This window comes from Kitasatospora sp. NPDC032757, assembly GCF_055579305.1.
Genome location: NZ_JBVINN010000007.1, coordinates 44,958 through 100,994, shown reverse-complemented (window position 1 = coordinate 100,994; position 56,037 = coordinate 44,958). Strand labels below are relative to the sequence as shown.

The following is a 56,037-nucleotide window of genomic DNA, read 5'->3' as shown; positions in this document are numbered from 1 at the left end:
CAGCGCGGCGAAGCCGCCGGTGATGACGTTGCCTGAGCCCTACCTCCTGTAAGGCCGACCTTGCCGGCGCGCGATCGACCGGACGGGACCAGGCACGGGCACCGTGCAGGCCTCCTCGTCCGCCCGGCCTCACGTCACGGTGGTGTCCCCGAAGGAGACGAGCAGCCGGCGCAGCATGTCGGCGAGCTCCTCGCATTCCGCGCGGTCGAAGAGCTCCAGCATCTGTGCCTCGTTGGCGAGGTGGTCCGCCATGTACTCGCGGGTCACCGCGATCCCCTTCTCGGTGAGCCTGATCCTCACCGAGCGCCGGTCCTCGGTGCCCCGCACCCGCTCGACCAGGCCCTTCTTCTCCATGCGGTCGATCCGATTGGTGATGGCGCCCGACGTCACCATGGCGGCCTTGCGGAAGGCGCCCGCCGTCAGTTCGTAGGGCGGGCCCGATCGCTGCAGGGTGGTGAGGACGTCGAACTCGCCCAGTTCCAGGCCCCGTTCGGCAGCGAAGGTCTTGAACTCCTTGTCCAGCGCCGTGCCGAGGCGCTGGAGGCGGCCGAGTACCTGAACCGGCCACAGGTGGTCGGTCAGGTCGGGGCGCTCCGTCACCCACTGCTCGACGATCTCGTCCACCGCGTCGCTGTCGCCGCCGCTCATCGTTCTCCCTCGGGCCGTCGCCGTGTCTCCGTCTCTCCCCCGAGGATATCTCAACCTTAAGAGACTTGACGTTCAGAGACCGGGAGTGATTTTATCTCAACGTTGAAACTCTCAGTCTTGAACGAACGGAGCGTACGACATGTCCGCACACCCCCTCGTCCTCGCCGCCGCCGCCCAGGACCTGCTGTTCCGTGAGGCCCGCACCGCCAACTCCTTCTCCGCCGAGCCGGTGAGCGAGGAGCAGATCCAGGCCGTCTACGACCTCGTCAAGTACGGTCCCACCGCCTTCAACCAGTCCCCGCTGCGCGTCACCCTGGTCCGCTCCGCGGAGGCCCGCGAACGCCTGGTGAAGCAGCTGGCCGAGGCCAACCGGGCCAAGACCGCGGCCGCCCCGCTGACCGCGATCCTCTCCGCGGACAACGAGTTCCACGAGGAGCTGCCCCAGCTGTTGCCGCACTACCCGCAGGCCCGCGACGACCACTTCGCCGAGCGTCCGGTCCGCGAGGAGTCCGCCCTGCTGAACGCCACGCTGCAGGCCGCGTACTTCATCGTCGGCGTCCGCGCCGCCGGCCTGGCCGCCGGTCCGATGACCGGCATGGACTTCACCGGCGTCCGGAAGGAGTTCCTCGACGACGACCACACCCCGCTGATGGTCGTCAACATCGGCAGGCCGGGCGAGAACGCCTGGTACCCGCGTTCCCCGCGTCTGGCCTACGACCAGGTCGTCACCACCGTCTGACGCGGCCGCCGGCAGCCGCGCCCGCCTCGTCCCGGGTCAGCCCCCGGGTCCTCACCCGTCCGCCAAGGGAGTCGCCATGTCCGTCGCCGTTCCGACCATCGCCGCCACAGCCCGCACCGCGCCACCCCGCACCGACGGGGCGCGGTCCGGCCGGCCGCCGGCCGCGCTCTGGCTGGCCCTGCTCGCCACGCCCATCGCCATGGGCGCCAACGCGCCCGTCCTGATCCTCCCCGACATGGCCCGCTCGCTCGGCGTCTCCACCACGACCGCGACCTGGCTGGTCACCGTCTTCGCCTGGGCGATGACCATCGGAACGCCGCTGTTCGCCGCACTGATCAGGCAGCGGGGGCTCCGGCCGACCCTCGTCGTGAGCGGGGTCGCCGTACTCGCCGGCACCGCCATCCTCACCACCTCCCCCTGGCTCGCCCTCACGCTGGTCGGGCGGGCCGTCCAGGCGGGCGGCGGGGCGGGGCTCGTGGCCGTGGCGATGAACCTGGCCGGTTCGGCGCGGCGGATGGGGGCCATCACCGCGGGGTTCGGGATACTCGGCGCCTCGGCGCCCCTGCTCGGCTCGGTGATCGCAGACGCGGTCTCCTGGCGGCCGGCGCTCGCACTGTCCACCCTCGCGCTCGTCGCGATACCCGCCGTCTGGCGTCACGCAAACCCCGCCCGGCCCGCAGCCGCCCCCTTCGACGCCACGGGGGCCACGCTCGTGGTGGCACTGGCGTCGGCACTCGTCCTCCTGCCCACCGCACCGCTCGCCGCCGCCGGCGCCGGCCTCGCCGCCGTCGTCTCCCTCGCGGTCCACGTGCGACGCCGCCCTGACGGCTTCGTTCCGGTCGTCCTGCTGCGCTCACGCGCCTTCATCGGATCCGCACTCCTCGCCGCCGCCTTCTCGACCTCGTACTTCACCCTCCTGTTCAGCCTGCCGCGGCTGATCCAGCAGCGGACGTCGTGGAGCACGGAGCTCATCGGCACCGGACAGCTCATCGCACTGCTCATCGGCTCGGGCCTGTCCTGGCTCCTCGCCGCGGCCTCGGTGCGCCTCGGCCACCGCGCGGTCCTCGCCCTCCTGATCACCCTCGCCGTCCTCGCCCCGGTGACCGCGGCCCTCGCCACCTGGCCGCTGCTCCTCCTGTGCGCAGCCTCGGCAGCCGTGTTCGTCTCCGCCGGCAGCAACGCCGTGCTGTCCCTGCACGCCGCCAAGAGCGCGCCCCAGCACCACCGCCCCACCGCCATCGGCCTGTTCGTCCTCTGCTACCAGCTCGGTGGCGCCCTCGGGCCTGCGCTGGCAGCCCTGCTCGTCCTGAAGTAGCACCGCCCGGGCCGGCCGGAAGCGGCCGGTCTCGCGCGGTGGGAGCGGCCGGGGATGTGCAGCGGCCGGTGAAGGTGCACTGAACGCCGCTCAGGCGGCCGGGTGGTAGTGCGGCAGCGGGTGGGTGTTCCCGGTCCCGACCAGGTGCTCCACCGCGCCGACCGCCCGCGACAGCGGCAGACGGGCCAGGGTGTCGCGGACGCACCGGCCACCGGCGGTCCTGGGCACCATGAGGCGGACGCTGGGACCGATCCGCTGCCTGCGGTAACGGCGGGTGACGCCCCTGCGTGCGGCCGCTCCCCGCGCCACGGTGTGTCGGTGCCGGCCGACCGTCGAGGAATCCGGTCGGCCGGCATCGAGCGGATGATCAGCCGGGCAGTCGCCAGGACTGATTGGCCCCGCCGTCACAGTCCCAGATGTCCAGCCGGGTGCCGTTCGCGGTGTCGAGGGCCGGGTCGTCCAGGCAGCGACCGGACTGGAGACTCCTGAGGCTGCCGTCCGGCTGCGGCGACCACTGCTGGTTGGCGCCGCCGTTGCAGTCCCAGAGCTCGACGGGTGAGCCGTTGGCCGTGGCCTGGCCGGTGACGTCCAGGCACTTGCCGTTGTGTGTGAGCTTGCCGCTGTCCAGGGTCCAGACCTGGGCCGAGCCGCCGGTGCAGTCCCACAGCTGCACCCGGGCGCCGTTCAGGCCGGAGTCCTGGTCGACGTCCACGCACTTGCCGGCCGCGAGCCCGGAGGTGATCGGGCCGACGGGCAGCGGGGTGGCGGCGCCCGGGGTGAGGGCGAAGTCGTCGAACTGTTGGGTCCGGTAGCCTCCGCTGCCCAGCCCGAGGCCGGCCATCCCACTGGTGAACGAGGCGTCGGTGGCCCGGCCGACCTCCTGGCCGCCGACGCTCGCGATCAGGGTCGAGCCCTGCAGGGTGAGGGCGAGGCCGGTCCACTTGCTCAGGCCGGGTGCCGCGATCGTCCCGGTGGCGAGGGTGGTGAAGCTCCAGCTGGTATCGCTCTTGAGGATGGACCACGTGCCGGCGTCGGAGAGCCGCAGGTGGTAGGCGTTGAGGCCGTTGTTGTTGTGCCCCTGTCGGCCGACCCGGCCCAGCAGTTCGACACTGCCGGGCTGCTCGAACAGGACGTCCGAGGCGACGGTGTAGTTCTGCCAGGCGCCCTCACCCATGATCGTGTACGGGGCGTTGAACGGTTCGTCGGTCCAGCGCATCGGCACGGTGGGGGCCATCTGCCGCAGGCAGGTCCCGGTCCGGCCGCCGCCGCAGGCCACGGTCTTGAAGGCGCCGTTCATGTCGGCGAAGTACTTCGGCGAGGTGGTGGCGGCAGGCGCCTCGAAGCCGTCGGCGTACGGCAGTTGGAGGGCGCTGCCGGGTGGGGGCGTGGCGGTGCCCTTGCCCTGCCCGGTCGTGGTGGTCACGGTGTAGACGTAGCCGGGCTGGAGGGTCAGGGAGTAGCGGCCGCCGCCCGTCACGACGGGGTCCGGCTGGCGGACGAACCAGTCGCTGCTGTTGTCCGACCGCACGTTGGTCGCCCACACGTGCACCCGTCCGGTGGGCAGGCCGCCGGTGACGGTGAGGTTCACGGCCTGCGCGGCGGTGGCGTCCATGGTCTCGATGACGGTGGAGTACGCGGAGTTGTCCGCGGCCTTCAGTGTCGCGTAGCTGCCGTTGGTGCGCTTGTTGCCGAGGTAGCTGCTCGCGCCGTCGACGTAGCGCCAGCCGGGCTGGGTGAACTGGGTGGTGTGGGCGGTGACCCAGGCCGTCTTGCCCACGGTGTAGTTGCCGGACCACGGCTGGTTGGCGAGTGCCATGCCGTCGGTGGCGAAGTCCAGGTTGCCGTACAGCCCGGCGACGACCGGCCAGTTGACGAAGGCGGTGAACCGGGAGTCGATGTATCCGCGGTTGATGCCGCGGGCCACCGAGCTCGCTCCGGCCTGGTAGTCCTCGGAGCCGTTCTCGCTCGCCCAGATCGGCTTGCCGAGTCCCTGGGCCTTGTCGATCGAGGCGGAGTCCGCGGCGGGCTTGCAGTTGCTGAAGTCGCTGTTGTAGCCGCAGGGGTAGTGCACCCCGATGACGTCGACGGCGTTGCGGAAGGCGGCGTCGTCGGTCATCTGGTCGACCACCCGGTAGCCGAACTGGTCCGGGGCGACGACCTTCACCGAGCCGAAGCCGCCCGCGACGAGCTTGTTCTTCAGGCCCACGAACCACTGCGGGTCGGCGTCGTGCTCGTTCCAGCCGCCGAGGTAGTCGATGGTGAGGTTGTGCTGCCGGGCGCAGCCGAGCCACGAGAGCAGGTAGTCGTGCATCTTCGGGGTGTAGACGGTGTTGCTGGTGGTGCTGTTGTCGTTGACCCAGCCGGGGGCACCCCAGGAGAGCGCGGCCAGCTTGATGCCGGGGTTGCGGGCCTTGGCCTGCTCCATCATCCACCACTCGTAGCCCTGGTTGCAGTCCACGGTGTCGGCGGTGTGCATGTGGCTGGCCTCGGCGCCGTCGGTGGAGTTGGTGTCACCGCCGATCTCCACCTTGAGGATCTGGAGCGCGGCGCCGTAGCCCGGCTTGAACAGGTAGTCCAGCACCTGGCTGCGCTGCGGTTCCGGATAGTCCGCCAGCAGCCGGGAGTTGCCGCCGCCGCCGGAAATGGCGCCGACGCCGTCGAACACCCGGCCCGGCTGGTTGCCGGCGACGGTGATCGTGGTCGCTGGGGAGGCCTGCGCGGCGGAGGCCTGCGTGGCGGTGGCCTGCGCGGCGGAGGCCTGCGCGGCGGAGGCCTGCGCGGCGGTGGCCTGTGCGGGGGTGGTTGCCGCCACGCCGGTGAGCGCGCCCACCGTCAGGGCGAGTGCGGAGAGCAGGGTGGTGCGTGGTCGTGATCGCCAGGTCATACCAGCTCCTTGTGGGGGGATCCGGACGGCTCGGACGGTGTGTCCGAGAGTGGTGGGGCGGCCCGTGCGGCGGGCCGGGGTGTGTCGTGCCACGTGGCTCGCGCCCCGCGGACGGCGGGGTCAGGCCGGCAGGCCGACGGCGGGTTCGTCGCTGCGAGCGCGGGGAGTGGGAGTGGGACTGCGACTGGGTGGGGTGATCGGTCTCGCGGCCGGACAGCACAACGAGACCGGTCGTGAATCGGGACGGCGGTGTCGCGGCTACTGCGTCGTGGCCCACTGCTGGCTGGTCCGGCCGGTGGCGCAGGTCCACTGGACGACCGGCGCGCCGTCGGCGCCGGAGGCGCCGGTCACGTCCAGGCACTTGCCGCTGTTGACGGAGATCAGTTGGACGGCGCCGGTGCCCGCCACGGGGACGAGCGTCCACTGCTGGTTGGCCTTGCCCGGACCGCAGGCCCACTGGACCACGGGCGCGCCGTCGGCGCTGGAGCCGCCGGTCACGTCCAGGCACTTGCCGCTGTTGACGGAGATCAGTTGGACGGCGCCGGTGCCCGCCACGGGGACGAGCGTCCACTGCTGGTTGGCCTTGCCCGGACCGCAGGCCCACTGGACGACCGGCGCGCCGTCGGCGCCGGAGGCACCGGTCACGTCCAGGCACTTGCCGCTGTTGACGCTGGTGACCGGGGTGACCGCCGGACCGGTGAGCGGGGTGACGGCGAGGTTGGCGAAGTCGGCGTGCTGGAAGCCGCCGACGGCAAGACCGCTCTGGCCGACGACGTGGCCCGCGTCGGTCACGGCGGCCACCTCGACGTTGTCGACGGACGCGGTGATCGACGGGCCCTGCATCGCGAGCGCGAGGTTGTGCCAGGTCCCGGCGCCTGCGCCGGGGTAACTGCCGCTCGCCAGCAGCGTGTCCGTGCCGGAGCGGTTCTCGGTGGACAGCCGCCACGTCCCGGCGTCGTCGATCTTCAGGTGGTAGGCGGACCGGTCGTGGTCCACGTGGTCGATCCGGCCGAGGAGTTCGGCGGAGCTGCCGCCCTGTTCGAGCAGGACGTCCGTGCTGACGCGGTAGTTGCTCCAGGCCGGATCTCCCAGCAGGGTGGCGGGGGTGTAGTTCATGTCCGAGTGCCACGGGTGCGGCGCCTGGGTGAGGACCTGGCGCAGGCACATCGGGGTGCCGGCCCCGGCCGGGCAGGGTGCGGTCTCGAACGCGCCCGCCCAGTCGTGGAAGTAGCGGCCTGCCACCCCGGCCTGCTGGGTGCTCAGGTCGGCCCGGTAGGGCAGCGGGAACGACTTCGCCGCCGGCGCGACGGCGTCACCCTTGCCCTGACCGGTGGTGGTGGTCACGGTGTAGACGTAGCCGGGCTGGAGCGTGAGAGAGAAGGCTCCGCGCTGCGGGGTGACGTCCTGGGTGTGGACGAACCACTGGGAGGAGTCGGTGCTGTTCATGTTGGTGGCCCAGACGTGCACCGCGCCGCCGGACAGGCCGCCGGTGACCGTGAAGTCGACCGTCCTCGCGGCGGTGGCGTCGGTGGTCTCGATGACGGTGCTGTAGTCCTGGCCGGACCTGAGGGTGACGTAACTGCCGCTGTGGGGATCGCCGTTGACACCGGCACCGGACAGGTAGCCGACCGAGGTGTCCAGGTACCGCCAGCCCGGATGGGCGAACTGCGTGGTGTGGGCCATCGCCCAGATGTTGCGGCTCACCGCGTAGTTGCCCGACCAGGGCTGGTCGGCCGCCATCAGGCCGGCCCCGGCGAACGGCAGGTTCGAGGGCCAGGAGCTGACCAGCGCCCACTTGATGTCCGAGGTCACCTTGGCGTCGATGTACTCACGGTTGAGGTTGCGGGCGAGCGCCGCCGGCTGGGAGCCGTAGCTGTCGACGTCGTCCTCGGCGACCCACAGCGGCTTGCCGAGCCCCTTCGCGGTGGCGCTGCCGGGGCAGGCGGTGTAGGCCGGGGTCGAGTGCCAGCAGACACCGTGCAGGCCGACGGCTGCGACGGCCTTGTTGAAGGCGGGGTCGGCGGCCAGGTCGTCCGCCACCGACCAGTTCTCGTCGTCGTTGTCGGACGCCACCAGCAGGGTGTCGCCGTGACCGCTGCTGTCGAGGGCGGCGCGGAGGGTCTGGTACCAGGCCTTGTTGTAGCCGTTCTCGTTCCAGCCGCCCAGGTAGCCGATCTTCAGGCCGTGGCTCTCGGCGCATCCCAGCCAGGACTGGATGTAGGTGATGTTGTCCTGGGACCACACGCCGCCGTTCAGCCAGCCCGACGCAGCCCACTCCAGGCCGTAGAACGTGATGTCCGGATTCCGCGCCTTGGCCTGCTCCATCAGCCACCACTCGTAACCGCGTTCGCAGTTGACCTCGGTGGGGGTGCGCATGTGGCTGGGCTCGGGGCCGTCGGAGGAGTTCCCGTCGCCCCCGATCTCCACCTTCAGCATCTGCAACGCGGCGCCGTAGCCGGGCTTGAACAGGTAGTCGAGCACCTGGCTGCGTTGCGGCTCCGGGTAGTCGACCAGCAGCCGCGAGGTGGCGCCGCCGCCGCTGATGGCCCCAAGTCCGTCGAAAGCCAGGCCACTTGACGATCCGTCGATGGTGATCCGCTGTTGCTGATGCTGCGGCTGCGCGGCCTGGGCTTCGGATGCCAGGGTCGGCGTCCAGGTGGCGGCGATGCCCAGGGCCAGCGCTGCCAGCGCAGTGGCCCCGCCTCTGAGGGTGCGGGGAAGTGATCGCACGGAATGCTCCAGTTCCATGGGTGGGGGTCCTGTCGCGGAGGGATCGCAACGGGATGGAACGCATGGGCCTCTGATGTCCCGGTCGGGTGGGCCGGGTTGAGCGCCCGCCGGAGCCCGATGCCGGGCCGGCGGCGGTGTGAGCGCTCAATTTCGCCCAATATGAAGCGCGATTACACAGAAGTCAACATGACTGAACAGATATGTGCGCGTTTTCGTCTGCCGAGGGGATGTCAGGAGACGACGCTCCCTTCTCATGCTCGACCGGCCTGGACCGACCGCACGAAGGTCGAGGGGGGTGCGCCGACGGCTCCACCACGCAGCGGGAGGGCAGGCTGCAGCTCGGGCCGGCGGGTAGCGGTCGGCGATGCCGCATGCAGAGTGTGCGGCGGGGCCGAACCGCCGGCGACGATTTCGCCTTGGCAGAATCCGGCATGGCGGAAAGACGACAGCCTCGCTCGCCGGATCCGGTCGGCCTCGTGAGACGATCGAGAGGTGTATTCGCTTCATGGCATAGGTATGAGCCAGACGGCCGAGAACGCCTACCTCCTCCTCGTCGAGCGCGGCCCGCTGGCCCCTGCCGAACTGGCCGGCGCCCTGCGGGTGACCTCGCACGCCATGGGCACGGCGATCGGCGAACTGACCGGCCTCGGCCTGGTGGAACCGGACGGCACACGGCTGGTCGCCCGCCCCCCACGCGCCGCGCTGGACGTCGTGGTGGACAGGCGCAGCAAGGAACTCGCCGCCCTGCACGACGGCGTCGAGGAACTGTCCCGCTTCTGGCGCGACCACCACCACGCCGACGGAGCCGACTACATCGAGGTCGCCCGGACGGAGGCGGCCCGCAGTGCACTCGTCCGGCGGCTCTACGACGAGGCCACCGACCGGGTGCGCGGCCTGACCATCGGGTTCACCGGCCGATCCGCACAACCCAACATGCTGGCCCCCGGCTGCCGGGAGGCGCTGACCCGCGGTGTGACGTGCACGGTCGTCTACGGGTCCCGGGTGCTGCGGGACGGGGCCGCCCGACAGGCCGTGCAGACCTCCATCGACCTCGGGGAACGAGCCCGCGTCTTTCCCGAGGTGCCGCTGAACATGGGCATCTGCGACGACCGGTTCGCGCTCGTGTGCCCCCCGTCCAGCGACTGGGACCGCCGGCACCACATCGTCGTGCAGCGATCGGACCTCCTCGACTCGCTGATCGGGGTGTTCGAGTCGTTCTGGCAGATCGCCGTCCCGCTGCCGGCCGCCGTCGAGACCGGGGACGACAGCGGGACGGCTCCAGGAGTCGAGAGCCGGCAACTGCTCACCTACCTCAGCGGCGGTCTGACCGACGAGTCGATCGCCCGCGAGATCGGCGTCAGTGAACGGACGGTGGCCCGTCGCATCACCCGCCTCCAGGAGGTCCTCGGCGCGCGGACGCGCTTCCAGCTCGGCGTCCAGGCCAGCCGTCGCGGCTGGCTCTGAGGGCGGAGCCCCGCCCAGGCCGGGGCGTCACCGCAGTGGCCGGGGAGCCGGCGGCGGTCCGGACAGTGCGTCCTGGCCGGGACGGTGACTCTCGGCGGCTCCGGGCCGCCCGCCCACGGCCGGTCGGTCAGGCGTCGATCCGGTGGGCGGCCCAGAACGGGGTGAGGTCCTCGGCGGTGGCGGCCTGGGCGGCGGACGTGAAGGCGGGAGTGCTGCTCACGCCGTACCGGTGCTCGCGCACGTAGTCGCGGAGCAGGCGGGTCATCACGTCGGCTCCGATCAGCCGCCCTAGGTCGTGCAGCGCGCACGCGCCGTAGTCGTACACGACGACCCCGTACCGGGCCGGGTGTTCGTCCCAGTACGCCATGCCGTTGGTGATCCGTTCCTGCGGCGACGACCACACGACGGCGCTCCAGCAGTCCGCCCCGTCCCGGCCGCCGGCCAGGTCGGTGGCGTACTCGGCGAACGATTCGTCCAGCCAGGGCTGGTGGTACTGGTCGTCCCCGACGATGCCGTACCACCACTGGTGGGCGATCTCGTGGACGAGTGCGGTCGTGTTCACCCGGTCCAGGACGAACCCCGGGTACTCCATGCCGCTGAACCAGAGGGCGTTGTCCAGGACGGCGTCCAGCTCCGGGTACGGGTACGCGCCGAATGCGCGGCCGTGCGCGTCCAGCGCGGACTCGGCGGTGGCCAGCATCGCCCGCGCGTCCGCCGCGCCGACGCCGGCCGCCGTGTGGACGTTGACCCTGACCCCGTCGGCGGAGACTCCGGAGACGGTGTCGAACGGGCCTGCGGCCCAGGCGAAGTCACGCACCTGCCGGGCGGTCGCCGTGGTGACGGTCCGTCCGGAGGCGCCAGGGGTGTCGGAGGAGCTCCCGGTGGCGGGTACCCCCAGGGCGGCCGGATGGTCCAGTACGACGGTGAAGTCGGCGGCCACCGTGTAGAAGGACTCCCCGGTGTCGGTGAACGGGTCGAGGTGCCAGCCGGTGGCGTCCCGCACCGCGAGCACCGGCAGGGCGTTGCCGAAGTAGCTGTACGCCCCGTGCCGCCCGAACCGGTCGGCGTCGTCCGTGCGTTCGGGAGCCCGGATGGTGAGGTCGAAGCCGACCGTGTGGCGCCCGCCGTGACCGAGCGGCGCCGGCAGGGCGATCCGCAGCGCGGTGCACCCGACCGAGAGGTCGTCCGCGGCGGTGCCGACCAGGTGTGTCACGGTGACGGACGGTGCCGTGCAGCCTCCGTGGGCGTTGCCCCACAGCCTCAGGAAGACCTCGTGGAGCGGCTCCGCCGAGACGTTGCCGAAGGTCACCCGCTCGTGCCCGGACCAGCTGCCTCCCGAGGAGTCGCCCGTCAGCTCGGCCACGTAGACGGCCGCGGCCGGCGTCCGGGCCGGCTCGGCGCGCCGCCCGTTGCCGGGTCGCGAGCCGCCCGACGTGGTGGCGATCAGCGCGAGGCACGCGAGGACGGCTGCCAGGAGCCGGGCGGACTTGTTCATCGGTTCTCCTCCTCGGGAGTCGGCGGCAGGGCCGGGTGCGGGAGGCTTCCGTTCCGGCTCCTGCTTCGGCTTCCGTTCCGGTTTCCGCTTCCGTTCCGGCTCGGGCTTCCGCTTCCGTTCCGGCTCCGGCTTCCGCTCAGGCTCCGGCCGAGGCCGGAGCCCGGGCGCTCGCCGGTCACCGACCGCCGTTGCCCTCCCGCTGCCGCAGCACCGCCAGGTCCACTGCCCGGTCGACGGCAGGCAGGCAGGCGGCGATGTCGGTGTGGACGACGTACTCCACCGAGGCCACCGTGTGCAGGCCCTGGACCAGGAAGGTGTACTCCCGGCCGCGTTCCAGCAGCAGGACGATCGGCTTGTCGAACGCGCTGGCCCAGCCGATCTCGATGTGGGTGCCCGGGGAGGCCGGGTGGCCCGGGAGGGCGACGAAGACATCGGCCTTGCGGATCTCGTCCTGGTCGAGCTTGGTGCACTGATCCGGCCGCATCAGGTCCGCACCCCACGCCTCGCGGCGGTGGGCGTTGTGCACGGAGAGCCCCTGCGCCTCGAAGTGCTTGATCAGGACGTCGAACGGGGCCCGGGCATCGGCCGGCATCTCTCCGGTCTCCGGGTCCAGGAGCTGGATGAACGGGCCGGCGAGGAAGATCGAACGGATGCCCAGGTCGGGGCGGGAGTCATGGGGCAGTGTGATGGCCATGGGGATACCTCCGGAGCAGCGCCGGTGACCGGGTGTCGGGTGAGGGCCGACCGGCGGGCGGGCGTGGGCTGAAGGCGGCGTGCCGGGGTCAGTCCTTGAGGAAGCACTGGATGAAGGCGTCGCCGGTGGTGCCGCCGTGGGTGTACTCGGTGGTGTCGTACGCGACGAAGGGGTGCCGCTCGACCCGGATCCGGCGGAAGTGCGGGAGGTACTGCCAGCGCAGCTCCGGCTTGGTGCTGAAGAACGGGATGAACACGCCGCCGGGACGCAGCACCCGGACGACCTCCGGCATGGTCCTGACCCACAGCTCGGCGTCCGTCCAGACCTCCATGTCGAGGGCCGGGTCGAAGAACATTCCGTCGATGCTCTCGGACGGCAGCTCGAAGATCCGCTGGAAGAAGTCGCCGCGTTCGACGGTGAGGTTGTCGGGCAGCTCGGGGTGCCGGGCCCGGAAGAGGTCCTCGACCTCGTCGAAGAGTTCCAGCACGGTGTGCCGTCGGGTCGCCGGGTTGCCGGCGATCCGCAGCGCGGACAGGCCGAGGCCCAGCCCCACCTCGTAGAAGTCCCGGCCGTACTCGCAGAGCATGTCGGCGCTGGCCCACATCAAGTCCCGCTCCCAGGCCTGCATGGCCTGCTCGCCGCCGATGCTGAGGGTCACCTCGCCGTTCTGCTCGATCAGTTCGATCGCGGGCTTGGTCTGGCTCTCCATGGTTCTCCCTAGGGGGTTGCGGGTGGGTCAGGCGCTCACGGGGACGACCCCGAAGTGGCGCCGGGCCGTCGAGACGGCGAGGTCCTGCACGGCGAACACCGTGAAGTAGTAGGCCTGCGGGGCGGTGTCGGCGGCGAACCGCACGCGGAACGCGACCTCCTCGGCGTCACCGCCGGTGAGCCGGAGCCTCGTGGTGACCGGCTCCACCGTGGTGTCCTCGCGCAGGTAGCCCGGGACGAAGAGCCCCAGCCGGACCGGGCCGGTCCGGGGCGCGGTGACCAGCGCCCGGACCTCCAGCACCCCGCCCTGCTCGACCTCGTCCGCGGCGTGGGCGAGCAGCGTGGGGGCGTCCGGGAGCTGGAAGGTGACGTCGCCGCAGCGCATGCAGACGACGCACGTGGTGTCCAGGACGTGCGGGAGCAGGCCCCGCCGGGTGAACTCCTGCGCGGGGCGCCCGCACGGGCAGGTGACCTCGCGGACCTGCGGGTCCAGGCTGCTCCGGTCGCCGAAGTGTGCCGGGTAGTTCATCAGCTCGTGCTCGGGGTTGGCCGCGACCTGCTCGGTGATCACGTGGTCGAGGGACTGCAGGTCCGCCGTGAGCGATGCGCGGATCTGGTCCGGCGACTGGTCGGCGAGGTGGGTCGGCCTGGCCACCCAGAGGTCGACCTTCCGGGCCAGCTTGGTCAGCCGCGGCCGCAGCGGGTGGTTGTGCGGCAGCAGCTCCGAGGCGAGGTAGGCGGTGAGCCGGGCGCCCACGGTGAGCAGCAGCGGGTCGGGGCGGTGGTCCGCCGGGGCCGGGGGCGGCGGGGCGTCCTCCGGTGCTCCTGGCAGGCCGAAGCGCATGAACGCCGGGTAGGGGTGGGAGCCGGCCAGGCTGGCGTTGAGGGTGTCGACGGAGTCCGCGCCGACCAGGGCGCCGTGCATCCAGGCGACGTTCTCCGGGCGGTCGGTGTCGTGCACCGACACGGCCGAGACCACCGTGCGGGCCGGGCCGTCGAGCGCGTTCAGCAGCAGCTGGTACTTCGGGTCGTACAGGGCGAGGTCCGCGAGCGGGCCGCTGTTGCACGCGCTGAGCACCAGCTCCACGGCCTCCACCCGGTTGAGCGGGACGAGCTTGTCCTCCGGCTTGTAGCAGGGCAGCCCGTAGGCGCAGCGCGGGCCGAGCAGCCCGGGCACGGCCGGGGCCGAGCCGTTGAGGCCGCAGATGGTGAACTCGCCGAGGTTGACGCTGTCGTCCTTGCCGTGGCCCTGGAAAGCCACCCGCCGCCAGCGGGTGCCGAGGATCTGGGCCTGGATGTCCTCGCGGTCGAAGTCACGGTCGTCGAAGACCTGGACACCCGGCAGCCGGGGCGGCCGGTCGGTGTCGGTGAACAGGCCCAGCGCGTCGACGTCGAGCGCCGGTTCCGCGTACTGCTTGGCCACGTTCCAGCCGACCGAGGCGTCGTCCCGGCCGCTCAGCAGCGTCAGCCCGTGCGGTCGGCCGCGGTAGGTGGCCAGCAGCAGGGCCCGGACGGGGTCGAGGGTGAGGCGGTCGTAGCGGCCGACGAGCAGCAGCGAACCGCTGTGCCGCTCCTGGAACGCCGCGACGTCCGTCAGTTCCTCCTCGGCCACCCAGGTCCGGGCGAGCGGGCGGGCGAGGTCCGCGAGCCCCTCGGGCAGCTGTGCCGCGCCGAGGACGATCCCGACATCCAGCGGGTGCGGCTGCCGCAGGCCGCCGTACAGCCGACCGGCGAGCTCGACGCTCTGCGCCAGATCGGCGCGGTCCTCGGTCGGGACCGGCACCGGCAGGAGCTGGGGGGATGCCAGGAACTCCCGGACGGCCTGCGGTAACTGGTCCCGGGTGACCGGACGGAACAGGGGGGCGGGTCCGGACGGCAGGTCGGGCCGCTGGTCGGTGGGGGCAGCGTTCATGGTGGACACCTCGTGTGGTCCGCGCCGGGAGGGCGGGGGAAGGGGAGCGGCTCGGCGCGCGAGCCGATGAGGGTCAGCCTGGCGTCCGGGGGCGACAGGTCTGATGAGGCGGTGCGTCGACGGGCCGGCCGGCGGGTCCCGGGTGGTGGGCCCGGCCGTCATGCCGCACACTCCACCACCGGCACCGCGCGCCGGGTCAGCAGCCCCCGGCAGGCGAAGGCCAGTGCGGCGGCGGCCAAGGCGGTGCCGGTCGCCACGGCGAACACCGCGCGCGGCCCGAGCGGGTCCATCAGCAGCCCGCCGGCCTGCTGGCCCAGCGCGTCGCCCAGGACGGTGGCCAGCGAGGCCCAGGTGAAGGCTTCGGCCAGCGAGCGGCCGTCGGCGATGCCGCTCACCAGGGTCATCTCGCTGGCGGAGACCAGGGCGATGGGTGCGCTGCCCACCGCGAGGGCCACCGCGAGGCCCACCGGGGAACCGGCGAGCAGGGTCAGGCCCGTCCCGAGGGCGTACGCCAGGAGCAGCCGGGGGAAGCGCACCTGGGGGGCCACCCGGGACTGGGAGCGGCCGAGCCAGAGGGCGCCCAGGGCGCTGCCGACCCCCCAGCAGGCGTAGACCACGCCCGCGCCGCCCGGGGCTCCGTGCCGGTCGACGAAGGCCGGGATGGCCAGCGTCAGCAGGCCGATGGGCACCGCGGAGAGGGCCATGATGCCGGTCAGGGCCAGCAGGGCGGGCTCCCGTAGCGGTCCGAGCGGGTGGCGCGGCTCCTTCGGAGCGGCCACTGCGGTGTCCTCGGTGCCGACCGGGAGCCGGGTGTACGCGAGCCCGAGCGTGCCCACGCCGCCCAGCACCGCGACCGTCGTCAGCGCCAGGCCCGCCGAGCCGACCAGCATCAGCGCTGCCAGGATCAGCGGGGCGCCGATCACCAGGACCTCGGTGAGCAGCGCCTCCCAGAGGTAGGCGGTCTCGCGTTCCTCCTCCTGGAGCGGCAGCCGCGCCCAGAGCGACCGCATACAGGCGTTCGCGGGCGGCAGCACCGCCCCGGCGAGGACCGCCGCCGCGGGTTGTGCCCAGCCGCCGGGGTGGGTGAACCACACCAGGACGGTGAGCGCCACCGGGTAGGCGACGGCGGTCGCCGTCAGCACCGCCGCCCGGCCGCGACGGTCGAGGTGGCGGGCGATCAGCGGGCTGCCGAGGGCCATCCCCAGCGTGTACAGCGCGGCGACCAGACCGGCCTGGGCGTAACTGCCGCCCTGCTCACGGACGGTCAGGACGATTGCCAGCGACATCAGATAGACCGGCAGCCTGGAGACGACGCTCCACCAGGCCGCCCCGGCCACCCGGGGGCGTGTGAGCAGATCGAGGAAGCGACGGGGCAGGCCGCTGGTCACGTGGTCGTTCTCCGTTCCGTGGCCGCACGGGGCGGCGGAGTCGGGTGCCGGGCCGCTGCGCGGGCGGGCGGCACGGCGGGATCAGGTGGGGACGACACCGGCCTCCCGAGCCGGCACCACCTCGATCGCGAAGCGGTCGAGCACCTCGCGCATGCGGACTTCCACCTCCTCGACCGACCCTCCCACGACGTGGGCGTACCCCGAGGCGTTGTGCGAGGCCCGGCGGGCCGCCACCCGGTCACCGGCACGGACCTTGAGGACGGCGTCGACGACGCCGGGCATCCCCAGCAGCTCCTCCCGGGAGGTGATCCGCCGGATCGTCCCGGAGCCGGGCAGTGGCAGCAGCAGGTCGCCCGCACAGCGGCGCTCGCGGTAGTCCAGCTCGGGCCGGCGGCCGAGGTAGACCGCCAGGGTGGCGCCGAACACGTCGAAGCCGTACGCGTGGCCGTGGTTGGCGGGGATCTCGCAGCCCGCGAGCCGTACGCCGATCTCGCCCGCGTACACCTCGCCGTCGATCAGGAAGAACTCCATGTGGGCGTACCCGTGGTCGATGCCCATCCCGGTGGCGATGCGTTGGACCAGCGCCCGCACGTCGACCGGCGGCCCTTCACCGGTGCCGACGCTGATGTTGGCGTTCATCGCGCCGTCGACGATGTCCAGCGGTCGGCAGGGCATCGCGCTCGGCCACGCGTCCAGCACCTCGCCGCCGAGGATGATCGCGCACACCTCCCACTCGGTACCGCCGAGGTGCTCCTCCACCATCCACTGCCGTGCGGTGAGGTCGATCCCGGCGAGGTCACCGGGCCCGGCGAGACGGTAGGTGTCCACACAGGCGAACGAGTCCACCGGTTTGAGCACCACCGGCCAGCCGTGCCGCCCGGCGAACCGCTCGACCTCGGCGCTCGACCACACTCGGGTGAACTCCGCCGTCCGCAGGCCGAGTTCCCGGAACCGGGCCTTCATGGCGGCCTTGTCCCGGACGAGGGTCACCTGCTGCTCGGTCAGGTGCGGCAGGCCGGCGAGCGCCGCGAACCGCTGGGCCACGGCCTGGCGGGGCTCCGACGGGTTGCAGAACCGGGTCGGCGGCAGCGTCAGCCCGGCCGCCCACTCCCGGTACCGCTTCGCCTCCTCCTCCGCCGGCACGCCCTCACGCACCCAGAAGGCGGGCAGGTGCGCGGTCTCCAGGAGGTAGTCCTCCGGCAGGTCCAGGCGTGTCTCGGCGAACCGCAGCAGGACCAGCCGGTCGGCCAGCTCCCGGGCCGCGTAGCGGGTGAAGGACGAGGGCCGGTCGTCCACCATCAACAGCGTCTCGGCGTCGGTCACACCGCCTCCAGCACCTGGCGGACGGTCTTGGCCGCGAGGGCCTGCTCCTCCTCGGGCAGCTCGGGGGAGAGCGGCACGCACAGGGTGCGGTCCAGCAGGTCCCTGGTCCGGGCGAAGCCGTCGCGGCTGAGCGCGAGCGGGCCCTCGGGGGCGTGGTTCCAGGGGAAGCCGTCGCGGTAGAGCGAACGGCGGCCGGCGAGCACCGGGTGCTCGGGCAGCAGGTACTTCCCGAGCGTCCAGTTGGCGATGCCGGCGGCGGTGAGCGCGGTCACCGCGGCGTCCCGCAGCTCCTTGCTCTCGCACCGGAAACGCAGGCTGACCTTGACGTCCCCGGCGGCCCGGGGCCGGACCTCCAGGTCGGGCCGGTCGGGCAGTTCGGCCATGGCGATGGCGTACATCCGCTCCAGGCCCGCGAGCAGCTCGTCGAGGTGCCGGAACTGCTGGCACTGGACGGCCGCGACCTGCTCGCTGGTCACGAAGTTCTCCCCGAAGTGGGCGTCCTGGTCCCATGTCGGGTAGTGGCCGGGCACCCGCGCCGAGCCGTGGTCGTGGTAGCGGCGCATGGTCGCCCAGGCGTCGTCGTCATTGGTGAGGACCAGCCCGCCCTCGCCCGAGGTGAGGACCTTGTTGTGGTGGAAGCTGAACGTCCCGGCGTAGCCGGCCGTCCCGACGTACCGACCGTCGGGCAAACGCGCGCCGAGGGACTGGGCGCAGTCCTCGATGAGGTACGGGACATCCGCCGGCAGCGGTGCCACGGTGCCCTCCATGTGGGCGGTGATCACCCGCCGGGCGTCGGGCGGCAGCAGCGTCGGGTCCATGGAGAGTGAGTCGTCGGCGTCGACCAGCACGGGGATCAGGCCGCACGACAGCACCGCGCCGGCCACCGCGACGAACGTGACCGCCGGGATGTGCACCAGGTCGCCGATGGCGGGGCCGGTGGAGATCAGCGCCAGCCTCAGTGCCTCCGTGCAGTTGTGGACGGCCAGGGCGTGGCCTGCACCCAGCCGTTCGGCGGCCGTCCGCTCCAGCCGGGAGGCCATGCTCTCGGTCTCGGTCTGGTAGCGGAACAGGACCTGGTGCTCGATCACCTTCTGCAGTTCCGACATGTCGGACCAGTCGAGGTAGTTCGCTCCGTAGGGCAGGAAACGCTGCCCGAGCCGCTTGTCGAGTGAGCTCATGCCGTGTCGGACTCCGTGATCGGCTGCGCCGAACCGTCGACGACCATTTCCTGGCCTCGGTGGTTGCGGAGCAGCAGGCCTTCGGGGATCTGGGTGTAGGAGGGCGGCGCGATGGGGATCTTGCCGATCTTCGTGGTCAGGACGTACTGGGGGACGCCGAACCCGGTGATGTGGCCCTGGAGGCCGGCCATGATCTCCCAGCCCTTCTCCACGGACGTCATGAAGTGCGAGACCCCGGTGACGTTGTCGCAGTGGTAGAGGTAGTACGGCCGGACCCGGATCCGCAGCAGCTCGGTCATCAGGGTGCGCATGGTGGCGACGTCGTCGTTGATCCCGCGCAGCAGCACCGTCTGGTTCCCGACCGGGATCCCGTGCCGCAGCAGGCGGTCCACCGCCGCCGCGGCCTCCGGGGTGATCTCCTTCGGGTGGTTGAAGTGGGTGTTCAGCCAGACCGGGTGGTAGCGGGAGAGCATCGAGCAGAGGCTTTCGGTGATCCGCTGCGGCAGCAGCACCGGGAACCTGCTGCCGATCCGGATGATCTCCACACTGGGGATCGCCCGGAGGCCGGCGATGATCTCCTCCAGCTTGCCGTCCTGGTAGGACAGCGGGTCGCCGCCGGTCAGCAGGACGTCCCGGATCTCGGGGTGGTCGGCGATGTAGCGCAGGTCCTCGTCGTAGGAGCCGCCCTCGTCGTCGCGGAAGTAGGTGCCGTCGACGTCGGTGGTGTGGAACTTGCGCGTGCAGTGGCGGCAGTAGACCGGGCAGGCCTCGGTGATCAGCATGATCACCCGGTCCGGGTACTTGTGCACCACCCGGTTGGTCTTGCGGTAGTAGGTGTCCCCGACCGGGTCGACCTCGGCGCCGGGGAACTCCATCAGCTCGCCGAGCGCCGGCACCGCCTGCTGCCGGACCGGGCAGTCGGGGTCGTCCGGGTCCATCAGCGAGGCGTAGTACGGGGTGACGCTCCAGCGGTACTTGCCCGCCACCCCGGCGATGGCCGTCTCCTCGTCGGAGCTGAGGTTGATCCACTGCCGCGCCTTGTCGACGGTGGTGATGCGCCGGCGCATGTGCCAGCGCCAGTCGTCCCAGTCGGTCTCCGGGACCCTGGGGCGGATCAGTTCGGGGCGGGCGGCAGCCGTGGACTCGCGGAGTGTGTCGGACATGGCGGCTCCAGTACGACGCGGACGACGTGGACGGGGTGGCCGCGACCGGTGCGGTCGGACCAGCAGGCTGACGGTCGGTGGGCGGGGTGACGGTTGGTGGCGGTGTCGGGACGGCTGAACGGGCGGGCCCACGCAGGGGCCGCGGCGGGGGGACGTCGGGCGGACGTCGGGCACACGGCGGGCTCACATCGGGGCGAGCGCGAGCTGACGGAGGGTGCGGGCGACCCGCTGCGCGCCGCGCAGGTCGTCCAGGGCCGTGTCGAGCAGGTGCCAGGGCCCGGCAGCGGCGTCGGCGGGCAGTGCCCACACACCCGGGTCGGCCGGATCCTCCGCCGGGGGCAGCGGCAGGACCTCGGCGAGCCGGTCGGCCAAGTCCCGCTGGGCGGCCCCGAGTGGCGGCAGCAGGACCAGTGGTGCCCGCCGCGCCTGGGCGAGTGTGAGCGCCCCGAGGACCGGTGAGGCCAGGAACACGGCGGAATCGGCGTGGAGTGCGTCCACGTCGGCCCCGGCGGCCCGGTGCACCCGGACATCCGGATGCTCCGCGAGGCTGCCGAGGGCGGACCGCAGGAGGTCGAGCCCGGTGTCGGTGACCACGGTGCAGTTTCCGGTGCGGTGCAGCGCCCCCTCGGCCCACCCCCGTAGTGCCCCGGTCGCGAAGGCCTCGGCGTCCGCCTCGGGTACGTCCCACAGGGAAAGCAGCAGGAGGGTGCCCGAGCGGGTCCGGCTCCGACCGGTGCGCTGCGGCGCGAGCACCCCGGTCGGCCGTGTACCGCGGGGGAGGGGCCCGGACGGCGGCAGCCACCCGGGCCGGTGGAGCCGTCCGACGGCACGCCCCGGCGGAGCCTCCGCTGCGGGCGGGCCGGGGTGGCCCGAGCCGAGGTGCACCACCGGCACGCCCAAGCCCAGCAGCCGTTCGGTGGCCACCGCGTCGTCGCAGACCAGCGCCGCGACCGGTGGCGGTTCGAGCTCGGACGGGTCGGTCCGGCGGAGGTCGCCGAGGTGGGCGGCCACCCGGCGCAGGGCGAGGACCGAGTCCAGCTGGTCCTCGCGGGCACTCAGCAGGACCCGCGGGGCGTGCGCGGCGCGACCGCCCGGCGTTGCCGGGGACTCCCGGGCGGAGGTCAGTAGTGCCATGCGCCCACCGACCCGAGTCGCGCCACATCGTCGCTGTATCCGGCGGCAGTGGTGGAGCACCCGCTGCACACCTCGGGCCCGCGATCACGGAAGTAGTCGGCGTGCGCCCGGAAGACCGGGGTGTCCAGCCGGATCACCCCCTGCTCCCGCAGAGGGGCACCCCCGGGCCCGTCGTCGCCCTCCCGGTGGGGGATGCAACTGCACGCGAACATCCGCCCGTACTTGCCGTCGACGTAGATGACGTCGTCGGCGACGTGGCACAGCGGTTCGGCGGCGCGCGGGGTGACGGACCGGGTGAAGTACCGCTCCTGCTCCTGCGGGGTGTCGCCGTAGAAGCGCTTGCCCATCGGGACCAGCACGGTGGCCGGGTCGGCGTCGTAGATCGGATCGCAGACGCTGCGGACGTGATCGGCGTCGGGGTAGGTGATCGTGCGGTCGAGCTTGAGCGCGGACAGCTCCCACTGCTGTACCCCCGCCTCGGTCAGCACCTCCTGCAGCCGTGGCATCTCGGCGTAGTTGTGCGGTCCGACCACGGTGTTGACCCTGGGCAGGACGCCGAGCGCGGCGGCGTCGCGCAGGCCCTGCAGCCCGCTGTCGAACATGCCGGGGGAGCGCCGGTAGACGTCGTGGGTGGCGCCGGAGGCGCCGTCCAGGCTGACGATCACCTGGGCCAGGCCGGCCGCGGCCAGTCGGGCGGCCATCCTGGGCAGCAGCGAGCCGTTGGTGATCAGGGACATCTTCATCCCCGCGGCCGCCCCGGCGCGCACCAGCTCGACCACGTCCGGGTGCATCAGCGGCTCGCCGCCGGTGAACCGGACATAGCCCACGCCGGCGTCCCTGGCCTTCGGCAGCAGGTCGTCGAAGTCCTCCCGGGAGAAGCGGAACGTGTCGCGGGAGAGGGCGAAGTCGCACATGAAGCAGTCGGCGTTGCAGGCTTCCAGGATCCTGATGAAGAGGTAACGATCACGGGCACGCACGGGGTGGAGACCTTCCAGGCGACTCACGGGACGAGTGGACGGGGTGGGGTGGCGGGAGTGCGCGGGTCAGGAGCGCGGATCCGCCGCGCCCAGGACACCGAGCAGGGCGTCGGCCACCTGGGCCGCGCCGCCGGTGCCGATCGCGGTGGTGAGCGCGCCCCAGTCGTCGACCCCGGCGGCCCGGCGCAGTGCCTCCAGGACGCCGTCGCGCAGGGCGTGGCCGACGGCTGGGCGGTCATCGCCCTGCGCCGCCGACGCGATCGCGCCGTAAATCAGTTCGAGGGCGCTGTCCTCGCCCTCCGAGCGGAGCGCCAGTGCCTCGTCCTCGGCGAGCACGGCTTTGGGCCAGGGCACCCGCAGCCCGGCCCCGAGCGCCTGGCTGTGGTACCGGCCGTTGAAGATCTGGCTGAGGTTCTGCGGTGGTAGGCAGACGGTGGGGACGCGCATCCCGCCCGCCTCCAGCAGGGTGGTCAGACCCGGCGAGGTGAGCAGGACGTCGCAGTCGTCCAGCCGGTCCAGGAACGCGCCGTGCGTGAGCGGTCCGGTGGTCGTCCGAGGCGGGGCGATCGCCGCGTCGACGAGCCGGCCCGCCAGGTCGGCGGGCAGGTTGCCGGCGATGTGCACCTCCTCGACCCCGCAGGCGGCGAGGGCCTCGAGTGCGGCCGGGACGACCAGACGCGGGTAGTGCCCGGGATCGTCGAGCCTCGGTGCCCGCAGACCGCCCAGGCTGATCAGTGCCTTGCGGCACGGGCGGCCGGTGCCCCGTCCGGCGCCGCGCTGCGGCTCCGCGGCGCGGCGCCGGGCGATCACCGCCTCGACCCAGTGCAGCCCCCGGGCGTCGGCCAGGACGTCCAGGCACTCGGGCGGCAGCTCGACGCTCTTCTGGGCGCAGTACACCGTCGCGTCCAGGGGCAGTGCGGAGCGGTCGCCCTCGGACCAGAGGAAGGGCAGGCTGTCGACGAACACGGTGGGCACTCCTGCGGCCAGTAGGGCCTGCGCCGCCGCGCCGTCCAGGACGACCACGGCGGCCCGCACCTGCTGCGACCGCACCACGTCCCGGACCGCGGCGGCCGACCGGTCGGGATCGTCCGGCAGGTCGTGCCAGTCGTCCACCGTGTGCTCGGCGAGCAGCGGGCGGCCCAGCCCCGACGCCAGCCCGACGAAGCGCAGTGGAGGCGTCGTCGGGCGGTCCCGCAGGGCGGAGAGCACCGCGCTGAGCTTTCCCGAACTGCCCCAGCCGAATTCCGCCCCGACGAGTGCGACGGTGACCGGTGCGGATCCCGGGGCGAGGGCCGTGGAGTGCGGGGTGACGGGGGATGACATCGGCTGTCTCTCGCATTTCCGTGGAGGGCCGGCCACGCTTCGGACGCCCACGCACGCACGCAGGCAGAGCCGCCTCGGGAGGGCGTGAACGGCCCGCCTGGTGGCTTCCTTCGGGCACAACCATTGTGTATACGGCCGGTTCGGGCAAGGCATTTGGTGAAGCGTTCAGGCTGACGAGTGAATAGCCCGATCGAGCTACTGGATATGATCCGATGAGCAATAGTTGGCGATGGGTCAAGCGGGAGACGGATCCATCGGAGAGGCGCGGGAATTGAATCGCCCACCGAGCGTTCGGCGACTAGGATCCGCTCCCATGGGCTATCTCGAAGCCACCGGCCTCGGTCACGTTCTCGCCGACGGTCGCGAGCTGTTCCACGACGTCTCCTTCCGTGTACCCGCCGGCGAAACGGTCGCGCTCATCGGCGACAACGGTGCGGGCAAGACCACGCTGCTGCGCACCCTCGCGGGCGAACTCCCGGCACAACAGGGGTCGTTCCGCAGTCAGGGTGCCCTTGCGGTCATGCCGCAGTTCATCGGCAGCCTGCGCGACGACCGCACCGTCCGGGACCTCCTGCTCACCGTCGCACCACCGCCGCTCCGGGCGGCGGCCGCCGCCCTCGACGCGGCCGAGCTCGCCATGATGGAGGCCGACGACGAGCCCACCCAACTCCGCTACGCCCAGGCGCTGGTGGACTGGGGCGAGACCGGCGGGTACGACTACGAGGTGCTCTGGGACACCGTGACGGTCGCCGCACTCGGCATCCCGTTCCAGATCGCGCAGTACCGGGAGGTGGCGACACTGTCCGGCGGCGAGCAGAAGCGGCTCGTCCTGGAGGCCCTGCTCCGGGGCCCGGCCGAACTGCTGCTGCTCGACGAACCGGACAACTACCTGGACGTCCCGGGAAAGCGCTGGCTGGAGGAGCAGCTCGCCCAGACCCGGCAGGGTGTGCTGCTGATCACCCACGACCGCGAGGTGCTGAGCCGGACGGCCGGCCAGGTCGTGACACTGGAGGGCGGCACGGCCTGGACCCACGGCGGCGGATTCGCCACCTGGGGCGAAGCCCGTGAGGCCCGCTGGCAACGCGCGGCCGAGCTGCGGCAGCGCTGGAGCGAGAAGCACGAGCAGCTCAAGGACCTCGTCAGGACCTTGCGCCAACAGTCGTCCATCAGTGACGAGATGGCCTCGCGGTACCACGCGGCCCAGACCAGGCTGGCGAAGTTCGAGGCGGTCGGGCCGCCGCCCGCGCCGCCACGCCGGCAGCGGGTCGTGCCGGACCTGCGCGGCGGCCGGACGGGCCTTCGGGCGATCACCTGTCGCGACCTGGAACTCACCGGGCTGATGCGGCCGTTCGACCTGGAGGTGTTCTTCGGCGACCGGGTCTGCGTGCTCGGCTCGAACGGATCCGGCAAGAGCCACTTCCTCCGCCTGCTGGACGAGGCCGGCGGGGACGCGGCCGCGACCGTGGCGCGCACCGGTGAATGCCGGCTCGGTGCACGTGTACGGCCAGGACTGTTCGCCCAGACGCACCGTCACCCGGAGTGGGCCGGCCGCACCCCGGCCGACATCCTCGGCGCCGGCGAGGGCGACCGGGCCGGGCTGGACCTGGAGCGCGCCATGTCGGCCCTGAGTCGCTACGGATTGGCCGGCGCCGGCCGCCAGAACTTCGAAACCCTGTCGGGCGGACAGCAGGCACGCTTCCAGATCCTGCTGCTGGAACTCGCTGGGGCGACCCTGCTGTTGCTGGACGAGCCGACCGACAACCTCGACCTCATCTCGGCGGAGGCCCTGGAACAGGCCCTGGCGGCCTTCACCGGAACGGTGGTGGCGGTCACCCACGACCGCTGGTTCGCCCGGGTGTTCAGCCGCTTCCTCGTCTTCCGGGCCGACGGCCAGGTGGTGGAGGCGGACGAACCGGTCTGGGACGAGGGTCGGGTCAGCCGCGTTCGCGGCTGACCCGAGCAGTCCCTTCGGACTGACTGCGCAACGGCCGAACGCGGACGCGCCGCCGCCGGGCTCGTCCGCGTCGAAGCGGGCTCCGGTCCCGGCCGCCCTCGTACACGGCGGCGTGGCCGTCGATCACGGGAAGACCGTAGAGCCGGGCACCCCCCGACAGCCGACCGGGCGAGTCGACCGGGGGGAGCCGCATGGCAATTGCCTTGCTGCGACGGTGGATGCGAGCGATGCTGGGCCTATGCCAGGGCAGCGGAAGAGAAGGCGTCAGCGGCAGGACGAGATACGGCGGGCCGCCGATCGCTTCGCACCTGACGCGGGTAGCTGGGACGTGCTCTTCGAGACCCAGGACGAGTCGGAATGGCGCGCTCACATCCAGCATCTCCGGGCGACGGACAGACAGATCGACTGGACGGCGGTGCGGATGGACACCTTCTGTGGGCGTCTGGTGCAGCCGACCACCTATCGGCTGAGCCTCTTCGTGCCGACCCCTGTGCCCGATCCGGGCCAGGACTCCGCCACTGATTGATCGTGTGGCCGGCGGAGGTGCCTGACCCGGTATGGCCCGTGGCGGGCTGACCCGGGCCGATCCGTCGGCTGCTGCGACGTCGAGGCATCCCCGACACCATCCGCGAACGCCGCGAATCGGATCGCCGACCGCGAGAGGCGCGCCGCGTTGCGCTCGCGCGTGGTGGTCGGCAGTTCGCGATCCCGTAGGGCGTTGCCCTTGGGCACGAGGCCGACGACGGACTCCCGGGCCGCCGACCTACACTGGCGGGCATGGCATGCCGCATCAGTGAACTGGTCATCGACTGCGCCGACCCCGAGCGGCTCGCCGCCTTCTGGAGCGAGGTGCTCGGCTACGTCGAACTCGACCGGGAGGACGACGGAAGCATCCAGATCGGGCCGCCCGACGCCGGCTTCGGCGGCCTGCAGCCCACCCTCGTCCTCAGCGCGAGCAGCGACCCGCGGACCGGGAAGCTCCCACTGCACATCGACGTCAACGCCACCGACCGTGACCAGGACGCCGAGCTGGAGCGGCTGCTCGCTCTCGGTGCACGGCCCGTCGACGTCGGCCAGACCGGCACCGAGAGCTGGCACTGCCTGGCCGACCCGGAGGGCAACGAATTCTGCCTCCTGCGCACCCGGCTCAAGCCCCTCTGACCACGTGCGTCCTGGCGCCACGTCGTCCGGTCGTTCGGTCGTTCGGGGCGGTCGGAGGCGCTCGTCCGCCTTCGCGGAGCAGTGAGACGGGAATCCGGGTGGCGATCGGCGGGCCCGCGTGCCGGAAGCCACGGGCCGGTTCGGCCGGGCGGGCGGCCGTAACGGGCGGGCCGTCAGGCCGCGGGCACGGGAGTCAGCCGGTAGGCGTCCCCGTGCGTGATCACGCGGCCGGCGGTGGGCGGCGCGAAGTGGGTGCCGAGGACGAGGGTGTCCGTGCCGGCGAGGGAGGCGAGCAGCTCGCGGCGGGAGGCCTCGGACAGACGCGGGTCGATGTCGACGCAGGCGCCGATGGCGGGGTGGGCGAGCTGGACCGGGTGGTGGATGCAGTCGCCGGTGATCAGCGCCGTCGCACCGTGGCTGGTCAGCTCGACGGCGACGTGGCCGGGGGTGTGTCCGGGCGTGGGCAGCAGGCGCAGGCCCGGGGCGATCGCGATGCCCCCGGCAGGGACGTCGACGAGGTCCAGCAGGCCGGCCTGCTCGACCGGCGTCACGGAGTCGCGGAACATCTGCTGGCGGGCCTCGTCCATGTCGTAGGCGGCCCAGAACTCCCGCTCGGCGCGGGAGGTGAGATACCGGGCGTTGGGGAAGGTCGGGATCCACGCTCCGTCCACCTCCTGGGTGTTCCAGCCGACGTGGTCGGCGTGCAGGTGGGTGAGGACGACGAGGTCGACGGAGTCCGGGGGGAAGCCGGCGGCGGTCAGGCGGTCCAGGTAGTCCGTCCGCAGGTTGTGCCAGGCGGGGTTGGCCCGCTCCTTCCCGTTGCCGATGCCCGTGTCGACGAGGACGCGCAGCCCGGCCACGGTGAACGCGAAGCTGTGGCTGTCGAGGTGCAGGATTCCCTCGCGGTCGGCGAAGTCGGGGTGCAGCCAGTCCTGGCCGGTCACCACCTCGGGGGTGGCGTCGGGCAGCAGCCACGGTCCGGTCGCGGGCGGCAGGAGGACCTCGTCGATGCGGTGGACGGTGACCTCGCCCAGGGTCCAGGAGGGGATGGGCGTGGCGGCGGCAGTCTGCATGGTCCGTCGTTTCCTTTGCTCTTGTCGGTGGAGGTGGTCGTTGGCGTGGCGTTGGCGGAGTTGTTCGTTAACGCGGCGGTCGGCGGTCGGCGGTCGGCGGTCGGCGGTCGGCGGTCGTTGGCGCGGGGTGTCGGCGCAGGCGGTCGTCAGCGCAGGCGGTCGTCTGCGGGGCGGGCTGCTCCGCGCCTTGACGCGGCGAGTGCTGCCAGTGCTGCCAGGGCGAGCAGGCCGGCGATGACGGCGTAGGCGTGGGAGGTGGTCGCGAGCCCGTAGCGCTGGGTGGCGGCTCCCGCGGCGATGGCGGGCAGGCTCATGGAGAGGTAGCTGAGGACGTAGTAGGTGGCCAGCGACGCGGCGCGGTCCCGCTCGTCGAGCGAGGAGAGGATCAGGCGCAGTGCCCCCTGGGACACGGCGCCGAAGGCGATGCCGGCCAGGGCCGCGCCACCGTAGACGGCGGGCAGTCCGGCGCCGTGCAGACCGCTCAGGGTCAGGAGCGCGGCGGGAAGGATGGAGAGGCATCCGCCGATCGTCGCGGCGAGGGGGTCGGTGCGCCGCACTGTCCACACGGTGAGGGCTGCGGCGGCGCTGAGGGTGAAGAAGACCATGCCGCGGGCCGCTTGCGGGGCGTCGGGGGTCACCAGGCGTACGAGGGCCGGCCCGAGTGAGGAGTAGAAGCCGCCCAGCGCCCAGATGGCCACGACCCCGGTGCCGACGGTGGTGAGGGCGCGGCGGACCGTGGGCGGGGCGCTGAGCCGCGGGCGCAGCGACCGCAGCGCGCCGGTGTGCCGGTGAGCCGTCTCCGTGGTGAACGTGACCGCGATCGCCTGGGCGGCGAACAACCCCGCCAGCAGGACGTAGACGGTGACGGTGGGGGCGGGGGCGAGGCGGACGAGGAGGGTGGCGGCCAGGACGCCTGCGGCCATGCCGGCGACCGGGGCGATGGTGTTCGCCAGGGCGGACCGGCCCGGACGCCGGGGGTCGTCCAGATCGAGGAGTGCCGCGCCTGCCGCGCTGGTGGCCGCTCCGGTGGCCAGTCCCTGCAGGGCCCGCGCGGCTGTCAGGAGGCCTGCGCCGTCCGCAGAGGCCAGGAGAATCATGGAGCCGGCGGCTGAGATCAGGGAGCCCACCAGGACGGGCCGCCGTCCCAGGTGGTCGGAGAGCGCTCCGGTGGTGAGCAGGGCCAGCAGCAGCGCCAGGGCGTAGGCGCTGAAGACCACCGTGACGGCGAGCGCGGAGAGGTTCCACTGGTCCTGGTAGAGCGGGTACAGCGGCGTCGGGGCGCTGGAGGCCGCCAGCAGCGTCACCAGGATCGAGGAGGGGAGAGCGAAGGAGGTTGCGCGGGCACGGGCGACCCGGTGGGGGCGGTGCGCGGGTGCGTGGGACACGACGCTGGGCATGGGACTCCTTCCCGGTAAACGCAATCTGTTTGCGTTAAGCCACCGTAGAGCCTGCGGAGCCACTAACGCAAACCGTTAGCGTTTGGCGTGAAGGGGGAGGCGTGGGCCGGCGGAAGCACGGTGGCGGTGGAGGTGTAGGCCGGGCGGAAGCACGGTGGAGGTGGAGGTGGAGGTGGAGGTGGAGGTGCAGGGGCTGGAAGTGCGGAGGGGTTGGAGGCGGCCCGTACGGGCCCGCGCCGTTCGGTCGCCGGTCGGCCGCCGCAAAGGGCGCCCCGTAAACGCAAGGATTGTGCTTTAAGGTGGTGTCATGAGCCGCAAACAGATGGTGCGCCCCGGCGGGCGCAGTGCCCGGGTTCAGGCATCGGTGCACGCCGCTGTACGTGAACTCCTCTCCGAGGTGGGCCGCGACGCGCTGACGGTGCCCCTGGTCGCCCAGCGCGCGGGGGTGACACCGTCGACCGTCTACCGCCGCTGGGGCGACCTCCAGGAGCTCCTGTCGGATGTCGCGGTGGAGCGTCTTCGGCCCGACGCGGCGCCGGAGGACCACGGGGACCTGCGCTCCGACCTGACGGCCTGGGCCGAGCAGTTCCTCGACGAGATGGCGTCCCCCTCGGGGCGCGCCTACATCCGCGACGCCCTGCTCGGCGATCCGGACGGCAGCAACGCCGGCAGGTGCTCGGCCTACGCGGCCGAACAGATCGACGTCCTGCTGGCGCGGGCGATCGCGCGCGAGGAGAACGCTCCCGGCGTCGAGGCGGCGATGGACCGCGTGGTCGCCCCCTTGATGTACCGCATCCTCTTCCGTCCGGCCGGTCTCGACGCCGCGTACGCGCGCGGGCTTGTCGCCGGGCTCCTCGGGTCAGGTCCGGACACGGACACGGACGCAGACGTAGGCCCAGGCCCAGGTCCAGACGCGGACGCGGACGCAGGAGCGGACGCGTAGGAGAAGACGCAGAGGCCGGCCGAGGACCGGGCGGGGGCCGTTCGCGACGGCGGGGCCGTCGAGCCGCGGCCCGGCGTACTGCGGCGAGGGGCGGACCGCCGGTCGGGGTCCCCGCTCCGAGGAGGTGGCCGCCTGATGTCGCATCAGGCCGGCGTGTGACGAGAAGTGACCGCTGGGGCCGGGACGGTGGAGCGGTCCGCAGCACCGTCGCCCGTGCCGCGTTGCGGCCGGTGTGGTCGGTGCGGTCTGTCATGTCTCCGGGCGGGTCCGTCCGGAGGTGGAACTGGGAGGGGAACCGCCATGGGGTCTGTGGGAGAGAGACTGAGCAGGACGCGGGAGCGGGCCTTCATCGGCCGGGAGGAGGAACTCGGCGCGTTCGGTGAGGCCTTGGCGGGGGATCCGCAGGCGCCGTTCGCGTTCTACGTGTTCGGGCCGGGAGGGATCGGGAAGTCGGCGCTGCTGCGCTGCCTGGCGGATCGGGCCCGTGCGGCGGGGCGGCCGATCGTCGAGGTCGACGGTCGTTTCGTCGGCCGCGACCCGGCCGATTTCGAGCGAGAAGCCGGCCCCTTCCTGGAGGTCGCCGGCACGGTGCTGCTCGTCGACTCCTTCGAGCACTGCCAGTGGCTGGAGAGCTGGCTGTGGCAGCGCCTCCTGCCTCGTGCTGCCGACGACACGCTGGTGGTCCTGGCCGGTCGCGTCGCGCCGCAGCCGCAGTGGCTCGCCGATCCGGCCTGGGCCGGGGCGCTGTACGTCCGTGAACTGGAGCCGTTCTCGGAGGAGCAGGCCTGGAGCGTGCTGGCCACGGCGCAGGTCCGGCCCGAGTTGCGGGAGCGGGTGCTGCGGTTCGCCGGGGGCAACCCGCTGGCGCTGTCTCTCGCGGCGGCCGCGGGTTCGACGGGCTGGAGCAGGGAGGAGGTCTGGGCGCCCTCGGCCGACCTCCTGCGGACGCTGTTGACGGGGCTGATCGGGGAGGTGCCGACGGCGGCCCACCGCCGTGCCCTGGAGGTGGCGGCCCAGGCGCACTCGACCTCCGAGGAACTGCTCGCCGCGGTCCTGCCGGAGGAGGACGTCCATCTGCTGTTCGGGTGGCTGAGGGACCTTCCGTTCATCGAGTCCGCCCCCCGGGGCCTCTATCCGCACGACGCCGCGCGCGAGACGCTGACGGCCGATCTGCGGTGGAGGGCCCCGCATGCCTTCGTGACGATGCGTCAGCGATTGGTGGAGGAGTATCTGCGCATGCTGCGCGAGGCACCCGAGGAGCGGGTGTGGACGGTCACCGACGAACTGTTCTACCTCTTCCGGGAGCTGGAGAGCCTGACCCGGTTGCGCACCTGGTCGCGTGAGGAGGAGGTGCACGACTGCCCGCTGCGGCCCGACGACCTCGACGACGTGCTCCGGATGGCCGCGGAGACCGAGGGGCCGGCCTCAGCGGAGCTGGTCCGCTACTGGGCCGAGCGGCAGCCGCAGGCGTTCAGCGTCTACCGACTGGTGAGCACGGGCCGGACCGTGGCGTTCACCGCCCGGCTGGCCCTGCCGGCCCCTGCCGACCCCCGGGACGTGGCCGTCGATCCCGTCGTCGCGGCCGCCTGGGAGTACACCGACGCCACCGCGCCGGTCGGCCCCGGCGAGCACATCGGCATCAGCCGCTTCTCCGTCTACCCGGAGCGCTACCAAGTCCCCTCGCGCGTCATCGATCTCAGCAGCTCCCGCGCCCAGGCGGAGTCCGCCCGTGCCCGCGGCCGCGCCTACGGCTTCGCCGTCTGGCGGGACGCCGACGCGTGGGCCGACCGCGTCAGGGGAACCCTGAGCGACACCGGCGCGCGGCCGCGGGTCGGTGAGCACACCTACGGGCTGTTCGGCGTCGACTGGCGTCAGGTGCCCGTCGAGACGTGGCTCGGCCGCTTCATCTCCGCCACCGACGTCCCCGCCCAGCCAGGGCCGTCCGCCCTCTCGCGCACCGCGTTCGACCAGGCCGTGCGGGAGGCGCTGGCGCACTGGCGCGACCCGGCCGCCTTCGCGGTCTGCGCCCTGTCCCGCACCCGCCTGGCGGCCGACTTCACCGATCCCGCCGAAGAGCTGCGCGCCCTGCTGCGCCACGCCGTGGACGACCTCGCCGGTGACCCGCGCGGCGTGCGCGCCCGCGAGGCCCTGGCGGCGGGCTACTTCTCCGGTGCGCCCACGCAGGAGGCCGCCGCCCGCCGCCTCGGCCTTCCGTACGGCACCTATCGGCGTCATGTGCGCCAGGGCCTGGACCTGCTGTGCGAATCCCTGTGGCGGCAGGAGCTGCACGGCCCCCGGTGACGAGGGCGGGCGCAGGCCCGCGGCACGGCGGGCCGGACAGGTGCGGACAGCGGTGGACAGTCATGGCCCCCGGCGGGCCTGGATAGTGGACAGCGCTCCGCACGAGGCTCTGCGTCATGAACCTCCAACGCACACAGCCGGGGCGGACGGGGCCCGCCCCGCGGCCGGCCGCCGTGCTCACGGTGCTCGCCGCAGCCCAGTTCACCGTCATGCTCGCCACCTCGATCGTGAACGTCGCGCTCCCGCAGATCCGCGCCGGGGCCGGCCTGTCGGACAGTGGCACCACCTGGGTGGTCAACGCCTACGGCCTGGCGTTCGGAGCGCTGCTGCCGGCGAGCGGGCGGGCGGCCGATCTGCTCGGCTGCCGCCGGGTGCTGGTCGCCGGCCTCGCGTTGTTCGCGGTTGCCTCGGCGGCCGCAGGACTGGCCACCTCCTCGGACGTGCTGATCGCCGCCCGTGCCGTCCAGGGGGTCGGCGCTGCCGCCATCGCCCCGGCTGCGCTGGCCCTGGCCATGGAGATGTTCCCGTCCGCCGCCGGGCGCGGCAGGGCACTGGGGGTGTGGGGCGCGGTCTCCGGTGCGGGGGGAGCGGGCGGCGTGCTGCTGGGCGGTGCGCTCACCCAGGCGTGGGGCTGGCCGTGGATCTTCCACTCCGTCGCGCTCGGGGCGGCGCTGGTCCTGGCCGCCGTGGTGGCCCTCCTCCCACGGGCGGCCGGACGGAAGGCCGGGCGGTTCGACCTGCTGGGCACCGTCACCGTCACCCTGGCGCTGACCGCCCTGGTGTGGGGGCTGACGACCGCCCGCGGCGCCGGCTGGACGGACGCCCGGGTGCTGGGCGCCCTCGGCGCGGCCGCCGTGCTCCTCGCGGCCTTCGTCGTGATCGAGCTCCGCCGGCCGAACGCGCTGATACCGCCGCGGCTGTTCTCCACCGGCCGGGTGGCGGCAGGAAACCTGCTGATGGCCCTGCTCGGGTCCGTCTGGATCGCCCTGTTCTTCTTCCTGCCGCTCTACCAGCAGCAGGTCCTCGGATCCAGTCCGCTGGTCACCGGGGCGGGCCAACTCCCGCTCGCCGCGGCCAACATGCTCGGATCGGCCCTCGCGCCGCGCGTCTCCCGGCGCATCGGCGCCACCGCGACCGTCACCGCGGCCCTGCTCACCGAGGCCGCGGGCCTGCTCTGGCTGTCACGGATCACCGCCGACGGGAGCTACCTCGCCGATGTCCTGGGCCCGAGCGTCCTCGTCGGCCTCGGCCTGAGCATCGCCTTCGTCCAGCTCACCGCATTCGCCGTGGAAGGCCTGCCGCCGCAGGACGCGGGGCTGGCCGGCGGGCTGGTGAACACGACCCGCCAGGTCGGCGGCGCGATCGGCCTCGCGGCACTGGCCACCCTCGCCGGCTCCGTCACCGCCCACGCCTCCACGCACGAGCCCCATCTGGCGGCCCTCACCGCCGGCTACCGCGCCGTTTTCGCGGTCTCGGCCGGCGTCCTGGCCACCACCGCACTCCTCGCGCTGCTCCTCACCCGCGGCACCCGTCCGCGAGCCGCGGCCGTCGCAGCCACCACGGCCACCGCTGCCACCACGGCCGTCGCTGCCACCGCAGCCACCGCGACCTACCCGGCCTCCGGCCCGCGTACCCCGACAGACCTGCACGCCCCGTAGGCCCTCGGTCCGCAATCCCCGAAACCCCGCCACCCCGCCGTCCCCGCCGTGCCCGCTATCGCTGTGAACCCGCTATCCCCGTGAACCGCAATCCCCGCTGTCCCCGCTGTCCCCGCGGTTCACCCCGGACCGGCCGGCCGGCCCGACGGCCCCGGCCGAACCGCCGGCAACCCACCCTCAGGAGAGGAACCACAACCATGGTCACCATCGACGAGACCGCCCCCGTCATCGTCCGCCTGTCCACCGTGATCGACGCCCCACTCGCGACGGTGTGGGAGCTGCACACCGATGTCGCCGCCTGGCCCACCTGGAACACGGACATCGAGCAGACCGTCGTCAGCGGCCCGCTGGCGCCCGGGAACTCCTTCGGCTGGCGGACCCACGGCCTGGACATCACCTCCACGGTGTACGAGCTCGTCCCCGGTGAGCGGATCGTCTGGGGCGGCCCCGCAGACGGCATCGACGGCGTCCACGTGTGGACGTTCGAGCAGAGCGGGGATCACGTCACCGTCCGCACCGAGGAGTCCTGGAGCGGTGCTCCGGTCGAGGCCGCGGCCGGCCACCTCGGCGAAGCCCTCCACGGCTCCCTGGAGAACTGGCTCTCCCACCTCAAGAGCCGCTCCGAGAAGCCTCTCTGACCAATCGTCACAACTGCGGCGTTCGCGCCGTCCTGCCATCACACCCACCGGAAGAGAGTCCTGCCATGACCGCCGTCAAGCCCCCCTACCTGACCGGCCACTTCGCCCCCGTCGCCGACGAGATCACCGCGACCGGGCTCACCGTCGAGGGCACCCTGCCGCCCGAGCTGACCGGCCGGTTGATTCGCAACGGCCACAACCCCAAGCCCGGCATCACCCCCACCCACTGGTTCAAGGGCAGCGGCATGGTGCACGGCATCCGGCTGCGCGAGGGCCGCGCCGAGTGGTACCGCAACCGCTGGGTCCACACCCCGGCCCTGGACGGCGCCCCCTACATGACCGAACACGGCCCCGACCTGACCGCGTCCGCCGCCGGTACGCACGTCATCGAGCACGGCGGACGGCTGCTCGCCCTCTGCGAGGCGAACCTCCCCTTCGAGCTCACCCGGGAGCTGGAGACGGTCGGCGCCCATGACTTCGACGGCAAGCTGCGCACCGCGATGACCGCGCACCCCAAGGAGTGCCCGGTGACGGGGGAGCTGCACTTCTTCGGGTCCTCGCCGTTCCCGCCGTTCCTGACGTACTACGTCGCCGACGCCAAGGGCGAGATCGTCCACACCGCCGAGATCCCGGGGGCGACCGCCTCGCTCAAGCACGACTTCGCCATCACCCGCCACCACGTGGTCTTCGTGGAGGGCAACGTCACGTTCGACCCGGCCGACCACTCCGGCATCCCCTACGGCTGGAACGACGGGCAGCCCGCCCGCATCGGCGTCATGCCCCGCGGCGACGACGGCGCCCGCAAGGTCCGCTGGTTCTCCATCGAGCCGGGCAACATGCTGCACGTCGCCAACGCCTACGAGGACGGCCGGGGCCGCATCGTCCTGGAGGGCCCCACCGTCGACCGGGAGGGATTCCGGCTCTCCTGGAACTGGTGGGTCGGTGCGCCCGGACGCGGCACCGAGCCCGTCGCCCGCTCCTACACCCGTCGCTGGGTGGTCGACATGGCGGCCGGCACCGTCGACGAGCAGATCATCGACGACCTGCCGGTGGAGTTCCCCACCCTCAACGAGGAGTACCTCGGCGCCGAGAACCGCTACCACTACGCCATCTCCTTCCCCGACGAGAAGGGTTTCGGCGGCTACGGCGTGGTCAAGTACGACCGCACCACCGGCGCACGCCGCATCCACCAGGTCGGCGACGCCCGGATGCCCGGTGAGGCCGTCTTCGTCCCCGCCGCCGAAGCCACCCGCGAGGACGACGGCTACCTGCTCACCGTCGTCTCCGACCTCAAGCAGGACGCCTCCCAGCTGCTGGTCCTCGACGCCTCCGGCCTCGACCGGATCGCCACCGTCCACCTGCCCCACCGGGTGAGCGCAGGCCTCCACGGCTCCTGGATCCCCGACGGCACCTCGGACGACGACCGGCGCTGACGCACCGTGAGGAGCCAGTCCGGCTGCTCCGGCAGGCCGACACCCGAGGGCTGACCCCGAAGCCCTCGGTACGACGGCCAGGCGCCCGGGCCCGGCGCCGCCCGGCCAGCAGACCTCGATGCCCTTCCCGCCCGCCGGGAAGGGCATCGGGCCGCGTGGCGGACCACCGCCCGCTCTCGTCGTGGAGGGGCTCCGCCTCGGCGTGCTTCCGGGCGCAAACGACATAGATCATCATCCTATTCACCGGTTAGGGTGATTTTCGACCTCTGTGTATCTTGCGCCGCTTATGATCCACTTCCTGTGACGAACAGTCAGAACACCCGAACGGCCGAGGATGCGGCCGACGTGGTCATCCTCGCGCCGGTCCGGCCGGACTCCTGCTCGGCAACCTCCTCCACCGGAACGGGATCGACTGCGTCGTCCTGGAGCGCGCCGACCGGATGCACGTCCAGACCCGGGCACGCGCCGGCTTCCTCGCCGCCGAAACCGTCCGGACCCTGGACCGCCACGGCCTGGCCGAGGGCCTGCACCGGCGCGGCCGCCAGCACGGCAGCTGCGAATTCCGCACCGACGACGGCCGCTTCCGCCTGGACTACGGCAGCCTCGGCCACGGCGAGCAGCACACCGTCTACCCGCAACAGGACCTGGTCACCGACCTCTTGACGACGTACCTGGACGCCGGCGGGCGGATCCACTTCGAGACCGAGGCGCTGGCCGTGCTCGACGCGTGCGGCCCGCGGCCGTCGGTCACCGTGCGCGGAGCGGACGGCCGCCCCGGCCGGTGGCGGGCCGGATACGTCGCCGGCTGCGACGGCCGCCACGGTGCAGCGCGCCGCTCACTGCCGCCCGGGGCGGTCCGCCACCACCGTGACCACGGCGTCTCCTGGCTCGGCCTGCTCGTCGAGGCGCCGCCGAGCCTCGACGCCGTCGGCTACGCGGTGCACGGCCGGGGTTTCGCCGGGCACATGGCACGCACCCCGGAGATCACCCGCTACTACCTGCAGTGCGAACGCGGCACCCCGGCCGACGCCTGGTCCGAGGACCAGATCTGGGACGAGCTCGACCTCCGCATGCGTCCCGGGAACTACGGGCCGCTGAACCGCGGCCGGATCCTCCAACGCGCTGTCGTCGACCTCGAGTCCGACGTCGTCGAACCGCTGCGCCACGGCTCGCTCCTCCTGGCCGGCGACGCCGCCGGCCTGATCGGCCCGTCCGCCGCGAAGGGCGCCAGCCTCGCGGTGCTGGAGGCGGAGCTCCTCGCCCGGGCCCTGGTCGACGACCTCGCGCACGGCGACGGCGACGCCCTCTCCCGCTACTCGGCCCGGGCCCTGGCACACATCTGGCGGGCGCAGGAGTTCTCGCAGTGGATGATCCAGCTGCTGCACAGCTCGCGAGCGGGCGACTTCGCGGACGTGCCGCCGGGCGCGGACGTCTACCTCCTCTCCCGGGTGCTGCACGACTGGGACGACGCGCGCTTTCGGGAGATCCTGCGTCACTGCGCCCGCGCGATGCCCGCCCACGCCGACCTGCTCATCGTCGAACGCGTGCTGCCCGCCGACGGGTCGGCTTCTCCGGCCACCGCGTGGGACCTCCACATGATGTGCAACACCGGCGGTCGGGAGCGCCGCGCCGACCACTACGCCCGGCTGCTCGGCGACGCGGGTCTCGAACTGGTGGAGTGCTCGCCGCTGCCGCTGGACGCCACCGTCCTGCACGCGCGCAAGGTCGCCGTTCCCAGGCCCGCGTCCCCGTCCTCACCCCGTCAGGTCCCGGTCGCGGCGGGAGTGCGGCCGGCCCCGGTGCACGTGATCGCCGACGTGACAGGCCACTGAGAACGGGGTGTTCCCGAACCGGAGCGGTCCGGGAACACCCTGTTGCTATCTGGCTTCGCATGCTATCTTGCGATGCATGGTACCTGGCATCGCAAACCCCGAAGGCGGCGCGGACGCGGCGGACGGACCCGTGGCGACCCAGCTGCGCAAAGGCGTGCTGGAGTACTGCGTGCTGGCGCTGCTCCGGGACGGGCCGCGCTACGGGGTCGAGCTGCTGCAGGAACTCGGCCGCTTCCCGATGCTCGCGACCAGCCAGGGCACGATCTACCCCCTGCTGTCCCGGCTGCGCCGCTCCGGACTCGCCGACACCTTCCTGCGTGACTCGGCCAGCGGCCCGTCCCGCCGCTACTACACCCTCACCGAGGCCGGCCACAGTGCCCTGCGGGAGTTCACCGCCCTGTGGCCCGCCTTCCGTGAAACCGTCGACCACGTCCTCGCCCCGGGAGAGAACCCGTGAACAACCCCATCGAGCACCCCCTGGTCCGTGCCCACCTCGACGCCGTCGACCGGTACACCGCCCCGCTGCCCGAGGAGCGCCGCCGCGAACTCCTCGCCGACCTGCGCGAGCACGTCGAGGTCGCGCTGGCGGAGCGAGACCTCGTCGACGAGGACGCCGTCCGGCAGGTTCTCGGCCGGCTCGGCAGCCCCCGGCAGATCGCCGACGCCGCGCTGGCCGAGGAGGGCCGCACCCGGCCCGAGCCGGAGACCGGTCGCCGCACCACCCTCACCCTGGTCCTCGCGGTGCTGCCGATGCCGCTGCTCCTCGTCCCGGCGATCGGGCCCGGCCTCGCGCTGATCGCCGCCGTCGTCGCAACGGTCAGGGTCGCCAGGTCCGCCCAGTGGACCCAGTGGGAGAAGAAGCAGGCGGCCCTGCTCCTGCTCAGTCCGATGCTGGTCACGCCGGCGGCCGCCGGCGTCGTCGCGGCCGTCTCCCGCCTCAGCCCGGCCGGGGTCCTCGTCGCCTGCGCGGTGGGCTTCTGCCCCACCCTGGTCGCGGCGGCGCGACTGGCCCGCTCCGCCGCCCGCCTGCGCACCGCCGCCACCACTGCCATCGCCTGAACCCGACCGCGTTCTCGACGGCCCCGGCCACGGCCGCCACGCCGCTCGGCCTCGTGGTTCGGACCGCCGTCCACCACCGCGCAGCGCCGCGTTACGCGGTGGGGGGCGAGTCGGCAGTGGGCTGCATCTGGGTGGTGAGCCCGGGGAAGGGGTGAGGGCCCGCCGTCGGGCGAGCCCTCGACCCTGTTCGGACGCCGGACCCTGTGCGGACGCCGGTCGGGCAGTCCGCCGATGAGATGCCGACGGATGGGGCGGCCGCTCAGCGGGCCGCGGTCTCCGCCGGCTGGGCGGTGGCGGTGTCCTCGTGGTGCTCCGTGACGGCCGGTTCGGCGGCGGCGGGGGCGGAGTTCTGGCCGGCGGTCTGGCACGTACTGCACGTGTGCCAGCGTGGCCGGTGCCTTGGTCGGTCGGTCTCGGTGAATCGGTGCGGGGCGAGGGTCATCTCGCCGGTGTCCAGACCGCACAGGGTGAGGGGCCCGCAGGCGCCGGAGGCTTCCGCGGGGGCGGCGTGGGCGCGGCGCACCGGGTTCTCCGGGTGCGCTGGCGTGTGGTCGGGGCCGAGGACCCGAACATTGCTTGGCATATCCATTTCCAGTACGACGACGATGTCCATCCCCTCAACGTGGCCGCCCGGTCCCTCCGCCGCACCCGCACGGTGGCATCCGGACCAGCCGGACCACCCCCTTGCCCCCGAGGGAGCCCGGGAGTCATGGCTTCGCCGGGCGGGAGCCCTGGCCGTCGCCGAGCCGGAGGAGCTCCATGCCCGACGAGACGAGACGGGCGCGCCGAATGCCGGGGTGACGGCACCACCGACCATGGACGGAACGGCCAGGCTTGCAAGTGAGGCGCGTGTGCAACTATTGTGAGATCAGATAAAGCCTGCTTGCAACATCGAGCAGGCATCTGCCGTGCCGGCCCGGCCGCGCCGTCGCGGGTCCCACGGCTGCCCGGCAACGAGCCGCCCACCTCTGAACCTCCGCCGCACCGGCGGCGCGGGGCCGAGGCCGCCCGTGCCGCCGGATCCCGCCCGTCCGGCGCCCTCCCGTCCCGGACGTCCCACCAGGAGATCCGCCATGAACGCCACCCTCTTCACCCCCTACACCCTGCGGGCGCTGACCGTTCCCAACCGGATCTGGATGCCGGCGATGTGCCAGTACAGCGCCGCGCCGGACGGGGACGCGGCCGGCGTGCCGACGGACTGGCACTTCGCCCACCTGGCGGCGCGTGCCACCGGCGGCACGGGGCTGATCATCACGGAGGCCACCGCCGTCAGCCCCGAGGGGCGCATCAGCCCGTACGACCTCGGCATCTGGAACGACACCCAGGTCGCGGCATTCCGCCGGATCACCTCCTTCCTCAAGGCGCAGGGCACCGTCGCGGGCGTCCAGCTCGCCCACGCCGGACGCAAGGCGTCGACCGAGCGGACCTGGGTCGATCGCGGGCGTGCCGTCGCCCCGGACGAGGCCCACGGCTGGACGCCGCTGGGCCCCAGCGCCGTTCCCTTCAGCCCCGCGCACACCAGGCCCGACGAGCTGACCGAAGAGCAGATCGGCGGGATCGTGCGGCAGTTCGCCGACGCCGCCCGGCGTGCGCTCGACGCGGGGTTCCAGGTCGCCGAGATCCACGGTGCCCACGGCTACCTGATCCACGAGTTCCTCTCCCCGAGCAGCAACCGCCGCACCGACGCCTACGGCGGCTCGTTCGAGGGCCGCGTCCGCTTCGCCCTGGAGGTCGTGGACGCCGTTCGCGCGGTGTGGCCGGAGGAACTGCCGGTCTTCTTCCGCATCTCCGCGACCGACTGGCTCACGGAGAACCCGCAGGACGGCCGCGAGGGATGGACCTCGCAGGACACCGTCCGACTGGCCAAGGAGCTCCGGGCCCACGGCGTGGACCTGATGGACGTCTCCACCGGAGGCATCGTCCCCGACGCCCGCGTCGAGTCCGGGCCCGGCTATCAGGTGCCCTTCGCCGAGGCCGTGCGCCGTGACGCCGGCATGCCGGTGGCGGCCGTCGGCCTGATCACCGACGTGGCCCAGGCGCAGGACATCCTCACCAGCGGCCGGGCCGACGCCGTCCTGATCGGCCGCGAGTTGCTGCGCAACCCGTCCTGGGCGCGCCATGCCGCAGCCGAGCTCGGCGCCCAGGTCCCCGTACCCGTCCAGTACCACCGCGCGTAGCGGCACCACGGCACGCCCCGGTCGCGGACCGCGCACCCGCCCCGAGCGGTCCGCGACCGGGGGCGTCCCTCGGCATCCCGTCGCGGACCGCGTACGAGTGGGACGCGGCGGGCGGCGCGGTGCGGCTCGACGGGAGCCGGGACGAGGCACTGCCCGGCTGGCGCGTGGCGCAGATGGTGCATGCCGGTGCGTACGACGGGCTGGGCGAGTCCTGGGAACGGCTCCACGGGTGGATCACGGGACAGGGCCTCTCGGCGGAGTCGCAGAGGTGGGAGGTCTACCTCACTCAGCCGTCGCCGGACATGGACCCGCGTACGCTCCGCACCGAACTGAACTGGCCCGTCGCCGACTGACACGACGCGGTCGGGTGGGACCATCCCACCTGAGGAAGGCCCGGAACCGTTCGCCGGTGCCGTCCGCCACCATCGACGGACATGACGGAGGACCCTACCCGATCACGGATCACTGCCCAGGCCGATTTTCTGCCTCCCGGCGGGGCATGACGACGCGTCGGACTCCACGACTCCTCAGGTATCCGTCGGCGGTCCGCTACGCGAAGGGGCCCTCGGCGGTGAAGCGGTGCAGGTGGCGGGCGAAGGTCTCCGCCTCGCCCGCGGCCAGGCCGAAAGGCTCGCGGTGATGTGGCCGGCCAGCCGTTCACGCAGTTCTGCCACGGCCTGTCGGCCCTGCTCGGTCAGGACGAGCAGCTGTGCGCGCCGGTCGTTCGGGTCCGGCTCGCGGCGGACCAGGCCGGCGTCCTCCAGGCGGGACGCGCGGCGGGTGATGCCGGAGCGGTCGAGTCCGACCTCGGGAGCCAGGTCGGCGGCGCTGCGCGGCCCGGTCCGGGCGAGGGCACTGAGGACGGGGTACGTCAGCTCGTCCAGCTCCTCGCCCATGCCCTCGGTCAGCCGCTGGTGCAGCCGGGTGCGCGTGGTGCGCCGCAGCAGGACACCCAGCGCATCCGCGATCTCGCTGCCCACCTCGTTCTCCATGCCACCAGATTAGCGTGCGCGGTGCACGCATCGGGTGCTACAGTTCAGGAGAAGCGTGCGCAGCGCACGCATCTCCTGAATTCCCCTGCCCCGAAAGGAAGTCCCATGACCCGCACCCGCATCGAGGCCGCCCTCAACGACCTCCTCTTCAACCGCGACCTCACCGTGTCCGAGGCCGCCGACCGCCACTTCGCCCCGGAGTACCGGCAGCGGACCGACGGGGAGTGGGCCGACCGTGCCGAGTTCCTCGACCACATCACCCACCTGCGCACCGTCGTCGCCGGCGGCCACGTCGTGGTCCACGAAGAGCTCCACGACGGCAACAAGTACGCCGACCGGCACACCGCCCACGTCACCAAGAAGGACGGCTCCACCGTGCGGATGGAGGTGTACGTGTTCGCCGACCTCGCCCCCGACGGCCGGTTCAGCCGGATCGAGGAGACCACGCTGATGCTCGAGGGCTCCGAGGCCGACCGCACCATCGGCAGCGCACGCTGAAGCCGGTTCCCGCGCCCGCGGACGGACGACGGGGGAGTTGCACGGGCAGCACCCCGGTGCGCACTGCGGGTGCCGAGCGCGATCTCGGCACCCGCGCCCGGCCGGGGCTCGGGGGTGGGCTCCTCGGCCCCGGAAGCCGCGCCGCCGCCTCGATGCGGCGACCGGATAGCCGACGGAGGGCACCCGGGACAATGCCGACCCCCTACAACCGGACCCCGCATCGTCCGTGACCCTCCGACACCAGCGGTGTCCACCACCGTGGATACGATCCGAATGACGGACACCTGGAGCAGGATCCCGGGATCGACAGCCACGCCGTTCACCGGCTCGTCGTCACCCGGGAGACGCTTCCGAACGTGGCCGTCCCGGACGAGTGAGGTGGGCCGCACGGAAACCACCGCAGGCCTTCGCACGCTCCTCGCCCGGCAGGACCACCCCACCCGAGAGGGCACCACCGAGTGAGCAAGCAGGTCATCACCCCCAAACAGCGCGGCTACCTGATCGTCAACTCCCACCCCGACGGGTGCGCGGCGACGGTCGACCGGCTGTGGGACGGCATCGGGCCGGCCGCCCCCGGCAGCAGTGAGCCGGCCGACTCCGGCCACCGTGCGCCGGTCGCCCTCGTCCTGGGCGCGAGTGCCGGGTACGGCCTGTCCATCCTGCTGGCCGGCCTGCGCCGTCAGGGCATCCGCGGCGTCGGCGTCGCCTTCGAGGCGGCCGGCACCGAGCGGCGTACCGCCTCGGCCGGCTGGTACCGCACCGCGGCCACGGCCCGGCTGGTCGAGGCGGCCGGCGGCGACTTCACCTTCGTCAACGCCGACGCCTACGCCGACTCCACCCGGGCCCGGGTACTGGAGCTGCTGGCCGACCGGTACGGACCGGTGGACTACCTGGTCTACTCGCTGGCGTCGCCGCGCCGCACCGACCCTGCCACCGGGGTGGTCCACCACTCGGTCATCAAGCCGATCGGCGAGGCCTACACCGCCCCCTCGCTGGTGTTCGAGGACGGCACCGCGTCGATCGGCACCGTGGACCTGGCAGCGGCCGACGAGGACGAGCAGGCCGCGACCGTTCAGGTCATGGGCGGCACGGACTGGAAGCTGTGGGTCCGGGCCCTCGCCGGCGCCGGGCTGCTCGGCGAGGACTTCACCACGGTGGCACTCTCCTACGTCGGCTCCGAGATCACCGCTCCGGTGTACCGGCGGGGCACCATCGGCGCAGCGAAGGAACACCTGGAGAAGACGGCGCACGAGCTCAACGCCGACGTCCTGGCCGACCGCGGCCGTGCCTTCACCGTGGTCGCCGGCGCCGCCGTCACCCAGGCCTCCACCGCCATCCCCTCCATCGCCCTCTACACCTCGCTGCTGCGCAACGTGCTGGGCGCCGGCGGCTGGCGTACCACCGCCGACCAGGCGGTGGACCTGTGGGAGCAGTTGGCCGGCTCCCGGCCGCTGAACCTGGACACCCAGGGCCGTATCCGCCTGGACGACTGGGAGATGGACCAGGACGTCCAGGACGGCGTCCGCAAGCTGTGGGAGGACCCGGGCGCCTCGCTGGCCGACACCCCGGCCGGCCCGGCCTGGTTCTACGACCAGTTCCGCGAGCTGTACGGCTGGGACGTCCCGCAGGTCGACTACGAGGCCCCGGTGGAGACCTCCGTTCCCTGGCCCGCCGAGGGCGTGTAGCGGGAAGCGGCCGTCCGAGGGCGCCGGTGGAGCGGGCCGTTACCCGGCCCAATTCACCGGCGCCGTCGGACGGCCGCGGCCACGCCGCCCTCCTCGCCGGCCACCGGGTTCGAGGCCCGGTCCCCGTCGCTCCCCGGAACGCCGGAGTTCCGGCGCAGGGTCGCGGTGGCGATCTCCAGGAAGTCCGGTACGGGGCCCGCGCAGCCGTTCACCGGTACCGCCAGGCAGGTCTCGACGGGCTGGGCGTCGGTGACGGGCAGGTGGACGAGGTCGGGGCGGGAGTAGGAGCCCGCGACGCTGACGGGGACCATCGCGATGCCCTGCCCGGAGGCGATGAGCTCGAACTTCTCCTCCAGCGAGGACGTCCGCCGCGTCCTGGCGTCGAGGACCGGTTCGCCGTCGAGGTCGGCGGAGGTGAGCGCGTCACGGCCGGCCAGCGGATGTGTCGCGGGCAGGCATGCGACCTTGCTCTCGTGGCCGATGGGGATGGTGCGCAGCCCCGAGTCGTCGAAGGGCCGCCGCAGGAATCCGAGGTGCGCGCGGCCGTCGCGCAGCGGCGCGTCCTGCTCCCACCAGCGCAGCGGGAGGACGTCGACCCCGACCGTGGGGTGGCTCGCCGTGAACGCCCGGATCGCGTCCGACACGTGCAGGCCGGGCGAGAAGGCGATGACCAGCCGCCGCTCGCCCCGCTCGGCCTCGTGCACGCGCCGCAGGGCCGTGTCCACCACCGTGGTGATCCTGCGCGCCTCGTCGTACATCTGCTGCCCGGCGGAGGTGAGTTCGACGCTGCGCGTGGTCCGGGTGAGCAGCCGGCACCCCAGCTCCTGCTCGAACGCGCGGATCTGCCGGCTCAGGACCGGCTGTGCGATGAACAACGCCTGTGCCGCGCGGCCGAAGTGCCGGTGTTCGGCCACCGCGACGAAGTAGCGGAGCTTGCGCAGGTCCAGATCCATGTCCGCACGGTATCAATGCGGCCGGAAGGGTATTGGACGTCCGGCGGGACCGCTCGGAGACTGGGCCCATGATCGCCACAACCACTCCGACGGGCGGCGCGGGCACCCGCGGGACCGCCCTCGTCATCGGTGCCTCCCGGACCCTGGGCCTCGGGCTCGCCGCCGAGTACCTCCGCCGCGGCTGGGACGTCATCGGCACGGTCCGCGGCAGCCGGCCCACCGGCCTGCACGACCTGCTCGACACGGCCGAAGGGCGGCTGACCATCGAGTCGCTGGAGATGACCGAGCCGGAGCAGATCTCGGCACTGCGCGACCGGTTGGCGGGGCGCACCCTCGATCTGCTCTTCGTCAACGCCGCCATCACGCGCGGCGACCTGCCGATCGGCGAGGTGCCGACGCGGATGTTCACCGAGGTCATGATCACCAACGCGCTCAGCCCGATGCGGGTCGTGGAGACCCTCGGCCCGCTGGTCGCGCCGGCCGGCACGATCGGCGTCATGTCCTCCGACCAGGGCAGCATCACCCTGAACACCGACGGCGGACAGGACCTGTACCGGGCCAGCAAGTCCGCACTGAACCAGCTGATGCGCAGTTACGCGGCCCGCAACGCCGAGGGCGCACGGACGCTGTTGCTCATGGACCCGGGCTGGGTGCGCACCGAACTCGGCGGGCCCGACGCCGATCTCAGCGTGGAGGAGAGCGTCCCCGGAGTGGCGGAGACGATCGAGAACCACCGCGGGAAGCCCGGTCTCCACTTCGTCGACCACCAGGGCCAGGTGGTGCCCTGGTAGCCGCAGCGACCGCGGCAGCCGGGTGGCGGACCTCTGCGCCCTGCCCGGCGCCCGCTGCCGCGGTGGCGGGCTCCGCCCTTCACGCGTGGCGTCGCGCCGACGCTGCCCGGCCCCTGTCCCTCTCACTGCACAGTGAGCGAGTCACCGATCCGCCTGAACCGCGCCCCGACGAGATCGGCGTATCCGCGCGAGGCGGCGCTCACGCTTCCGACTTCCTCGTCGGTGGAGAAGTCGTGGGCCCCCTTGAGGGTGATGTCCTCGCCGGAATTCCAGGAATGCCCGGACACGTCGACGAAGAAGAGCGTCAGCGTCAGCGCCGCCGTGTTCAGACTGTCTCCGCCACGCGCGACGGCCGAGCCACCATGCCTCCTGCCCCTCGGACGTGCACGGGGGTGCTCACCTTGAGCGGCGCCCCGTCGATTCTGTACCTGCCCGGGGGGATCCCGACGAGCCTGGTCAGGGGGGCCGGTGAGGTGTCGGCCATCCAGTCGTGAGTGTGATGTGGATCACGGCGCCGGGGAAAACCCGGAGCCTCTGTGCCCCGTCAGACCAGGATGTGAAACGTTCACCGGCCTCGTTGACCGAGGCGCAGCTGGTCCGGCGGATCTCCCGGGGAGACACCGCGGCCTTCGACGAGTTGTACCGGCGCAGCGCCCCGTGGCTGACGGCGCGGCTGCGTCGGCGCTGCGCGGACGACGAGATCGTCGCCGAGGTCCTGCAGGAGACGTACATGGCGGTGTGGCGGGCCGCAGGGTCCTTCGCCGACAGCATGCGCGGTGAGGAGGCCGGCGGCTGGCTGTGGACGATCGCCGCCCGTCGGCTGGTGGACGCCTTCCGGGTGCGCGGCCGGCACAGCGCCCTCCCGCCGGCGTCCGTCGCCCCGGGCCTGGCGCCTTCGGCCGAGCACGTCGTGATGGATGCCGCCATCGGGGGCGACCTGGGCGCGGCACTGGACCGGCTGGCCCCCGAGCTGCACCAGGTCCTGACCGCGATGGTGCTCGACGGACTGACGGTCCGTGAGACCTCCGAGCTGCTGCGGATTCCCGAGGGCACCGTCAAGACCCGCGCCCGCCGTGCCCGCCTCGACATGCGAAAGGCACTGTCATGACTCTGCACGTCCCCCGTGAACTGCTGGTGAGCTACGTGCTGGACGCCGGTGCCCAGGCCGGTCCGAGCGTCGGGGCGCTGTGGACCCTGGAGGCGCATCTGGAGCGGTGCGCCGCCTGCCAGGCCGAATTGAGGGAGGTCTCCCTCGCCCACTGCCCGGGCGACACCGCGCTGATGGAGCAGGTGCACGGGCGCCTGTCGGCGACGCTGGCGCCGGTTCGCCGCCGACGGTGGCGACGGGTACGGCGCGGACTGGCCCGGTGGGCGGCCCCGGCGCTCGGACCGTGGGCCGCGGCTGTCGTCCTCGTCGTTCTCGGCGCCCTCGTCCTGTCATCGGCCGTCGCGCGGAACTCCCCGACCCTCCAGCTGCTGGCCCCGGCGATGCCGCTGCTGGGAGTGGCCGTGAGCTGGGGCCCGCACTCCGACCCGGTCCACGAGCTGATCGCCACGACCCCCAGGGCAGGGCTCGGCCTCGTCCTGCGGCGCACCCTGGCCGTGCTGACCCTCGTGATCCCGGCGCTGGCAGCCGCCGGCTGGCTCACCGGCACCGCATCCGCGCTGGTCCTCCTGCCGGCCCTCGCGCTGACCTGCGCAAGCCTGGCGCTGGGGAGCGTGCTGGGCATCCAGCGCGCCGCCACCGCGCTGGGCGCCGTCTGGGCCCTGTTCGTGGTCGTCCCCGCCGTCGAGGGCGGAACCGTTCCGTCCTACCTGCAGGAGTCCACGGCCCCGGGATGGGCCGCGGCGACCGCGGTCCTGGGCGTCGCCGTCGTCCTGTGCCGCACGGCCTATCTGCACCCCCGCGAGGCCCGCGCGCGCCACCGCTGAACCGCGCGCGCCGCTGAGCACCGCGCGCCGCTGAGTGCTGCGCGCCGCTGAACAGCGCGCACTCCTTCAGCCGCGCCGCCCGTCACCGACGCCGCCCGTCACTCATACCGTCCTTCACTCACATCCGTCCTTCACCCGCACAGCGAGGAGATACGCCATGCCCGGAATCGGTACCGCGAGCGAGCTGGCCCCCACCGGTTACGCCCACCACATCCAGGCCCACGGGCTGACCGTGCGGCGGGGCCGCCGCGCCGCGGTCGACGGGATCGACCTGAGCCTGGGCACCGGTGTGCACGGCCTGCTCGGTCCCAACGGGGCGGGCAAGACCACCCTGATCCGGACGCTCGCCACCGTTCTCCACCCGCACAGCGGCGACCTGGAACTCCTGGGCAGCGCCCGTCGCAGCCGTGGCGAACTGCGCGAACTCCGCCGCCGACTGGGCTACCTGCCGCAGGCTTTCGGGCACTACCGGCGCTTCACGGTGCGCGAGTTCGTCGAGTACATGGCCTGGCTCAAGGAGGTGCCCCGCCGCAGGGCCGCCGACGCGGTGCAGCACGCCATCGACCGGGTCGACCTGACCGGCCGGGCCGATGACCGCATGGGCTCGCTCTCCGGCGGCATGCTGCGCCGGGCCGGCATCGCCCAGGCGATCGTCAACGACCCCGACATCCTGCTGCTCGACGAGCCCACCGTGGGCCTGGACCCCGCCCAGCGCATGGAGTTCCGCGCCCTGCTGCGCGACATCGGCGCCCAGTCCTGCGTCCTGGTCTCCACCCACCTCGTCGAGGACGTCGGCGCCGCCTGCGCCGGCGTCGTGCTGATGGACGAGGGCAGCACGGTCTTCGCGGGTCACATCGACCACCTCCGTGCCGCGGGCACCGACGCCGACCCGGGCGACAGCGACTTCGAGCGCGGCTACTCCGCCCTCCTGCGCCGGCACCGCGAGGGCAAGGTCGGCGCCCGGGGATAGGCGGCGCGGCCCGATCCCCTTCCGACCCCCCTGCACGTCCTGATCCACCCGACTACTGGAGACTGCGATGTTCCGAATGGTGCGCCTGGAGGCGAAGCGCTCGGTCGCCCTGGCGTTGTTCCTGGTGCTGGCCGCCCTGACCCGGGTCTTCCTCTGGATGGACGTCCAGCAATGGGCGGCCAGCTGGACCCCTTTGGTCTACTCGATGCGGGGGACCGCCTGGATCGGGCTGCCGGTGGTGCTGGCCGCCGCGATCTGGCACGGCGGGCGTGAGCAGCGCGGAGAGGTCTCCGAGCTGTTCGCCGCCACGCCACGGCCGCGCTCGGTCCGGTTGCTGCCCGCCTTCCTGGTCATCGTCGGTACGGCGGTGCTCGCCGTGGCGGCGGTGGTCGGATGGGCAGCGGTCGTGGTCAGCGGGCACGCGACCTTCAGCGACGGTGCGTGGCCGCTGGGCCTGGCGGTGGGACTTGTCGCCGTCGCCGCCGTCGCCCTGCTCGGGCTGGGCATCGGACGTGCGGTGCCGGCGCCGGTCGCGGCGCCGCTGGGCGCGGTGGTGCTGTTCCTGATCCTGACGGTGAGCCAGGCACGGGACGGCCGGCCGGCCAACCGTCTGGTGGACACCGTGCTCCCGATGCTGCCGGTGACGGACGACTTCCACCGGCTGCTGCCCTCGTTGTCCGCGGCCCAGGGCATCTGGTTCGCCTCCCTCGGCGCCACCGGCGTGCTGCTGGCCGCCGCGGTCAACACGCGAGCCCGGGCGCTGGCCCTGACGCCGGCCGTGGCCGGCGTGGTCCTCGGGACGCTGGTGGCGCCATCGGGCGCGATCGTCCCCGCCCCGCAGGCCACCGCCCTGGTCTGTGCACCGCACGACGGCCGGATCTGCGTCACCAAGGTGCACAGCAACACGCTGCCCGATCTCATGGCTCCCGCCCAGAAGGTGCTCGACGCCTTCGCCGACGTGCCGGGCGGCCCGACGAGGGTGCAGGAGGACCCGGTGAGCTGGATGCTCGACGACGGCAGGACGGCGGCCGCCGCGGATCTCGACACGGTCCGCCTCCAGCTCCCGTACCGGACCCAGGAGGGCGGCATCCGGTGGGACCCGGCCACAGTCCTCACCCTGCTGGTCCACAACGCCACGGTCGACATCGGCTGCTATGCCGGGGACCAGGAACGGACCCGCGCGAGCGACGCCTCCGGTGCGATCACCGCGCTGCTTCTCGACACCCCCACCGACAAGCTGAGCCCCGCGGCCCGCACGGCGTACGAAACGCTGCGCGCGCTGCCTGCCGAGGAGCGCCGTCAGCGGATCGGGGACGGCAGGAGGGCCGGACTGACCTGCGGGGACGCGCTGGCCGTCGTCATGGGACAGGGAGCGGGCCGATGACCGGGGATCTTCGCGGCATCGTGCTGCACCTGCGCAGCCGGGGGATCCCGGCGACCGTACTGGCCTATCTCGCCGCGGCCGGGCTCACCTGGGCCGGGTACCTGACGGACGACCCGACGACGTCTCGCATGGTCGGCCTGATCGCCGTCGTGCTGGGCGTCGCCGCCACCGCGCGTACTCTCGCCGGCCCGGACGAGGAACTGGAACGCGGCACACCCGTCCCCTGGCGGCTGATCCGCGCCGTCCATCTGACGCTGCTCGGCGCGGTCCTCCTCGGTCTGCTCGCCGCCGTCCACCTGATCGCCGGTCAACCGGCGCGCGCCGTGCCCTGGGGCAACCTCGTGGAGGCCGTCCTGGCGCTCACCGCGTTGACCGCCCTCACCGCGGTGGCGCTCGGGGCCCACGCGGCCTGGGTCCCCTCCATCGGCTGGGCCCTGCTCATGCTGGCGCTGGGGCCTCGGATCACCCTCGACGGACAGGTACTGACCTGGATGGTCCAGGAACCCCGCACCGTCACCTCCACCACGACGGCCGCCTGCCTGACCGTTGTAGGTGCCGCCGCCTACATCCAGCGCGGAAGCCGCCGCTGAGCCGGCCACGCCCGCCCGCCGGCCGCGGCAACGGCGGCCGTCGCGGTGCCGGCGGCTGACACCGGGTGGGCGGCGTCCACCGGCATCCGGACGGCCATCGGCCTCGGACCGCTGGAGGTGCTAGCTCTGGGCGATGTCCTTGGCGAACACCATGCCGTCAATGCTCGCGAGGTGGGCCGGGTCGAGCGGGGCGTAGCCGAACCAGGGGGAGACGCGGGGCGCGGGCCGCGTGTCGCCGAGGGCGGCGGCCAGCCGCGGGGCGTCGACGACGCAGCGGTCCTGCGGGAGTGCGTACAGGAGTCCCTCGACCGTCTCCGGCGGCGGGGTGTCCACTCCCCGGTGGCGGATCGTGCCCAGGGCCGTGGCCACGAAGGCGTACTCCTGGCCGAGCCGGGCGTTCACCAGCGCGCCGGCGCTCCACCACTCCAGACGGACCCCGCCCATCCGCACCGAGCTCTTCTCCCGCTGGAGGTGGGAGTTGTGGGCGTGGACGAGTGTCGGGCCACGGTCGGCGAGGGCGAGGAGGTTGTGGGCCATCATCTGGTCCCGCAGGCCCACCAGCCTGGTCATGCGGGCCGGTGAGGTGTCGGCCATCCAGTGGTGGTAGCGCAGCAGACCGGTGGCGGTGCGCCCGTACAGGCGGGCCCGGTCCCACGCGTCCGGCGAGTCCGCCGTGACCAGGTGCGGCGTCTGCGTGTCGAGCAGCGCCACCAGATCGTCGGCGAGCAGCCGCAGTCGACCGGCCTCGGCCGACTGCCCCACGGACCGGGCCGGGTCCGTCATCGCGGCGGGGTCGGTCCAGCGGTCGTCGGCGCCGAGCAGGCGGTCGAGTGTTGTCGCGGTGCAGGGGAGCAGCTTCGCGTCCACCCGGGCCGCGAGGTAGCCGTGGAGGGCGGTGAGGGCCTGCCGGGGGCTCGCGGCGCCGGTGATCTCCAGGGGGCCGTCGACGCCGGCGAAGCGGAGCCGTTCGGACGCGGGCCGGCCTTCGTTGTACGCCCGTGCCCAGCGCACGAGTTCGCGGTTGGCCGCGGAAGCACCCCACTCGTGGCTGAATCCGTGCGCCATGACCTCGTCGAGGGTGCCCGTGCCCGATGTGACGTGGTCGTCCACGACCAGGCCCATCATGCAGTCGCTCTCGATCGCGATCGTCCGGTAGCCCTCCTGCTCGACGAGCTGCCGGAAGAGCTCGTTGCGCAGGTCGAGCAGCGCGTCCTCGCCGTGGGTGGGCTCGCCCAGGGCGAGCAGCCGGGGCCGGGCCGGGAGCAGCCTCATGACGGAGGCGGCGTCGACGGCATGGGTGACGTCCTTGATGTCAGTAGCCATGCCTTCAACGCTATCGTTGAACCCTCGATTGAGACTTTGCCGCGATATCGTCGCTCCCATGGGGAGAAACCTTCAAACGGGTGGGCGACTGAGGCCGGTTGATCTGGCGCGCGGGCACGGCCTGTCCACGCAGGCGGTCAGGAACTACGAGGCGGCCGGCATCCTTCCGGCCGCCGACCGCACACCCCACGGCTACCGCACCTACACCTCGCTGCACGCGGGAGCCCTGCGTGCGTTTCTCGCCCTGGTGCCCGGCCACGGCCACCAGACGGCGACGTCGATCATGCGGGCCGTCAACCAGGGCGCGGTCGACGGGGCGTTGCGCCTCATCGACGAGAGTCACGCCCAGCTCCTCGACGACCGGCGGACCCTCCAGGCCGTGGAGAGCGCCCTCCGCGACCTGAAACCCACCACGGCGCCCGAGACCGGTGCGGCGCCCGAGACCGGTGCGGGGCCCGGGCCGGTCAGGCTGTCCGGGCCCATCGCGGTGTCCGGGCCCGGAGGCACGTTCATCGGCCCGCTGGCTGGGAAGCTCGGCGTCCGGCCCGCGACGCTGCGCACATGGGAGAACGCCGGGCTGGTGCGCCCGCGCCGTGACCCGCAGACCGGCTACCGCGTCTACGACGAGGCCGACGTACGGGACGCCCGGCTGGCTCACCAGCTGAGGCGGGGCGGCTACCTGCTGGAACAGATCGCCCCGCTGATCGCCCAGGTGCGGGCGGCCGGCGGGCTGGAACCGCTGGAGGCCGCACTGTCCGACTGGCACGGCCGGCTGTCCGCCCGCGGGCGGGCGATGCTGACCGGGGCCGCGGAGCTGGAGGCGTACCTCCGCGAGCGCGGATGAGACACCGGTCGCCGGCCGAAGACCGGCGTCGAGGAGTGCGAGGGCGTCGAGGGCCAGGCCGAGGGCGTTGAGGACCGGGCCGAGGGTGCCGATCCGGCCCGTACGGGGCAGACTGCCCTGCCGGCTCCGTTGCCGGAACCGGCAGGGCAGTCTGTTGCCGGTCAGTCCCGGCGGGCGCCCTGGGTGATCCGGCCGATGACGGCCGCGGCCTCCTCCGGGTGCCCCTCCAGCCACTGGCCGAGGTGTTCTTGGACGGTCTGTCCGACGCAGGCACGCACAGCGGTGTTGCCCAGCCGGTCACGCATGGCGCCCTCGAACTCGGGATGGTCCAGCTTCACCGACACGACCGCGGTCAGGCCCTCGCCGATCCGGTCGGTGCTGAGATCGGGGTCCGCCGGCGTCAGCAGGCGCCGCTCCCGCGCGTAGGCGTTGACTGCGGCCGCCAGTCCGTCGCGCAAGCCCATCGTGTGGGTGCCCCCGGCGGGGGTGGGCCAGCAGTTGGCGAAGCTGTGGACCCGTTCCTGTCGGGAGCCGCACCACCGCAGGGCAACCTCCATCGTCCCGGCCATCCGCGGCTCCTCCCGCTCGAAGCCGAGGATGTCCGGGTGAACGGGCCCCTCCGCCTGCTCGTCGAGGAAGGCGACGAAGTCCCGCACCCCGCCCGAGAACCGGAACCGCACCGAGCGGGACCCGGCCGGGCGGCGCCCGTCGGTCAGCGAGATGTCCAGGCCCCGGTTCAGGAAGGCCAGTTCCCGGTAGCGCTCCGCCAGGCCGTCGAACGAGCACTGCACCGTTCCGAAGATGTCGGGGTCGGGCCAGAAGGCGAGGGTGGTCCCGCTTCGGGTCGCCGGCCCTGCCTGCGCGAGCGGGGTGAGCGCGACACCGCGCGCGTACTCCTGGACCCAGCGCACTCCTTCGCGGCGCACCTCGGCCGTCAGACGGCTCGACAGGACGTTGGCGACGAAGGGGGCCATGCCGTAGTAGCCGAGCGTCACGTCGTGGCGGCCGCCGGGTGCCGTTCCGGTGGGCATGCGGGTCAGCAGGGTTTCGAGGCCGGGGCCGCCGGAGCCCCGGGCGTCCCGGGCGTCCCCGGCGTCCGCGGAGTCCTCGACGGGGATGCCCGGTCCGTCATCGCTGACGCGCACACCGCCGTCGGGTGTGAGGGTGGTGTCGACGCGGCCGGCGCGGCCTGCCAGGACGTCGTTCACCGCCCGGCCGGTGACCTCGAACACCAGGTTCTGCAGGCCACGTTCACTGGTGGAGCCGATGTACATCCCGGGCCGCTTCCGAACCGCTTCCCTCCCCTCCAACACCTGGATCCGGCTGGCGTCGTACCCGGTGACTTCCTTGCTCACGATGTCCCCTCCGAAGGTGTCCGGCAGAGCCCCCCAGCTTAGGCGAATCCCGGGAAAACACCAGGTCAGGACAGGTTTTCCGAGGGCGTGGACGGCCGTGTGCGCGCCTGTCCGCAGGCAGTCGGCCCCGGGGTCGCGAACTGCCGCCGGATCGCGGCCGCGGGCCCGGCGAAGCCGCGTACGACACCGTTCCCGGCGGCCCCGAGGTCCCCGATTCCGTCGGTTTTCGCGTCGGCCCGCGACACCCCTCGCGCCGGGGCCGGGAGTCCTCGACCGCCGGCTGTTTCGGCATTCCGGGGTGGTGTCAGTCGAGTCGGTAGCGGGCCACGCAGACGTCGCGGCCGGTGGTGGTGCGGTCGCACTCGCCGGCGGCGATCAGCCCGTCGTGACCGGCCAGGGCGATGTCGTAGATCTCGTTGTCGCCGTCGGCGGTGCCGGTCGGGGTGAGGGTGAAGCCGTCGGTGCCGAACCCGGGGTCGGGTGTGCCGTTCTCCAGGTAACGGCCGACCAGGAAGTTGCTGTCGACGAGGAACTCGGTGGCGGCGGCGCTGCCGCCGACGAGGATCCGTCCGTCGGGCTGGATGACCAGGCCTTCGAGGTCGTCGTCGGTGGTGCCGGGCCCGACGTCGGTCAGCACCGTGCCGCCGGCGCCGAAGGTGGTGTCCAGGGAGCCGTCCGGGGTGTAGCGGGCGAGCGCGAGGTCGAACGGGCCACCGGTGTCGGCCGATCCGCCGGCCACGATCCTGCCGTGCCGGTCGAGTGCGACGGCTTCCGCGAGGTCGAGGGCGTCGCCGGCCGCGACCGGGGTGACGACGATGCCCGGCAGGGTTCCGCCGGTGCCGAACGAGGCGTCGAGGGTGCCGTCCGGCAGGTAGCGCGAGATCCGCCGCAGCGGCACGGTGATGTCCCGGAAGGCGCCGCGGACGGCGGGTGGGAGCGGGACGCCTCGGGGCTCCTGGCCGGCCCGGTGTGGCAGGCGGGCGCCGCGACGTGCGGGATGCCTCGGCCGGTCTGTCTCAGGGGGCGATCGGGACGGCCCCTGCCACGGCCGGCGGGATTGTCCGTCGCGGGCGGTCCGGGCCCCGGACAATTGCCTGGCCGGTCCGTCTGCGCCGGCAGGGCGACCGCCGGCCCGCCGCGGCGCGAGCGCGCCGGCGCGCCGCGGATCGCCCGGGGACGAGCACGTCGAACGGGACCGGCCGGGGGGAGCGCAGCCGGCCTGCTCAGCCGCTCGCTTCGGCTGCCCCTGCGGGGCCGGCAGTGTCCGCCCCGTGCCCCTGCTCTGTCCGCGGCCAATCCGGGTTGTCCGCCGCTCACCTGGTCCTCGGCCGGTTCTTTGTTGATGGACAATCAAGACTGTCGCACGGTGGGACCTCCGCCGGTTCTTCGGTTGTCGGGCCCCGTGAGGGAACCCGCCGGACTCCCGGGCCCGGCACCGAACCCCCATCAGAAAGGCACCACATGCGCGTACGTGCGGCTGTAGTCGCCCTCTCCGCCGCGGCGACATCGTTCGTTGCTCTCGCTCCGGCGGCACACGCCGATCCCCCCTCGTCGCGCTGCCTGGTCGTGGCGCCGGCGACCCAGGCATTCTGCTACTTCTACAACAGCGGTCAGAACGGTGCCGTGCGGGGCTGGGACATGAGCTACTTCGACGGCTACTCCAACATCGACAACGCACCCGGGGACACGGCGTACTTCGTCCTCGGAAGCGGTGCAGGCTCCGGCCTTCGGGTGAAGAACCACGCCGCGTCCGCCGCGTACCAGCGTCCGGGGAACTGCAGCGGGTGGGTCCGCTCCTACTTCGAGAGCAACTGGGCCGGTGTCTACGACGAGATCCCCGCCTGCACCGGCAGGAACCTCGTCAAGACGAAGAACGAGAACGCGTCCTTCAAGAAGTTCAACTGACGCGGAGTGTGGAGGGGGGGGGCCCCCCCGGGAAGGGGGGCTCCCCCCCCCCCCCCCCCTGCGGGAAACCCCCACCCACCCCCCCCCACGAGTCGGTTTTTTTTGCACCACGTC

49 protein-coding genes and 1 pseudogene are annotated in these 56,037 nt (G+C 72.8%); 26 read left to right on the top strand and 24 right to left on the bottom strand.

Annotated features, from left to right (window positions below; all coding sequences use genetic code 11):
• Window positions 1–129: 129 nt before the first annotated feature.
• Window positions 130–648: a MarR family winged helix-turn-helix transcriptional regulator gene (locus ACZ5WK_RS12570; RefSeq protein ID WP_331742156.1), complete on the bottom strand. Its 519-nt coding sequence runs from the start codon at window positions 646–648 to the stop codon at window positions 130–132.
• Between the two features lie 139 nt (window positions 649–787).
• Here ACZ5WK_RS12570 and ACZ5WK_RS12565 point away from each other — a divergent pair, with 139 nt between their 5' ends.
• Window positions 788–1,387, top strand: a complete 600-nt coding sequence (locus ACZ5WK_RS12565; RefSeq protein ID WP_465547334.1) for a malonic semialdehyde reductase — start codon at window positions 788–790, stop codon at window positions 1,385–1,387.
• 76 nt (window positions 1,388–1,463) lie between these two features.
• A complete protein-coding gene (locus ACZ5WK_RS12560) occupies window positions 1,464–2,702 on the top strand; it encodes an MFS transporter (protein WP_465547333.1) in 1,239 nt (412 codons plus the stop codon).
• Between the two features lie 90 nt (window positions 2,703–2,792).
• On the opposite strand, the gene ACZ5WK_RS12555 is transcribed toward ACZ5WK_RS12560, so the two are convergent.
• The 3 genes from ACZ5WK_RS12555 to ACZ5WK_RS12545 form a co-directional block, all read right to left on the bottom strand.
• On the bottom strand, window positions 2,793–2,933 hold the full coding sequence (locus tag ACZ5WK_RS12555) for a hypothetical protein (RefSeq protein ID WP_465547332.1): 141 nt from the start codon (window positions 2,931–2,933) through the stop codon (window positions 2,793–2,795).
• Between the two features lie 136 nt (window positions 2,934–3,069).
• Window positions 3,070–5,586 (bottom strand): ricin-type beta-trefoil lectin domain protein, encoded by a 2,517-nt coding sequence (locus ACZ5WK_RS12550; protein WP_465547331.1) that lies wholly within the window; start codon window positions 5,584–5,586, stop codon window positions 3,070–3,072.
• Between the two features lie 258 nt (window positions 5,587–5,844).
• Window positions 5,845–8,316 (bottom strand): RICIN domain-containing protein, encoded by a 2,472-nt coding sequence (locus tag ACZ5WK_RS12545; protein WP_465547330.1) that lies wholly within the window; start codon window positions 8,314–8,316, stop codon window positions 5,845–5,847.
• Between the two features lie 516 nt (window positions 8,317–8,832).
• Here ACZ5WK_RS12545 and ACZ5WK_RS12540 point away from each other — a divergent pair.
• Complete coding sequence (locus ACZ5WK_RS12540) at window positions 8,833–9,780, top strand: helix-turn-helix transcriptional regulator (protein WP_465547329.1); 948 nt, start codon at window positions 8,833–8,835, stop codon at window positions 9,778–9,780.
• A 127-nt stretch (window positions 9,781–9,907) separates the two neighbouring features.
• Here the strand turns inward: ACZ5WK_RS12540 and ACZ5WK_RS12535 are convergent, their stop codons facing one another.
• The 11 genes from ACZ5WK_RS12535 to ACZ5WK_RS12485 all read right to left on the bottom strand — a co-directional run bounded on the left by ACZ5WK_RS12535 (window position 9,908) and on the right by ACZ5WK_RS12485 (window position 23,075).
• Entirely contained in the window at window positions 9,908–11,275 is a 1,368-nt protein-coding gene (locus tag ACZ5WK_RS12535) for a M1 family metallopeptidase (protein WP_465547328.1), read from the bottom strand.
• Window positions 11,276–11,450: 175 nt separating this feature from the next.
• Entirely contained in the window at window positions 11,451–11,969 is a 519-nt protein-coding gene (locus ACZ5WK_RS12530; RefSeq protein WP_331742173.1) for a nucleoside 2-deoxyribosyltransferase, read from the bottom strand.
• A gap of 88 nt (window positions 11,970–12,057) precedes the next feature.
• A complete protein-coding gene (locus tag ACZ5WK_RS12525) occupies window positions 12,058–12,678 on the bottom strand; it encodes a class I SAM-dependent methyltransferase (RefSeq protein ID WP_465547327.1) in 621 nt (206 codons plus the stop codon).
• Window positions 12,679–12,705: 27 nt separating this feature from the next.
• Window positions 12,706–14,589 (bottom strand): hypothetical protein, encoded by a 1,884-nt coding sequence (locus ACZ5WK_RS12520; protein ID WP_465547326.1) that lies wholly within the window; start codon window positions 14,587–14,589, stop codon window positions 12,706–12,708.
• A gap of 158 nt (window positions 14,590–14,747) precedes the next feature.
• Window positions 14,748–15,977: an MFS transporter gene (locus tag ACZ5WK_RS12515; protein WP_465547325.1), complete on the bottom strand. Its 1,230-nt coding sequence runs from the start codon at window positions 15,975–15,977 to the stop codon at window positions 14,748–14,750.
• 81 nt (window positions 15,978–16,058) lie between these two features.
• Window positions 16,059–17,300, bottom strand: coding sequence for an ATP-grasp domain-containing protein (locus ACZ5WK_RS12510; RefSeq protein ID WP_465547324.1), 1,242 nt, complete (start codon window positions 17,298–17,300; stop codon window positions 16,059–16,061).
• On the bottom strand, window positions 17,297–18,478 hold the full coding sequence (locus tag ACZ5WK_RS12505) for a DegT/DnrJ/EryC1/StrS family aminotransferase (protein ID WP_465547323.1): 1,182 nt from the start codon (window positions 18,476–18,478) through the stop codon (window positions 17,297–17,299). The genes ACZ5WK_RS12510 and ACZ5WK_RS12505 overlap by 4 nt, the downstream gene beginning before the upstream one ends.
• Complete coding sequence (gene blsG, locus ACZ5WK_RS12500) at window positions 18,475–19,641, bottom strand: arginine 2,3-aminomutase (RefSeq protein WP_465547322.1); 1,167 nt, start codon at window positions 19,639–19,641, stop codon at window positions 18,475–18,477. The genes ACZ5WK_RS12505 and blsG overlap by 4 nt, the downstream gene beginning before the upstream one ends.
• A gap of 183 nt (window positions 19,642–19,824) precedes the next feature.
• Window positions 19,825–20,775, bottom strand: a complete 951-nt coding sequence (gene blsF / locus ACZ5WK_RS12495; RefSeq protein WP_465547321.1) for a CGA synthase-related protein — start codon at window positions 20,773–20,775, stop codon at window positions 19,825–19,827.
• The gene (gene blsE / locus ACZ5WK_RS12490) at window positions 20,763–21,752 is read right to left on the bottom strand and encodes a cytosylglucuronate decarboxylase (protein ID WP_465547320.1); all 990 of its coding nucleotides are present in this window, start codon (window positions 21,750–21,752) and stop codon (window positions 20,763–20,765) included. The genes blsF and blsE overlap by 13 nt, the downstream gene beginning before the upstream one ends.
• A 66-nt stretch (window positions 21,753–21,818) precedes the next feature.
• Complete coding sequence (locus ACZ5WK_RS12485; RefSeq protein ID WP_465547319.1) at window positions 21,819–23,075, bottom strand: hydroxymethylcytosylglucuronate/cytosylglucuronate synthase; 1,257 nt, start codon at window positions 23,073–23,075, stop codon at window positions 21,819–21,821.
• A gap of 313 nt (window positions 23,076–23,388) precedes the next feature.
• Here ACZ5WK_RS12485 and ACZ5WK_RS12480 point away from each other — a divergent pair, with 313 nt between their 5' ends.
• From ACZ5WK_RS12480 to ACZ5WK_RS12470, 3 genes are all read left to right on the top strand, one after another.
• Window positions 23,389–25,029: an ATP-binding cassette domain-containing protein gene (locus ACZ5WK_RS12480; protein ID WP_465547318.1), complete on the top strand. Its 1,641-nt coding sequence runs from the start codon at window positions 23,389–23,391 to the stop codon at window positions 25,027–25,029.
• A 328-nt stretch (window positions 25,030–25,357) separates the two neighbouring features.
• On the top strand, window positions 25,358–25,555 hold the full coding sequence (locus ACZ5WK_RS12475; RefSeq protein ID WP_465547317.1) for a hypothetical protein: 198 nt from the start codon (window positions 25,358–25,360) through the stop codon (window positions 25,553–25,555).
• A 251-nt stretch (window positions 25,556–25,806) separates the two neighbouring features.
• Entirely contained in the window at window positions 25,807–26,190 is a 384-nt protein-coding gene (locus ACZ5WK_RS12470) for a VOC family protein (RefSeq protein WP_465547316.1), read from the top strand.
• A 173-nt stretch (window positions 26,191–26,363) separates the two neighbouring features.
• On the opposite strand, the gene ACZ5WK_RS12465 is transcribed toward ACZ5WK_RS12470, so the two are convergent.
• A complete protein-coding gene (locus ACZ5WK_RS12465; RefSeq protein ID WP_465547315.1) occupies window positions 26,364–27,263 on the bottom strand; it encodes an MBL fold metallo-hydrolase in 900 nt (299 codons plus the stop codon).
• 146 nt (window positions 27,264–27,409) lie between these two features.
• A complete protein-coding gene (locus ACZ5WK_RS12460; protein WP_465547314.1) occupies window positions 27,410–28,660 on the bottom strand; it encodes an MFS transporter in 1,251 nt (416 codons plus the stop codon).
• Window positions 28,661–28,967: 307 nt separating this feature from the next.
• On the opposite strand from ACZ5WK_RS12460, the gene ACZ5WK_RS12455 reads away from it, so the two are divergent.
• The 8 genes from ACZ5WK_RS12455 (at window position 28,968) to ACZ5WK_RS12420 (ending at window position 38,524) form a co-directional block, all read left to right on the top strand.
• Window positions 28,968–29,603 carry a TetR/AcrR family transcriptional regulator gene (locus ACZ5WK_RS12455; protein WP_465547313.1) on the top strand — a complete coding sequence of 212 codons (636 nt, stop codon included), beginning with the start codon at window positions 28,968–28,970 and terminating at the stop codon, window positions 29,601–29,603.
• A gap of 309 nt (window positions 29,604–29,912) precedes the next feature.
• Entirely contained in the window at window positions 29,913–31,904 is a 1,992-nt protein-coding gene (locus ACZ5WK_RS12450) for an ATP-binding protein (protein ID WP_465547312.1), read from the top strand.
• A gap of 116 nt (window positions 31,905–32,020) precedes the next feature.
• Window positions 32,021–33,562, top strand: a complete 1,542-nt coding sequence (locus ACZ5WK_RS12445; protein ID WP_465547311.1) for an MFS transporter — start codon at window positions 32,021–32,023, stop codon at window positions 33,560–33,562.
• A gap of 197 nt (window positions 33,563–33,759) precedes the next feature.
• Window positions 33,760–34,200 carry an SRPBCC family protein gene (locus tag ACZ5WK_RS12440; RefSeq protein WP_465547310.1) on the top strand — a complete coding sequence of 147 codons (441 nt, stop codon included), beginning with the start codon at window positions 33,760–33,762 and terminating at the stop codon, window positions 34,198–34,200.
• A 65-nt stretch (window positions 34,201–34,265) separates the two neighbouring features.
• Window positions 34,266–35,633, top strand: coding sequence for a carotenoid oxygenase family protein (locus ACZ5WK_RS12435; RefSeq protein ID WP_465547309.1), 1,368 nt, complete (start codon window positions 34,266–34,268; stop codon window positions 35,631–35,633).
• A 377-nt stretch (window positions 35,634–36,010) separates the two neighbouring features.
• Window positions 36,011–37,465, top strand: coding sequence for a 4-hydroxybenzoate 3-monooxygenase (locus ACZ5WK_RS12430; RefSeq protein ID WP_465547405.1), 1,455 nt, complete (start codon window positions 36,011–36,013; stop codon window positions 37,463–37,465).
• A 76-nt stretch (window positions 37,466–37,541) separates the two neighbouring features.
• Window positions 37,542–37,922, top strand: a complete 381-nt coding sequence (locus ACZ5WK_RS12425; RefSeq protein ID WP_331742231.1) for a PadR family transcriptional regulator — start codon at window positions 37,542–37,544, stop codon at window positions 37,920–37,922.
• On the top strand, window positions 37,919–38,524 hold the full coding sequence (locus ACZ5WK_RS12420) for an HAAS signaling domain-containing protein (protein WP_465547308.1): 606 nt from the start codon (window positions 37,919–37,921) through the stop codon (window positions 38,522–38,524). Before ACZ5WK_RS12425 ends, ACZ5WK_RS12420 begins: the two co-directional genes overlap by 4 nt.
• Before the next feature lie 259 nt (window positions 38,525–38,783).
• Here ACZ5WK_RS12420 and ACZ5WK_RS12415 read toward each other — a convergent pair whose 3' ends face one another.
• Complete coding sequence (locus tag ACZ5WK_RS12415; RefSeq protein WP_465547307.1) at window positions 38,784–39,107, bottom strand: hypothetical protein; 324 nt, start codon at window positions 39,105–39,107, stop codon at window positions 38,784–38,786.
• A 490-nt stretch (window positions 39,108–39,597) separates the two neighbouring features.
• Between ACZ5WK_RS12415 and ACZ5WK_RS12410 the strand changes: the two genes are divergently transcribed.
• Both ACZ5WK_RS12410 and ACZ5WK_RS12405 read left to right on the top strand, forming a co-directional pair.
• A complete protein-coding gene (locus tag ACZ5WK_RS12410) occupies window positions 39,598–40,701 on the top strand; it encodes an NADH:flavin oxidoreductase/NADH oxidase (RefSeq protein WP_465547306.1) in 1,104 nt (367 codons plus the stop codon).
• 119 nt (window positions 40,702–40,820) lie between these two features.
• Window positions 40,821–41,054 carry a GyrI-like domain-containing protein gene (locus ACZ5WK_RS12405; protein ID WP_465547305.1) on the top strand — a complete coding sequence of 78 codons (234 nt, stop codon included), beginning with the start codon at window positions 40,821–40,823 and terminating at the stop codon, window positions 41,052–41,054.
• Window positions 41,055–41,250: 196 nt separating this feature from the next.
• On the opposite strand, the pseudogene ACZ5WK_RS12400 reads toward ACZ5WK_RS12405, so the two are convergent.
• Window positions 41,251–41,693: pseudogene (locus tag ACZ5WK_RS12400) on the bottom strand (MarR family winged helix-turn-helix transcriptional regulator).
• A gap of 105 nt (window positions 41,694–41,798) precedes the next feature.
• On the opposite strand from ACZ5WK_RS12400, the gene ACZ5WK_RS12395 reads away from it, so the two are divergent.
• Complete coding sequence (locus tag ACZ5WK_RS12395; protein ID WP_465547304.1) at window positions 41,799–42,191, top strand: nuclear transport factor 2 family protein; 393 nt, start codon at window positions 41,799–41,801, stop codon at window positions 42,189–42,191.
• Between the two features lie 458 nt (window positions 42,192–42,649).
• On the top strand, window positions 42,650–43,876 hold the full coding sequence (locus ACZ5WK_RS12390; protein WP_465547303.1) for an enoyl-[acyl-carrier-protein] reductase FabV: 1,227 nt from the start codon (window positions 42,650–42,652) through the stop codon (window positions 43,874–43,876).
• A gap of 53 nt (window positions 43,877–43,929) precedes the next feature.
• Here ACZ5WK_RS12390 and ACZ5WK_RS12385 read toward each other — a convergent pair whose 3' ends face one another.
• Entirely contained in the window at window positions 43,930–44,829 is a 900-nt protein-coding gene (locus ACZ5WK_RS12385) for a LysR family transcriptional regulator (protein ID WP_465547302.1), read from the bottom strand.
• A gap of 68 nt (window positions 44,830–44,897) precedes the next feature.
• Here ACZ5WK_RS12385 and ACZ5WK_RS12380 point away from each other — a divergent pair, with 68 nt between their 5' ends.
• The gene (locus ACZ5WK_RS12380) at window positions 44,898–45,620 is read left to right on the top strand and encodes an SDR family NAD(P)-dependent oxidoreductase (RefSeq protein ID WP_465547301.1); all 723 of its coding nucleotides are present in this window, start codon (window positions 44,898–44,900) and stop codon (window positions 45,618–45,620) included.
• A gap of 122 nt (window positions 45,621–45,742) precedes the next feature.
• On the opposite strand, the gene ACZ5WK_RS12375 is transcribed toward ACZ5WK_RS12380, so the two are convergent.
• Window positions 45,743–45,907: a hypothetical protein gene (locus tag ACZ5WK_RS12375; protein WP_465547300.1), complete on the bottom strand. Its 165-nt coding sequence runs from the start codon at window positions 45,905–45,907 to the stop codon at window positions 45,743–45,745.
• A 212-nt stretch (window positions 45,908–46,119) separates the two neighbouring features.
• On the opposite strand from ACZ5WK_RS12375, the gene ACZ5WK_RS12370 reads away from it, so the two are divergent.
• From ACZ5WK_RS12370 to ACZ5WK_RS12350, 5 genes are all read left to right on the top strand, one after another.
• Window positions 46,120–46,728, top strand: coding sequence for an RNA polymerase sigma factor (locus ACZ5WK_RS12370; RefSeq protein WP_465547404.1), 609 nt, complete (start codon window positions 46,120–46,122; stop codon window positions 46,726–46,728).
• Window positions 46,725–47,552: a zf-HC2 domain-containing protein gene (locus ACZ5WK_RS12365; RefSeq protein WP_465547299.1), complete on the top strand. Its 828-nt coding sequence runs from the start codon at window positions 46,725–46,727 to the stop codon at window positions 47,550–47,552. Before ACZ5WK_RS12370 ends, ACZ5WK_RS12365 begins: the two co-directional genes overlap by 4 nt.
• A 157-nt stretch (window positions 47,553–47,709) precedes the next feature.
• The gene (locus ACZ5WK_RS12360; protein WP_465547298.1) at window positions 47,710–48,522 is read left to right on the top strand and encodes an ATP-binding cassette domain-containing protein; all 813 of its coding nucleotides are present in this window, start codon (window positions 47,710–47,712) and stop codon (window positions 48,520–48,522) included.
• A gap of 67 nt (window positions 48,523–48,589) precedes the next feature.
• Complete coding sequence (locus ACZ5WK_RS12355; protein ID WP_465547297.1) at window positions 48,590–49,906, top strand: hypothetical protein; 1,317 nt, start codon at window positions 48,590–48,592, stop codon at window positions 49,904–49,906.
• Window positions 49,903–50,496, top strand: coding sequence for a hypothetical protein (locus ACZ5WK_RS12350; protein WP_465547296.1), 594 nt, complete (start codon window positions 49,903–49,905; stop codon window positions 50,494–50,496). The genes ACZ5WK_RS12355 and ACZ5WK_RS12350 overlap by 4 nt, the downstream gene beginning before the upstream one ends.
• Window positions 50,497–50,616: 120 nt before the next feature.
• On the opposite strand, the gene ACZ5WK_RS12345 is transcribed toward ACZ5WK_RS12350, so the two are convergent.
• The gene (locus ACZ5WK_RS12345; RefSeq protein WP_465547295.1) at window positions 50,617–51,819 is read right to left on the bottom strand and encodes an erythromycin esterase family protein; all 1,203 of its coding nucleotides are present in this window, start codon (window positions 51,817–51,819) and stop codon (window positions 50,617–50,619) included.
• Between the two features lie 58 nt (window positions 51,820–51,877).
• Between ACZ5WK_RS12345 and ACZ5WK_RS12340 the strand changes: the two genes are divergently transcribed.
• The gene (locus ACZ5WK_RS12340; protein ID WP_465547294.1) at window positions 51,878–52,663 is read left to right on the top strand and encodes a TioE family transcriptional regulator; all 786 of its coding nucleotides are present in this window, start codon (window positions 51,878–51,880) and stop codon (window positions 52,661–52,663) included.
• Between the two features lie 161 nt (window positions 52,664–52,824).
• On the opposite strand, the gene ACZ5WK_RS12335 is transcribed toward ACZ5WK_RS12340, so the two are convergent.
• Together ACZ5WK_RS12335 and ACZ5WK_RS12330 are read right to left on the bottom strand one after the other, a co-directional pair.
• Window positions 52,825–54,018, bottom strand: a complete 1,194-nt coding sequence (locus tag ACZ5WK_RS12335) for a DNA topoisomerase subunit B (protein WP_465547293.1) — start codon at window positions 54,016–54,018, stop codon at window positions 52,825–52,827.
• A gap of 304 nt (window positions 54,019–54,322) precedes the next feature.
• Window positions 54,323–55,465 carry a delta-60 repeat domain-containing protein gene (locus tag ACZ5WK_RS12330; RefSeq protein WP_465547292.1) on the bottom strand — a complete coding sequence of 381 codons (1,143 nt, stop codon included), beginning with the start codon at window positions 55,463–55,465 and terminating at the stop codon, window positions 54,323–54,325.
• Between the two features lie 14 nt (window positions 55,466–55,479).
• Here ACZ5WK_RS12330 and ACZ5WK_RS12325 point away from each other — a divergent pair, with 14 nt between their 5' ends.
• A complete protein-coding gene (locus ACZ5WK_RS12325) occupies window positions 55,480–55,923 on the top strand; it encodes a hypothetical protein (protein ID WP_465547291.1) in 444 nt (147 codons plus the stop codon).
• Window positions 55,924–56,037 lie beyond the last annotated feature (114 nt).

Excerpts from the sequence above, each read along its gene's own strand:
- ACZ5WK_RS12570 (WP_331742156.1), bottom strand. The coding sequence starts at position 648 with ATGAGCGGCGGCGACAGCGACGCGGTGGACGAGATCGTCGAGCAGTGG.
- ACZ5WK_RS12565 (WP_465547334.1), top strand. The coding sequence starts at position 788 with ATGTCCGCACACCCCCTCGTCCTCGCCGCCGCCGCCCAGGACCTGCTG.
- ACZ5WK_RS12560 (WP_465547333.1), top strand. The coding sequence starts at position 1,464 with ATGTCCGTCGCCGTTCCGACCATCGCCGCCACAGCCCGCACCGCGCCA.
- ACZ5WK_RS12555 (WP_465547332.1), bottom strand. The coding sequence starts at position 2,933 with ATGGTGCCCAGGACCGCCGGTGGCCGGTGCGTCCGCGACACCCTGGCC.
- ACZ5WK_RS12550 (WP_465547331.1), bottom strand. The coding sequence starts at position 5,586 with ATGACCTGGCGATCACGACCACGCACCACCCTGCTCTCCGCACTCGCC.
- ACZ5WK_RS12540 (WP_465547329.1), top strand. The coding sequence starts at position 8,833 with ATGAGCCAGACGGCCGAGAACGCCTACCTCCTCCTCGTCGAGCGCGGC.
- ACZ5WK_RS12535 (WP_465547328.1), bottom strand. The coding sequence starts at position 11,275 with ATGAACAAGTCCGCCCGGCTCCTGGCAGCCGTCCTCGCGTGCCTCGCG.
- ACZ5WK_RS12530 (WP_331742173.1), bottom strand. The coding sequence starts at position 11,969 with ATGGCCATCACACTGCCCCATGACTCCCGCCCCGACCTGGGCATCCGT.
- ACZ5WK_RS12525 (WP_465547327.1), bottom strand. The coding sequence starts at position 12,678 with ATGGAGAGCCAGACCAAGCCCGCGATCGAACTGATCGAGCAGAACGGC.
- ACZ5WK_RS12520 (WP_465547326.1), bottom strand. The coding sequence starts at position 14,589 with ATGAACGCTGCCCCCACCGACCAGCGGCCCGACCTGCCGTCCGGACCC.
- ACZ5WK_RS12505 (WP_465547323.1), bottom strand. The coding sequence starts at position 18,478 with ATGAGCTCACTCGACAAGCGGCTCGGGCAGCGTTTCCTGCCCTACGGA.
- blsG (WP_465547322.1), bottom strand. The coding sequence starts at position 19,641 with ATGTCCGACACACTCCGCGAGTCCACGGCTGCCGCCCGCCCCGAACTG.
- blsF (WP_465547321.1), bottom strand. The coding sequence starts at position 20,775 with ATGGCACTACTGACCTCCGCCCGGGAGTCCCCGGCAACGCCGGGCGGT.
- ACZ5WK_RS12485 (WP_465547319.1), bottom strand. The coding sequence starts at position 23,075 with ATGTCATCCCCCGTCACCCCGCACTCCACGGCCCTCGCCCCGGGATCC.
- ACZ5WK_RS12480 (WP_465547318.1), top strand. The coding sequence starts at position 23,389 with ATGGGCTATCTCGAAGCCACCGGCCTCGGTCACGTTCTCGCCGACGGT.
- ACZ5WK_RS12470 (WP_465547316.1), top strand. The coding sequence starts at position 25,807 with ATGGCATGCCGCATCAGTGAACTGGTCATCGACTGCGCCGACCCCGAG.
- ACZ5WK_RS12465 (WP_465547315.1), bottom strand. The coding sequence starts at position 27,263 with ATGCAGACTGCCGCCGCCACGCCCATCCCCTCCTGGACCCTGGGCGAG.
- ACZ5WK_RS12460 (WP_465547314.1), bottom strand. The coding sequence starts at position 28,660 with ATGCCCAGCGTCGTGTCCCACGCACCCGCGCACCGCCCCCACCGGGTC.
- ACZ5WK_RS12455 (WP_465547313.1), top strand. The coding sequence starts at position 28,968 with ATGAGCCGCAAACAGATGGTGCGCCCCGGCGGGCGCAGTGCCCGGGTT.
- ACZ5WK_RS12445 (WP_465547311.1), top strand. The coding sequence starts at position 32,021 with ATGAACCTCCAACGCACACAGCCGGGGCGGACGGGGCCCGCCCCGCGG.
- ACZ5WK_RS12440 (WP_465547310.1), top strand. The coding sequence starts at position 33,760 with ATGGTCACCATCGACGAGACCGCCCCCGTCATCGTCCGCCTGTCCACC.
- ACZ5WK_RS12435 (WP_465547309.1), top strand. The coding sequence starts at position 34,266 with ATGACCGCCGTCAAGCCCCCCTACCTGACCGGCCACTTCGCCCCCGTC.
- ACZ5WK_RS12425 (WP_331742231.1), top strand. The coding sequence starts at position 37,542 with ATGGTACCTGGCATCGCAAACCCCGAAGGCGGCGCGGACGCGGCGGAC.
- ACZ5WK_RS12415 (WP_465547307.1), bottom strand. The coding sequence starts at position 39,107 with ATGCCAAGCAATGTTCGGGTCCTCGGCCCCGACCACACGCCAGCGCAC.
- ACZ5WK_RS12410 (WP_465547306.1), top strand. The coding sequence starts at position 39,598 with ATGAACGCCACCCTCTTCACCCCCTACACCCTGCGGGCGCTGACCGTT.
- ACZ5WK_RS12395 (WP_465547304.1), top strand. The coding sequence starts at position 41,799 with ATGACCCGCACCCGCATCGAGGCCGCCCTCAACGACCTCCTCTTCAAC.
- ACZ5WK_RS12385 (WP_465547302.1), bottom strand. The coding sequence starts at position 44,829 with ATGGATCTGGACCTGCGCAAGCTCCGCTACTTCGTCGCGGTGGCCGAA.
- ACZ5WK_RS12380 (WP_465547301.1), top strand. The coding sequence starts at position 44,898 with ATGATCGCCACAACCACTCCGACGGGCGGCGCGGGCACCCGCGGGACC.
- ACZ5WK_RS12370 (WP_465547404.1), top strand. The coding sequence starts at position 46,120 with ATGTGGATCACGGCGCCGGGGAAAACCCGGAGCCTCTGTGCCCCGTCA.
- ACZ5WK_RS12365 (WP_465547299.1), top strand. The coding sequence starts at position 46,725 with ATGACTCTGCACGTCCCCCGTGAACTGCTGGTGAGCTACGTGCTGGAC.
- ACZ5WK_RS12360 (WP_465547298.1), top strand. The coding sequence starts at position 47,710 with ATGCCCGGAATCGGTACCGCGAGCGAGCTGGCCCCCACCGGTTACGCC.
- ACZ5WK_RS12355 (WP_465547297.1), top strand. The coding sequence starts at position 48,590 with ATGTTCCGAATGGTGCGCCTGGAGGCGAAGCGCTCGGTCGCCCTGGCG.
- ACZ5WK_RS12350 (WP_465547296.1), top strand. The coding sequence starts at position 49,903 with ATGACCGGGGATCTTCGCGGCATCGTGCTGCACCTGCGCAGCCGGGGG.
- ACZ5WK_RS12345 (WP_465547295.1), bottom strand. The coding sequence starts at position 51,819 with ATGGCTACTGACATCAAGGACGTCACCCATGCCGTCGACGCCGCCTCC.
- ACZ5WK_RS12340 (WP_465547294.1), top strand. The coding sequence starts at position 51,878 with ATGGGGAGAAACCTTCAAACGGGTGGGCGACTGAGGCCGGTTGATCTG.
- ACZ5WK_RS12330 (WP_465547292.1), bottom strand. The coding sequence starts at position 55,465 with ATGGGGGTTCGGTGCCGGGCCCGGGAGTCCGGCGGGTTCCCTCACGGG.
- ACZ5WK_RS12325 (WP_465547291.1), top strand. The coding sequence starts at position 55,480 with ATGCGCGTACGTGCGGCTGTAGTCGCCCTCTCCGCCGCGGCGACATCG.